This is a genomic window from Oceaniserpentilla sp. 4NH20-0058 (assembly GCF_040371755.1).
Lineage (GTDB): Bacteria > Pseudomonadota > Gammaproteobacteria > Pseudomonadales > Oceanobacteraceae > Bermanella.
In genome coordinates, this window is the sequence record NZ_BAABWE010000008.1 from 115,343 (window position 1) to 173,013 (window position 57,671).

The window sequence follows — 57,671 nt, forward strand, 5'->3', positions numbered from 1 at the left end:
GCACCTCAAGAGATGAAGGCAGCTAAAATAGAACACCCAATCATGAATATGTCAGGTAAGAGCTTTGCTTTGCAGCTATTGGGTGTGCGTAGTGAAGAGAATGCAAAGTCCTTTGTTAAGCGCTTTTCTCGTCAAATTGGCAGTGATAATTTGAATATTTATCAAACTCGCTATAGAGGTGAGCCTTGGTTTGTTGTAGTTTATGGACCTATTAATAATAAGCAGCTTGCCAGTGAGCAGGCCCAAAAATTGTCTAAGACAATTAAAAGCCAACCTTGGGTGAGGCCGATTAGTAAAATACAGGACGATATTCGAGACATACCGCAACAATAAATCAAGTCAAAAATCGTAAAATAGCGATACTGACCAGCCCCGTTTGTCATGGTAAAACCGTTAGATTGGCTAATTTATTTGAGCCAACTCCTCCACGCGTGTAGAATAAGCGTCCTTTTGTCTGTTCAAAACTACTGAATCGGCGTCCAAATGCCATGTAAGGCATTGATTTATAAAGATTTTTTTGATGAGAGCGTCTATGAGAACAGGTCTGTACACACCAGGTGAATTCAAAGACAACTGTGGCTTTGGCCTAATTGCCCATATGGAAGGCAATGCTAGTCACGACCTATTGAGTACGGCCATTGAATCATTGACTTGTATGACCCACCGCGGTGGTATCGCGGCAGATGGCAAAACAGGTGATGGTTGTGGCCTATTAATTCAAAAGCCAGATGGCTTTTTGCGTCAAGTAGCTAAAGCTGACTTGGGCATTGAATTACCTCAGCAGTACGCTGTGGGCATGGTCTTTTTAGACCTTGATGAATCAATTGCTGCAAAACAACGCGAAGCGATGAACAACGCATTTATTGAGCAAGGCTTAGAAGTGAAAGGCTGGCGTGTGGTGCCAACCAACAATGATTGCCTTGGACCTATGGCTGTTGACTGCCTTCCACGCTTTGAACAAGTGTTTGTTAATGCCACCACAGAAGTAAGTCAGCAAGCGTTAGCGGTAAAATTATATTACGCTCGCCGTAAAGCGGAAATTGCATTATCAGCTTACCCTGATTTCTATATCTGCTCGTTATCTGAGACTACCTTGTCGTACAAGGGTTTGATGATGCCAGTAGATTTACCTAGCTTTTATTTGGATCTAGGTGATGAGCGTTTAGAAACTGCTATTTGTGTATTCCATCAGCGCTTCTCTACAAACACTGCGCCACGTTGGCCTTTGGCCCAACCTTTCCGTTTGTTGGCACATAATGGTGAGATCAACACGATTCGTGGTAACCGTAACTGGGCGGCTGCTCGTGGAAGTCAATTTGAATCACCGCTATTAAATAATCTTGAGAGCATTCAGCCAGTTGTAAATACAACTGGTTCAGACTCGTCTTCAATGGATAACATGTTGGAGCTATTACATACCGGTGGTATGGATATGTTCCGTGCTATTCGTATGATGATTCCACCTGCGTGGCAAAATGTTGAAACCATGGATGCCGATTTACGTGCATTTTATGAATACAATTCTATGCATATGGAACCTTGGGATGGCCCAGCAGGCTTAGTTATTACAGATGGTCGTTATGCTGTTTGTGGTCTTGACCGTAACGGTTTACGCCCGTCTCGTTGGGTGAAAACCAAAAACGGTTTCATCACGGTTGCATCTGAAATTGGTACTCATAGCTATAAGCCAGAAGATGTAGTATCTAAAGGCCGTGTGGGTCCGGGTGAAATTCTAGCGATTGATACACAAACAGGCCAAGTATTAGAAGCCAGCGATATTGATACACGCTTGAAGCAGTCTCAGCCGTATCGTACTTGGTTAAAAGAAAATGCTATTCGCATTGAATCTGAATTAGAACTGCAACGCTTTAAAGAAGGCAACTTAGACTCTGATCTATTAAAAGCCCATCAGAAATTACACCTTGTAAGTTTTGAAGAGCGCGAGCAGGTGTTGCGCGCATTGGCTGAACAAGGAGTCGAAGGGACAGGCTCAATGGGTGATGATGCACCTATGGCGGTACTGTCGCAAAAATCTCGACACATTGCCGATTACTTCCGTCAAATGTTTGCGCAGGTAACAAACCCGCCGATTGATCCATTACGTGAAGCCATTGTTATGTCTCTTGAAACCTGTATTGGTAAAGAGAAAAACGTATTTATTGAAGATGCCAGTCACGCCAATCGTATCATTTTAACCAGCCCTGTACTGTCGCCATTGAAATTTACTGGTTTGAAGAATACAGGTAATGCTGAATTTAACTACACTACATTATCTTTAGGTTTTGCCCCAGAAACAGGTTTGAAGGCGGCCATAAATAATCTAGTTGAACAGGCCCAAGCGGCGGCTCGTGAAGGCACAACCATTTTAATCTTATCTGACCGTGAAGTGGTAGAAGGCCAGTTAGTCATACCTTCTGCGATGGCTACCGGTGCGGTACACCATAATCTAATTGGTAGTGGGTTGCGCTGTAATACCAACCTTGTGATTGAAACCGGTGATGCCCGGGATGCGCACCATTTTGCCGTTTTAATTGGCTTTGGTGCCACAGCGGTTTATCCATGGTTAACCTATGAAGTATTGGCAGACATGCATCGTGCCGGTGAATTACTAGGTGACCCATTACAATCAAGCCAGAATTTCCGTAAAGGTATTCGTAAAGGTTTATTGAAAATCCTTTCTAAGATGGGTATCTCCACAATTGCGTCTTACCGTGGATCTCAATTATTTGAAGGTATTGGTTTATCGGATGAAGTGGTTGATCTTTGCTTTTGCGGTTTAACCAGTCGTATTCAAGGCGCTAAGTTTGACGATTTCCAAGATGATTTAATGCGCAATGCCGCGAACGCTTGGAAAGCCCGTAAAAACTTAGATCAAGGGGGGTTATTAAAGTACGTACACGGCGGTGAATATCATGCGTTTAACCCTGATGTAATCACCACGATTCAAGAAGCGGTGCAAACGGGTTCACAAGCGGCCTATGATCAATACGCTGAGCTTGTAAATAATCGCCCAGTGGCCACATTACGTGACTTGTTAAAAATCAATACGGATAACAGTATTTCGCTTGATGAAGTAGAGCCGATTGAAGCTATCTTCCCGCGTTTTGACTCAGCGGCCATGTCATTAGGTGCGTTGTCGCCAGAGGCTCACGAGGCACTAGCGCAAGCCATGAATGAGTTAGGCGGTAACTCTAACTCAGGTGAAGGTGGTGAAGACCCTAAGCGTTATGGCACGGTTAAAAACTCTAAGATCAAACAAATAGCATCAGGCCGTTTTGGTGTGACGCCTCATTATTTATCTAGCGCAGAGGTGCTGCAAATTAAAGTGGCTCAAGGTGCCAAGCCAGGTGAAGGCGGTCAGCTACCAGGTGGTAAAGTAAATAATCTAATTGCAACACTGCGTTATTCGGTACCGGGTGTGACACTGATTTCACCACCACCGCATCACGATATTTACTCCATCGAAGATTTGGCTCAGTTGATTTACGACCTTAAGCAGGTAAACCCAAGGGCGAAAGTATCGGTTAAGTTAGTATCTGAACCGGGCGTGGGAACGATTGCTGCCGGTGTGGCAAAAGCTTATGCGGACTTAATCACTATATCTGGTTATGACGGTGGTACAGCTGCATCACCGTTAACCTCAATCAAATATGCGGGCTCACCATTTGAATTAGGTTTATCTGAAGCGCACCAAACCCTGCGAGGCAATGATCTGCGTGGTAATGTGCGTCTACAAACTGACGGCGGTCTAAAATCAGGTTTAGATATTGTAAAAGCCGCTATGCTAGGTGCTGAAAGCTTTGGCTTTGGTACTACGCCAATGGTTGCAATGGGTTGTAAGTACTTGCGTATTTGTCACTTAAACAACTGCGCGACCGGTGTTGCCACACAAAATGAAGTGTTACGTGATCAGCACTTTATTGGCACCGTTGAAATGGTGAAAAATTTCTTCCGCTTTGTAGCACAGGAAGCTCGTCAATGGATGGCGGCGGTTGGCGTGCGCTCTCTTGAAGAATTGGTTGGTCGTACTGACCTGCTTGAAATGATTGAAGGCAAAACCAACAAACAAAAGAATCTGGATTTAACACCACTGTTTAGTAGTGATCACATTCCAGCGGATAAACCTCATACTGTACAAGTGGATCGTAATAATCCGTACGATGAAGGTCAATTGGCTGAGCAGATGGTGACTGATGCATTAGCCGCTATCGAAGCGAAAAAAGGCGGAGAGTTTAGCTATAAGATTGGTAACTGTGACCGTTCTATTGGTGCACGCCTTTCAGGTGAAATCGCCTTGCGTCACGGTAACCAAGGCATGGCAGGTCAGCCAATCAAGTTGCAATTAACCGGTACTGCAGGCCAATCATTTGGTGTATGGAATGCTGGTGGTCTAGAAATGCACCTAGAGGGAGATGCAAACGATTACGTTGGTAAAGGCATGACAGGCGGTAAGCTGGTCATCTACCCACCAAAAGTATCTGAATTTGCATCTCAAGAGGCCGCTATTGTGGGTAACACCTGTTTGTACGGTGCCACGGGCGGTAAGTTATTAGCGGCAGGTCGTGCGGGTGAGCGCTTTGCAGTACGTAACTCAGGTGCTAAAGCCGTGGTTGAAGGGGCCGGTGATCACTGTTGTGAATATATGACAGGTGGTCAAATTACCGTTCTTGGAAGCACTGGTTATAACTTTGGTGCAGGTATGACAGGCGGCTTCGCTTATGTGCTTGATCAAGACAATACCTTTGTTGATAAGTACAACCATGAGCTGGTTGATATTCACCGCATTAGCAATGAAGAAACAGAAGCTCACCGTAATTATTTACGTGGCATCATCACAAATTATGTTGAAGAAACCGGCAGTAGCTGGGGCCAAGAGATCTTGGATAACTTTGACAATTTCGTAGGCAAGTTCTGGTTAGTGAAGCCAAAGGCTGCAAGCTTAGAACAATTGCTGAATAACACCCGGACTCGCTCCGAGTAATTGACCAATAGCGAGAGAGTCGAATAGAGGTGACTATGGCAAAACGATTAAGTAATGATTTTCAATTTTTAGATGTAGGACGTAAAGACCCTTCTAAAAAAGATATACAAACTCGCAAGCACAACTTTGTAGAGATTTATCAGCCGTTTCAACAAGAGCAAGCTGGTGAGCAGGCTCATCGTTGTTTAGCGTGTGGTAACCCTTACTGCGAATGGAAGTGCCCAGTGCACAACTACATTCCAAACTGGTTACAACTGGCCAGTGAAGGCAATATCATGGAAGCGGTTGAATTAAGCCACCAGACCAACACCCTACCAGAAGTGTGTGGTCGTGTTTGTCCACAGGACCGTTTGTGTGAGGGAGCATGTACCCTAAACGACGGCTTTGGCGCTGTGACCATTGGTAATGTTGAGAAGTACATTACCGATACAGCACTGGCCATGGGCTGGCGTCCAGATATGTCTAAGGTGGTACAAACCGGTAAGAAGGTTGCAATTATCGGCGCAGGTCCTGCAGGCTTAGGGGCAGCCGATGTACTCGCCCGTAACGGTGTTAAGCCAGTGGTATTCGATAAATACCCAGAAATCGGTGGTTTATTAACCTTTGGTATTCCTGAATTTAAACTTGAAAAAAGCGTAATGGCCCGCCGTCGTGAAGTATTCGAAGGCATGGGTGTTGAATTCCGTTTAAATACAGAAGTGGGTAAGGATGTTCAATTCGCTGATTTAGAAGCCGAATACGATGCTGTTTTCCTAGGTATGGGTACATACAACTACATGAAGGGTGGTTTCCCTGGTGAAGAGTTACCAGGGGTGTATGACGCATTGGATTTCTTAATTGCCAATGTTAATCACAACCAAGGCTGGGAAAAGAACGCCGCTGACTTCATTGACGTGAAAGGTAAAAAAGTGGTGGTTCTTGGTGGTGGTGATACCGCTATGGACTGTAACCGCTCTTCAATTCGCCAAGGTGCAAGTGCAGTTACCTGTGCGTATCGTCGTGATGAGGCGAACATGCCGGGTTCTAAGCGTGAAGTTGTCAATGCAAAAGAAGAAGGCGTGAAATTCTTATTTAACCGTCAACCGGTTGCCATTGTGGGTGAAGATAAGGTTGAAGGGGTTAAAGTGGTTACCACTAAAATGGGTGCGCCTGATGAAAATGGCCGTTCTCGTCCTGAGGTCATTGAAGGTTCAGAAGAAGTATTACCAGCTGATGCGGTGTTGGTAGCGTTTGGTTTCCGTCCAAGCCCTGCCCCTTGGTTTGCTGATTTTGGTATTGAGCTAAATAGCTGGGACGGTGTTGTGGCACCTGAAGAGCAAGAGTTTAAGTTTCAAACCAGCAATAAAAAAGTATTTGCTGGTGGTGATATGGTTCGAGGCTCTGACTTGGTGGTAACAGCCATCTGGGAAGGTCGTCAAGCTGCAGAAGGTATCTTAGATTTCCTTGATGTCTAATATTTAACCAGCTCTGTTACAAAAAAAGCACGACTTTCTATGCGATAGTCGTGCTTTTTTGTATTTGTGTCATTGTTACTTGCATGCGTTGTATAGATAATACCAGACACTTAAATGTTTATTTTGAAACCGCGAGAAGCGAGCAAACAAAAACAACAGGGATCACCATGAAAAATACAATAATAATGTGGGCCATGCTGGTTCTACTCTCATTTTTAACCGCTTGTGGGGGCTCTGACTCCAGTAGTAATAACTTTACCAAAAGCGACCCTGGCACAGAAGAAGATACTACGGACGACGATGACAGCGGAGACGATGGTAGCGGTGATGATACACCCGATGAGTTAACTGAAGATGAGGTTGCCGTAGCACTTGGCGTGTTAGTGGGTACAGCGTTTACCCAAGGTACAGCTGAAACAGGGCTTAGTGACAATGAATCACTATCGGCCAGTGGTAGTACCACAATAACTGTTGATATCGTCGATCCAGAGAACGGCAATGCTCAGTTTTTTGGATTAAGGGAAGTATCGTTTGTTTCTACTTGTGTTGAGCAAGGTTTAGCAACAATTGCACCTGAGTCCATAAAAGCCTCTGGTAGTGCAACTGTGACCTACACCGATAAAGGCTGTGGTAAAGAGTTTGGTGTCACTGATACAGTGGCTATTTTTGTAGAGGGCGAAGCGGATACCAATGACCAAGCTACAGCTCGTACCACTATTACTATTCAAGCAGCGGAAATTGGCGCAATTCAATTTGTGTCAGCAACACCAAGCCTAATTGCGTTAAGTGGCTATGGTACAGGTGATGTGCCTTCATTGAGCACGGTTGCCTTCCAAGTGTTAGATCGCTCTGGAAATCCAATGCCTGATCGTACGGTACGCTTTGAACTGGATCATTTGTATGGTGGCGCTTCCCTTTCACTTGAAGAAGCGATCACCAGTGCTGATGGCACTGTAAATGTTATCTTAAATGCAGGGGCAGCAGCTGGTAATGTTAGAGTGAAGGCATTGATCGATATCACTAATACTGCAGGTACGGTGTTAGATACCATCACGACTATGTCTATCCCCATTACTATGGCAACCAGTTTGGGCGATCAAAACAGTTTTAGTTTATCTGCCACTCCGTTTAATCCAAGTGCTTGGTCAGTAGATGGTGCTACGGTGGATTTATCAGTTCGAGTGGGTGACCACAACCAAAACCCTGTGATTGATGGTACACGAGTTTATTTTAGAGCCAGTGGTGGTTTAATAACGCCTAGTTGTGAAACGGCAGATGGTGTTTGTAATGTGCAATGGCAAAGCAGTAACCCTCGTCCTGTGGATGGTTATCTGACCATTGTTGGATTTACTCGCGGGCAAAGTGATTTCCAAGATGCAAATAGCAATGGTTTGTTTGACCTTGGTGAGGTGTTCACCACTTATGGCGAAAGCTACATTGATGCTAATGGTAGTGGAACCTTCGAAACCGCAGGGGATTATCAGCCAAATGTTGATCTTGACGGAGACGGTGCTGCGGAGTTTGGCTGGAATCCTGATCATTACCGTGTATTTGTGGATTCAAATGGCACTCCTGCAGAAGGCGGGGGTGATGTTAACTTCTTAGAGGAGTTTATAGACAGCAATAACAGCGGCGAATTAGACGAAGCCCCATCTTCTTTATATCAAGGTGTTAACTGCAGTGATGCAGCCTTTGCTGGTGGCCACTGTGCTGAACAAATTGACTTAGTGGGAAGTGTGCGTATTCAGATGTCACAGGGCAATAGCGCCTTTATTGAAGGGCCATTCGGCTGGGATTCGACGCTTGGGCGTTACGATACTGATAACGTATTGACGTGTGTCGATGGTAGTTTTGATGCAGGCGGGCAAGATGTAGCGTGGCGTGTAGCAGATTCTAGCTCTCGCCGTAATCATTTACCTTCAGGCTCTACTATTGTGTTGGCACTTGATGAGACCAAAATCAATAGTTCTTCTGGTACGGGAGATGTTGGAAGTATTCACCCAGCAAGCACTTGGCCATTACGTAATGGCACGGCGAATTTAACGGATGAGCAAGTATATGATTACTTGAATTCTCGAGGCCATCTGATTACCGCGAATATTATTCGCGCGGATGAAATTGAAAATACAACAGGTCTTGGAACTGTTGGCATTTCAGTTACAACGGTTGATTCTGGCACCATAATAGGTGGAATATTAGATGTAGACCTTATTGGATATAGTCCATACTTGTTTAAAAATAGCTTCTCGGAAACAAGTGTAAATGTTCGAGGTGGTACTGAAACTTACACGGTGAAAATCAAAAATCGTTGTAATCTAGGTTTACCAGAAAATGCCACAGTGCAGATTAGACTGACAAACGGCACACTGGGTACTGTCACCCCTTCCGGTGGTGCTGGAGCCGTATTATCAAGTGACGCCTCGTCGGCCACGGTTTCTGTGAATGATTCAAGCCAAACCACGATTGTTGATCTGACAATTAGCCCAGATGGCGTACAAGATGTCATAAACGGTGGCTTAGAGATCAATTATTTTGTACCGGCGGGTAGTGATTTTACAACTTATCTTTTAGGTAACTTTACCGTAACCGATTAACATAAATTGTTTTTAATTTTTACGCCCTTCGGGGCGTTTTGTTTTTGTTGGAAAGTATGACTGAATTAAAAAATGATCGTTTTCTTCGCGCTTTATTGAAGCAACCTGTGGATCGCACGCCTATTTGGATGATGCGCCAAGCGGGCCGTTATTTGCCTGAATATCGCGCAAGCCGTGCGACTGCGGGTTCGTTCATGGATCTTTGCATGAACCATGAGTTTGCCTGTGAGGTAACATTACAGCCATTAGATCGCTACCCAGGTTTAGATGCGGCGATCTTGTTCAGTGACATTCTAACCATTCCTGATGCAATGAATTTGGGTCTGTACTTTGAAACAGGTGAAGGCCCAAAATTTAAAAAAGTAGTACGCACAGAAGAAGATGTAGCCGCACTACCAATTGTGAATACAGCCAGTGACTTATCTTATGTGACAAAAGCGGTATCCACTATTCGTCATGAGCTTAACGGGAGAGTACCTTTAATTGGTTTTTCTGGGTCACCGTGGACACTCGCCACTTACATGGTTGAAGGGGGCAGCAGTAAAGATTTCCGTCATGTAAAGGCTATGATGTATAGCCAGCCAGAAGTCATGCATGAACTGCTTAACAAGTTAGCCTTGTCAGTGATTGATTATTTGAACGCCCAAATTCAAGCAGGTGCACAAGCGGTGCAGATTTTCGATACTTGGGGTGGTGTGTTAAGTCACGGGGCTTATCAAGAGTTTTCGCTTAAATATATGCAGCAAATTGTGGACGGGTTGATTCGTGAGCATGAAGGTCGCAAAGTGCCTGTTATCTTGTTCACCAAGGGCGCTGGACAGTGGCTTGAAATGATGGCTGATACTGGTTGCGATGCGTTAGGTCTCGATTGGACAACGGATATTGGTAATGCTCGTCGTCGTGTGGGTGATCAAGTGACGTTGCAGGGGAATATGGACCCAAGTGTGTTGTACGCAAAACCTGAGCGTATTCGTGAGGAAGTGGCCTCTATTTTAGCGGCTTATGGTGAAGGGTCTGGACACATATTCAACTTAGGTCATGGTATTCATCAGTTTGTGGATCCAGAGCATGCTAAGGCATTTATTGAAGCTGTGGTTGAGTTGAGCCCGCCATACCATAAGTAGTGTGTAAACGGTTTCAAATAGCGGCTTTAGGGGTAACCTTAAAGCCGTTTTTTCTTTTTGCCTTCAGCCCTACATATCTTTGAACTTAGGGCTCTTTGCGTCATAATTATTGTCAATGATATGTATTTATTTTTAGGGATAGCTAATGCTCGAATCTTTACGTCGATTTATGAAAATGGACGCAGCCAGTGGCTTATTGCTCATGGTCGCAGCCGCGTTAGCGGTTATTGTCGCTAACTCCCCTTTTAGCTGGCTTTATGAACAGCTTCTCACCACAAAATTAACCGTTGCAGTGGAAGAGTTCGTTATTGCAAAACCGTTGTTGCTATGGATAAACGATGGATTAATGGCCATATTCTTTTTGTTAGTGGGTCTTGAACTTAAACGAGAAGTATTAATTGGTGATCTTGATACTCCGCAAAAAATTGCCTTACCGGCATTGGCGGCGATCGGAGGCATGGTTGGTCCCGCGGTCATTTATACGTACCTGAACTGGGGCGATGAACTGGCTATTCAAGGTTGGGCTATACCTATGGCCACCGACATTGCCTTCGCACTAGGTATTGTCATGTTACTGGGCAGTCAGGTGCCAGCGGCACTTAAAATATTTTTAGTGAGTTTAGCAATATTTGATGACCTTGGGGCCATCATTGTGATTGCACTTTTTTATACCGACAACTTATCTGCATTAGCGCTATATGTGACAGCGGGCTGTATCGCTGTATTGTTTATGATGAATCGTTCTGGTGTGGTCAGTAAGGCCGCGTATCTTTTTATTGGTGGCATCATGTGGGTCGCCTTGTTGAAATCCGGTGTTCACGCCACCTTAGCCGGTGTGGTACTGGCCTTGTTTATTCCAATGAAAGGGATTGATTGGGATGGTCAAACTACCCGCCCGTTGTATGAATTAGAACATGATTTACATTCACCAGTGAGCTTTTTGATTCTACCCATTTTTGCGTTTGCCAACGCTGGCCTTTCTTTAAGTGGTTTAAGCTTTTCAGATCTAACCCATGGTATTCCACTGGGTATTGTATTGGGCTTGTTCCTTGGTAAGCAGTTGGGTGTCATGAGCATGGTGTGGCTGGGCATTAAATTAAAACTGGGGTCTTTCCCGCAAGGGGTAAGTTGGTCTCAAGTTTACGGCATTGCTATTTTAAGTGGTGTGGGTTTTACCATGAGTTTATTTATTGGTGGTTTAGCATTTGATCAAACAGGTCAGGATAACTTTAATCAAGACCGATTAGGTATTATTGTGGGCTCAGTGCTGTCTGCAGTTTGGGCTGTTATTTGGATTAAATACTTTTCAAAAAATAAGCAATCTGTTTAACTTTTTGTCGTTAAAAATGATAGTACATTCGCCGTTTCAAAGCTTTTGAAGCGGCGTTTTAGTTTATAAATATTTGTTTTTAACGTTACTGTTTTGGCCTTGTGTATTCATGGGTACAATAAAATAAAAATTAAGGAGCCAGCATGGCCAAACGTAAAGTAGCCTATGTCTGCAGTGACTGCGGGGCTGATCACAGTAAGTGGCAAGGTCAATGTAGTGCTTGTAATCAATGGAACACCTTACAAGAATTTACCGTGTCGGCTTCTAAGTCTGCCTCTGTACGTGAAGGTTATGCAGGGGGCGGAAGTGGTTTAAATAAAATTGTTAAATTAGATGAAGTATCTCTGGATGCATTGCCGCGATTTAGCTCTGGTATGGCAGAATTTGATCGGGTGCTAGGTGGTGGTTTAGTGCCCGGTTCAGTGAACTTAATTGGTGGTCATCCGGGTGCAGGTAAATCCACTTTGCTGCTGCAGACCATGTGTTATTTAGCGCAGCACATGTCAGTCTTATACATAACCGGTGAAGAGTCATTACAGCAGGTGGCCATGCGTGCCCAGCGATTAAATTTGCCCACTGATAAATTACAAATGCTGACTGAAACCGATGTGGAGCAAATTGTCTCCATTGCCAAAAACCACACGCCCAAAGTCATGGTGATTGATTCCATACAAGTGATGCATACACCGGGGGTGGAATCGGCACCGGGAAGTGTGACACAGGTACGCGAGAGTGCTGCCCTACTGACCCGTTTTGCTAAACAAAGTGATACGGTTTTATTTTTAGTGGGCCATGTTACCAAAGATGGGTCACTAGCTGGGCCTAAGGTGCTTGAGCACATGATTGATTGTTCCATCATGTTAGAAGGGGATAGTGATAACCGTTTTCGCACCCTTAGAGGCATTAAAAACCGTTTTGGAGCGGTAAACGAATTAGGTGTATTTGCCATGATGGAAACGGGCCTTAAAGAAGTGAAAAACCCCAGTTCTATTTTCCTAAGTCGTTCCGAAAAGCCCGTTAGCGGGTCTATTGTTATGGTGGTGTGGGAAGGTACTCGGCCCATCTTAGTAGAGATTCAAGCGTTAGTGGATGAAAGCCATTTTGGGCACCCTAAACGGGTAGCTGTAGGGTTGGATCAAAACCGCTTAAGCATGTTGTTAGCGGTAATGCATCGCCACGGAGGAATTCATTGCGGTGACCAAGATGTATATATCAATGTGGTAGGGGGAGTGCGCGTCAGCGAAACCTCGGCTGATTTAGCGTTATTGCTTTCAGTGTTATCGAGCTTTCGAGATAACCCATTACCCCAAGACATGGTGGTGTTTGGAGAGGTGGGTCTGTCCGGTGAAATTCGCCCTGTACCCAGCGGCCAAGAAAGGTTAAAAGAGGCCGCTAAGCATGGATTTAAAAGGGCCATCGCGCCCAAAGCGAATATCCCCAAAGGCGGAATAGAAGGCATGCAAGTGATGGCGGTAGAGCATATTTCCCAAGCGCTGGAGATTATTTAGCGTATTGGTTAAAAGAGGCCGCGCTCTCAAGTCACCGGCTTTATAAGAGCCATTGCGCCCAAAGCGAATATCCCCAAAGGCGGAATAGAAGGCATGCAAGTGATGGCGGTAGAGCATATTTCCCAAGCGCTGGAGATTATTTAGCGTATTGGTTAAAAGAGGCCGCGCTCTCAAGTCACTGGCTTTATAAGAGTCATTGCACCCAAAGCGAATATCCCCAAAGGCGGAATAGAAGGCATGCAAGTGATAGCGGTAGAGCATATTTCCCAAGCGCTGGAGATTATTTAGCGTATTGGTTAAAAGAGGCCGCGCTCTCAAGTCACCGGCTTTATAAGAGCCATTGCGCCCAAAGCGAATATCCCCAAAGGCGGAATAGAAGGCATGCAAGTGATAGCGGTAGAGCATATTTCCCAAGCGTTGGAAATTATTTAGCGTATTGATTTAAAAGAGGCCGCACTCTCAAGCCACTGGCTTTATAAGAGTCATTGCGCCCAAAGCGAATATCCCCAAAGGCGGAATAGAAGGCATGCAAGTGATAGCCGTAGAGCATATTTCCCAAGCGCTGGAGATTATTTAATCTTCTCCATGCTCCGAAATCAACGCCGTCAGCTCACGCTCTAAAAACTCATCAGAGCCCACATTCAGTTCAATTAAACGCTTAAGCAAGGTAATGCTATCAAGGTCAATGTGGATGCATTTGCAGCCCACAAACTTTGGGGTAATGTGAACAAGGCGAGCTTCCATTTTTATATGGGTACGGTCAGCTAAGTGAATACTGATCACCAAGGGGTTACCCGGATGAATATTCCATACTTCAGGTTGTTTAAACAAAACACCATTTAAACTCACATCAATGAGTTCTACTGGCCATTTGTGGTTACCTTGACTGACAGAGGTATCCGCATCAAAAGCAACACGGGTAAAGTTTCTGTGTTCGGACATAGGGGCTCCTCAACGAGGAGCCTGCTCCCCGTTAGCTTAAGCGTTTATATTTAATGCGTTTTGGCTGGTCGGCCTCAGCACCAAAGCGACGCTTTCTATCTTCCATATAGTCTTGGTAATTACCTTCCATAAAGTACAGTTGGCTTTCACCTTCATATGCAAGAATGTGGGTGGCAATACGGTCTAAAAACCACCTATCATGTGAAATAACAATAGCACAGCCTGGGAAGCTCAGCAGAGCTTCTTCTAGGGCGCGAAGGGTTTCTACGTCTAAGTCGTTGGATGGTTCATCCAATAACAGCATATTAGCCCCTTGTTTTAGTACGCACGCTAATTGTAAGCGACCACGCTCACCACCGGATAGCTCCCCCACTCGTTTTTGTTGGTCGTTACCTTTAAAGTTAAAACGACCACAATAGGCACGAGAACTGGTTTCGTAGTTGCCAATTTGCAGCATATCATGGCCGCCACTGATGCATTCCCATACGGTTTGCTCGTCTTGAAGCTGATCGCGTAATTGTTCGACAAACGCTGTTTTTACGGTGGAGCCGATTTTAATGTCGCCGCTGTCTGGTTGCTCAACCCCTGCTACCATCCTAAATAAGGTGGATTTACCGGCACCGTTGGCACCGATTACACCGACAATGGCCCCTGCTGGAATCTTAGCGCTAAAATTGTCAATTAATAATTGATCACCAAAGCTTTTGCTCACTCCTTCGAAATCCACGACTAAATCCCCAAGACGTTCACCCGGTGGAATAAAGATCTCGTTGGTTTCATTTCGTTTTTGGGTTTCTTGGCTGTTTAGTTCATCAAAGCGGGCTAAACGGGCTTTGCTTTTAGCCTGACGAGCTTTAGGGTTAGAGCGCACCCATTCTAGTTCGTGTTTGATGGTACGGTCTAAAGCAGATTGTGATTTTTTCTCTTGCTCTAAGCGGGCTTCTTTTTGTTCTAACCAACTGGTGTAGTTGCCTTCAAATGGAATACCGTGACCACGGTCCAACTCTAGAATCCACTCTGCACAGTTATCTAGGAAGTAACGGTCATGGGTAATCGCCACAACTGTCCCCGGATAATCTTCCAAGAAACGCTCTAACCAAGCAACAGATTGTGCATCCAAGTGGTTGGTAGGTTCGTCTAAAAGCAGCATATCGGGTTTACTTAATAGTAAGCGACACAGGGCAACACGACGGCGTTCACCACCGGAAAGTTTGGTAACATCTGCTTCCCAAGAGGGTAAGCGTAATGCTTCGGCGGCACGTTCCATGATGTTATCAATGTTATGACCATCATTGGCTTCAATAATGGCTTCTAACCGGCCTTGTTTTTTAGCCAGTTTATCAAAATCAGCCTCAGGGTCAGCATAATCCGCGTATACTTGATCCAGCTCGGCCATTGCATCAAATAATTCACGAAGGCCGTCTTGCACGTTACCGCGTACATCTTTATTTGGGTCTAATTCAGGCTCTTGCGGTAGGTAACCAATTTGAATATCCGGCTGTGGGCGTGCTTCACCGTTAAATTCGGTATCGACCCCAGCCATAATGCGCAGTAAAGTAGATTTACCCGCGCCATTTAAGCCTAAAACGCCGATTTTTGCGCCAGGAAAGAATGATAAAGAGATATCTTTCAGAATTTCGCGTTTAGGGGGGACAACTTTCCCCACTCGGTTCATGGTATATACGTATTGAGCCATAGGGTGTCATTAGCCTTTGTTATTAGGTCTGATGCTAGAAATAGCCGCAAATTAATTCATTCAGCGGCTAAACGCAAACTAGGTATGGAAAACATGTTAGTTGATCGATTGATAAAAATAAAAAAAGATTCCGTCATCTTATTGTTGGTCGCCTTTTTTTTGTTCTTAGTAGCTATTCAGTTTGTATCGTTTTACATCCAATTTGAAACGGGATTGGAAAATCGTCAATTTTTAATGAAAAACACGCTATCGAGCTTAGCGATGCAAACTTCGAACAGTGTTTATGCACAAAAAAACAGTATACCACCCATCATCACCAAGTATGAGGATCAAATAAAACAGCTTACAGTGGCACCAAAAGCGTCAGTGAGCTTGGATCTGATGACAAAAGAATTATCAGAGACACTGCTAGGTTACAGTGGCTACATGTTGCTTAATGAACAACTAGAAGTTATTGATAAACACACAACGCAGCAGTTTACACATCAAGAAACGCCGTTAATGTCATTTTTGAATAACCAAAACAAAGACTTTAAAGGTAATATTGATTTATTCGCTAATGCCAAAAATGGCAACGGCGGTGTCCATTTTATATATGACTTACAGCATTATCTGCACATACCCTTCAAGTTAGTGGTTAGCCGTCAGATCAGTATTTATAACTCAATTATTCGAACAGATAATTTTGGTAGTTTTCGATTAGTTATGGTTGACGTGCGCAATGGCAATATCATTTTATCGGCTGAAGATTTTGTAGGACTTGAGCGTCCAACTGCGCTTAAAGATTATCAGTATAAAATTTTGAGTAATGAATCCGTAACCGGAACCCCATGGGAAGTGGTGGCAGTAGAGCGGCCAGATTTTCTGCGTACAGAAATCATTAATTTAGTACTGCCTAAAGTTTTTTTTGTGGCTTTATATTTCTTGCTGGCGTTTTTAGCACTTAGAGTGATACGTCGAATACAAAGTGAAACCGGCATTAAAGTAGCGCGTTCTCAGCGTAAATCACAAAGAGCGGAACAAGCGCTAGATTGTATTGATGAAGTGGTGGTTACTACGTTACAAAATGGTTGCATTGTCTTTTGTAATCATTCGGCTGAGCCGTGGCTTAATGGTACCACGTTAGATAATGCGATTGGAAAACCCATTGAACAAGTATTTCCATATCAGGGTTTGCCATGGTGTTTAGATGACTCTGATCCGCTGATTAATCCCGTGGATCAACAAGGTGAAATGCTGGTGGATATACAAGGCAGGCTTGTCACATTAGAGGTCACCCGACATTTCTCCAAGGCTGATGATAAAGATTCACTCATTATATGGGTGATGAGAGATGTCAGTCGACAAGCTGCAGACCGCGATTTACTTAATATTAGTCGTTCACGTTACCGTGCGTTATACAACGGCAGTGGTATTGGTATGTGGCATGTGGATATATCGTTAGTAAGGCGTTGGTTGGAACATTTAAAAGGCCAAACTGTTCGAGAATATGTACAGGACAACCCAGATTCCTTTGCCTACTTAAGAGCCTCGTTCCATTTGATCGACATTAATGATGCGGCACTGTCCATATATAGCGGCTCAAATAAACGTGAAATATTAGGTAAAATAAGCGAACTATTTAAGTTATATAATAAAGATTTAATGCTCGATATAGCTCAAAAAATTAATGAAAACAAATCGAGATTTAGTACCGAGATTATTTTTAAATCGTTAGATGGCAAAGATCATCATTATTTATTAAACGGCACCTTGGATACGGTGGGTAAAGATCAAGCGCTATTTTGTTTTATTAATATTAACGATCGCATAATTGCTGAAAATGCGCTGAAAGAAAGCGAGCATTTTTGGTCAAGTGTTATCGAAACCCTGCCGGATATTGTTTATGTTAATGATATTGAGACAAAACAAAGTGTTTACAATAATCGTCATATCGGTGAGCTACTGGGATATTCTCAAGAACAGATTGAGAATATTAAAGATTGGCGTAGTTTATTGCATCACGAAGATTTATTAAGTATTGATCCATTAATTTCAAAATTAAAAGAACATAAGCCCGGCAAAGTATACGAAACCAACGCCAGACTTCGCCATAGTGATGGTAGTTGGCGAGTCGTACGTTTTAGGAATACCATTTTCACATCCAGTGGAGAAAAAAGCTTTGGTTATTACGTTGGCCTAGCAAGGGATATAACCCAAGAGGAACAAGCCAAAACTCAACTCTTACAAAGTGAGCGCCGATATCGACTATTAACAGAAGGGATGTCTGATATTGTATTCACGCTAGATTTAGATTTGCAGTTAACCTATATCAGTACTTCGGTTACGCGAGTTTTGGGCTTTAATTCATTTTCCGTTTTAACACACGGTTTAGAATTTGTACTATTGCAAAAAAGCCATCAGTTTATGAATTCCGTTCTAAGGATCGATTTAAACCAAGCACTAACAGGACGACGTGACCCAAGAGCAGTTAGAACGTTTGATGTAAATGCTAAGAGTAATACCGATGACCCCATGATATTGGAAATTCAGAGTAGTATTTTACGCAATGAATCCAACGAAATTGAAGGCATACTCGCAACTGGCCGTGATGTTACGCAAAAACGTCAAATTGAAAGAGAAGCCCGTACCGCCGCAGAAGTATTTGAAAACACCTCTGAATCTATCATTGTTACCGAAGCAAACGGAAAAATTTCTCGGGTAAATAAAGCCTTTTTAAGCATTAGTGGTTTTCAAGAGATTGAAGCGCTAAATAAAAAGCCCACAAGCTTTTTAGCACCTTCGTCTATTAACAAAGAAGTGGTTTTAAATGTGCAGTCGTCTTTAAAAAAATTCGGTTACTGGCAAGGTGAATTGCACTACATAAATAGTCGCCGAGAAGTACGCCCAAGCTGGACTGGTATCACCGCATTAAAAACAGAAGATGGCAAAGTACAAAGCCATATTATTATTTCATCAGATATAGCTGAGAAAAAAATCACAGAGGCGCGCATCGAACGACTTGCGTATTTCGATGGCTTAACTGGTTTGCCAAACCGCTCACAAATGCATGAAACCCTTGAAAAATTAATGCTTAACAAAAAACAAGTGATCGCATTATTGTTTATTGATCTTGATCGCTTCAAACCCATTAATGACAGCATGGGGCATCCGGTAGGCGATCAAGTGTTAAAGCAAGTGGCAAATCGCTTAAGTAGCGCTATTCGACCTAAAGATTTAGTGGCACGCATTGGTGGTGATGAATTTACTGTCATCATGTCGGGTATGAGAGATGGTGATGATGCATTACTCGAATCCCTTGAAGTATCTGAGCGCATATTAAAACAATTGGTTCTGCCATTTAAAATTGAAGATCGTCAATTGTATTTAAGTTGTAGTATTGGCGTAGCAATATTTCCAGAGCATGCTGAAACAGGCATGGACTTGCTTAAAAATGCCGATACCGCCATGTATCACGCCAAGGCTATGGGAAAAAACAACGTTCAGTTTTATGCAGAAAACATGAATATACACGCCATGGAACGCTTAGAATTAGAAAACAATTTACATCTGGCTCTTAGACGTAATGAGTTCGAGTTATTTTATCAAGCCCAGTGGGACACCATCGAAAATAAAATTTGCGGTATCGAATCGTTAATACGCTGGAGACGGCCTGAATATGGCATCGTAGGCCCAGACACCTTTATGGATGTAATTGAAGAAACAGGGCTCATTGTACCTATTGGCGAATGGGTTTTGCGCACCGCGTGTGAGCAAATTATTGACTGGCAAGATGCAGGGTTTTTAGTACCAAAATTATCGGTCAACTTAAGTGCTCGACAATTTAAAGATGCCCATATGCTTGATCGCATTTGTCGAATTGTAGATGAAACAGGGGTTGACCCAGAACTTATTGAATTAGAATTGACGGAAAGTATTTTAATGGATGACGTTGACCGAACTCTTGCGGTGCTTAATGAAGCTCGTTCAATGGGCTTTCAAGTATCAATCGACGATTTTGGTACTGGTTACTCATCATTAAGCTATTTAAAACAGTTCCCTGTGAATAACCTAAAAATTGATAAGAGCTTTATTCGTAATCTGCCGGATAACCTAGAAGATGCACAAATCACTCGTACTATCGTTGCTATGGCCAATAACCTAGGGCTAGGTGTGATTGCGGAGGGGGTTGAAGTAGAAGCTCAGCAGCATTTTTTACAACAAGTGGGTTGTCATAAAGTACAAGGCTATATGTACAGTTACCCGGTGGCGGCAGATATTTTGGCCCATGATTTCTTAGATACCGAGCAAGAAGCCTTATTAGATTAACTCTGCCTGTGTACTGAATATGAGTAAATCTCTTGCCTGCTTGATGCCGTTTCAAGTGCCTGTTCTGGGCACTTGATGTACAATGCGCGCAAATTCCTCTTAGATTGGTCAAAATGGGCTAGTCTGAGACTCACCAGCTTTATCATTTAACCGAATTACGGGGACGATTATGTTCAAAAAAGATATGAACATTGCGGATTTTGATCCAGCACTATGGGAAGCCATGCAAGCGGAAGATGTGCGTCAAGAGCATCACATTGAGCTAATTGCATCTGAAAACTACACCAGTCCTCGCGTGATGGAAGCCCAAGGCAGCCAATTGACTAACAAATACGCTGAAGGTTATCCAGGTAAGCGTTACTACGGCGGTTGTGAACACGTAGATGTGGTTGAGCAATTGGCCATTGATCGCGCTAAAGAGCTATTTGGCGCACCATATGCCAACGTACAGCCTCATTCTGGCTCACAAGCCAATGCAGCGGTCTACATGGCCCTATGTAAGCCGGGTGATACTATTCTAGGCATGAGTCTAGCCCACGGTGGTCACTTAACTCACGGTGCTGCTGTATCGTTCTCTGGTCGTATCTACAATGCGGTTCAATACGGTCTAAACGCTGAAACAGGTGAAATTGATTACGACGAAGTTGAGCGTCTAGCCCTTGAGCACAAGCCAAAAATGGTGATTGCAGGTTTCTCCGCCTATAGCCGTGTGGTTGATTGGCAGCGTTTCCGCGACATCGCCGACAAAGTAGATGCTTACCTTTTTGTTGATATGGCCCACATTGCAGGCCTAGTGGCCGCTGGCGTATACCCATCACCAGTTGGTATTGCTGACGTGGTGACCACCACTACTCACAAAACCCTACGTGGCCCACGTGGTGGTTTGATCCTAGCCAAAGAAGATGAAGAGCTAAACAAAAAGCTTAACTTTGCGGTATTCCCTGAATCCCAAGGTGGCCCATTAATGCACGTAATCGCGGCAAAAGCGGTGTGCTTTAAAGAAGCCATGTCAGACGAATACAAAGCCTACCAAGCCCAAGTGGTTAAAAATGCTCAAGCCATGGCTGAAGTATTCATCTCTCGCGGCATCAACGTGGTATCTGGCGGCACTGACGACCACTTATTCTTAGTGGATTTAATCGGCAAGGAATACACAGGTAAAGACGCAGACGCAGCCCTAGGCGAAGCCTACATCACAGTAAACAAAAACGCGGTGCCAAATGACCCACGTTCTCCGTTTGTAACCTCAGGACTTCGTATCGGTACTCCAGCGATTACGTCTCGTGGTTTTAAAGAAGAGCAAGCACGTGAATTAACAGGCTGGATCTGTGATGTGCTAGATAGCCTAGAGAATGGCAATAAAGATGATGTGACGGCGACGGTACGCGAAAAAGTTAAGGCGCTTTGCGCGACCTTACCGGTTTACTCGTAACAAGCTATCTGCATGCCCAAAGCACTCGCTTCGCTCGCGGGGCAGGCTCTCGCTATAACGGCGTTAAAAAAGAAATTTGGCTCAGTCATTTAAGACTACTAAACTCCTAAACCAAATTTCTTTTTTGCCTTGTTCTAGCTTCTTCGATAACGCTTGTAGGTTTATCGAAGGTACAAAAAAAAACCGCGATTTAGAAAAAAATCGCGGTTTTTATTGTTAGGATGAATTCGCGAAGGAACACCCATTAGAATTATAGAAATTCCATTCTAAAATTGAAACCGATCATTAAATCATCTTGAACTTCAAAAAGCTGATTAGCACCGTTATTCATGTGAACTCCGAATGTTAATTTAGAAAGATTGATGCTTTTCTTTTCTGGATTATCCTGCTTAGCTTTTGGAAGGCTGTTTATTCCAACTTCGAAAGAGTAACCATAACGTTTGTTCCGTAAATTAGTTTCTTCATCGAAAGTGTTTAATACAATACTATATAGAGGTCGCGTTACATAAAGGCTCCAGCCTTGTGAATTGTCGTTATAAGTTTCACGTCTTTTTAGGCCGAAGTTGCAAGTAGGTTGAATATTCCATAAAAAAGGACTGCAGTTTCCATCAATATAAAAATCAGCGACATATTCTGTTTTATATTTCTTGGCGTTATTTGAGATATTATGTATTTTACTACGTTGTAAGCTTAAACCTATATCAAAGAAAGTATTATCATATGATGAAGTTTCTACATAAATATCCTCATCTTTAACTGTGCTAGCCATGAGTTGGAAACCGAAAGCTGAAGCTGCAATAAAGGTATCTATCGTATCGTCCTGTTCCCCGAAAATGAATTGATCTTGAGAGTTTAATAAGGGTATCGTTGTAATTAAAATTCCAGCTGTAATCCCTACGTTGGGTAATTCATTGTAGCGAACACCGGACATAATACGTGTATATTGTGAGTGATTTAAATTGCTGTTTTTACTTGTTTGTAACTCGCGGATATCCATTGATCCAATATCTATAAAAGCGTATTTTCCGTAATAATCGCCTTTAAAACTTGCAATTTTGGCATCAAGTAACCCTGTGTTTTCTTGCACTTCAAAAGTATTGCTGGTTTCATAATAGCTAATCGACAGCCCTGATTGTTTAAAGTTAGGATTGTTAGGATTTATTACAGTAGACTGGTGTCTAAGTAACCGAAATTTATTGCCTAAATTCCAAATATTGTTGAACTCTTCGGGAGTAATTGTATTTGAGAGTGAATAGGGTGTAATTAATACACTCATTAGTACAATTGTGAATCTTGAAGTCATATTTTTTATCATAAGTATTTATAAATATATTTATAACGCTATAAGTTGTTTTATATCCACCAAATAATCCGTTACGCCAATATCAATTCCTTGTTGCGATAACAAAGTGGATACCTGACCACGGTGGTGGGTTTGGTGATTAAATAAATGGGAAAGCACTTCACCAAAGTTCTTGTCATGGCTTTCGTCTTTCATGTTTTGGTAGGTGAAGGTGCTATCTAAATCGGTTTCAGTTAATTCTTCATTGATCCAATTCGTAATAATCACATCCAACGATAACCGTGCAGTTTTATATTCGTCAAAATCTGGATAAATAATTTGACCTAACCCGCTAATCTCAGGGAAATCGGATAATGTATTTAAGTGTTTGAATTTAGATTCTTGTCTAGGGTAGGCGGCAAAACGTCTCAGCCAAATTAAATCGCCCACCAATATGTGATTTAACGTACCGAGGATGGACTTAAAAAACGCGCCGCGATCTTCCATGAGTTGCTCGTGGGATAACTGAGAAGCAGCCGAAATCACTTGCTGATTCATGCGAGCGTTGTATTTGGCAAGGGTGCGGAAATGTTGCAGGCAGTTCATCTCGTTCCTTGAGAGCATAAAGTGTTCAAACTATAAGCTGTCCATTGGCTCAAATCAATGGCCTTTTTTGTCGCATTTATGTTTGAACGTTATTTCACAAAAAGGCTATAGAGGTGATGTGGATGACTACCCCGTCCATTTCAGCCATGGTAAGCTGTTATTTATCACTATCAGAAGGATAAGAACAATGGATAGCACATTAATTACTTGGGGTGTCATTATTGCTGCGGTGTTGTATGTGGTGATGATGTACAACCGTTTGGTCACGTTGCGTAACCGTCATAAAAACGCGTTTTCTCAAATTGATATTCAGCTACAGCGCCGTTATGACTTGATCCCTAATTTGGTAGAAACCGCTAAAGGTTATGCCAAGCATGAGCGCGAAACCTTAGAGGCGGTGATTACAGCTCGTAACGAAGCCAGTGCAATTTTGAAAGGCTTGCAAGCCACCAGTGGGAATGGACAATTAGATGTGAGCGCCTTAAATGGGGCGGAAGAAATGCTTGGTGGCATGATGAGTAAGTTGTTTGCACTAAGTGAATCCTATCCTGAATTAAAAGCCGATGCTCACTTCCAGCAATTAATGGAAGAGCTAAGCTCTACCGAAAACCGTATCGGGTTTGCCCGCCAAGCGTTTAATGATTCAGTGATGGATTACAATAATTACCGTGAGTCCTTCCCGAGTAATATGATCGCGAATGCTTTCACCTTTAAAGAGGCAAACTTATTAAAATTCAAAGACAAGGCCATTCAAAAGCCTGTTAGCGTAAACTTTAGCTAACTTGTCATATTTGGTGTTGTAATATGGATTTTTTTGAACATCAAGCTCAAGCAAAAGCAGCCAGTCAACGGCTGCTTTTGTTGTTTCTGCTTATCTGTTTTGTATTTGTCATTTTAGTGAATGGCTTATTATTTATTGTCTATGAATCTAATCACGCCGGACACTTTTACATGTCGGGCAAGATCACATTAGAAAATTTTGTTAATTGGCAATTAAGCTGGGCAGGATTTGTGACGAGCTTAGTTTCGGTTTTTATTATTAGCATTGGCTGCATTAGTCGCTGGTTTGAATTACGCAAGGGTGGTAATGGTTTAGCCATTAAAATAGGTGCCCGCTCTCTTGGGTTTGCATCTAAAGATGAAAAAGAGCAAAAGCTTATAAACGTTGTAGAAGAAATGGCCATTGCATCGGGCATCATGACGCCGAGTATTTATGTATTAGATAACGAATCCGCGATTAATGCATTTGTGGCAGGTTACACCATTGAAGACACCGCACTTGTTGTGACTCGTGGCTTAATAAATAGCATGAATCGGGAAGAGTTACAGGCGGTAGTTGGCCATGAGTTTAGTCATATTTTGCATGGTGACAATCAAGTTAACATTCGTTTGTTAGTGCTTATTGCAGGTTTTGTATGGGTATCAGAAATTGGTCGATTTATGATGACAGATCGGCATCGGCGCCATAAAGGGTATCCTACTAATAATCGTTTATTCTCTACAGAAAGACATGAGCCCATACCTAAGTTTGATTCGTTATCAGGCATAAGTCGTAAGCACCGTGAAACCATTGTGCCAGTTGTATTGATTGCCATCCCTATTTTTATTTTAGGTTATGTGGGTTCGTTATTTGGCAGTTTGATTCGAACCGCTATTAGCCGAAAACGTGAATATTTAGCCGATGCTTCTTCTGTACAATTTACCCGTAACCCGCAAGCACTGGCCAGTGCGTTAAATGTTATTTTCGAGAACTCACATCAAGGGCAATTGAGAAATTCAAGGGCTGATGAAATTAGCCATATGTGTATTAGTGGGACAAAAAAATATACATGGTTTGCCACTCACCCGCCGTTAGAAAAGCGCATTAACGCTATTGATGATACATTTTTAAAACGCATCAAGGTGCGAAAACGCAAAGAAGAACGCGAGGTCATTAAAAAACAAAGCGAGCCACAATTTTCACAAGTTATTCAAGGGGTGAGTGGTTTCCAGCAGGTTGCCACTGAAAACTTAAGTGAAGTGGTAGGGGAGTTTAACCCAGAAAATCTGGCTTATGCCATGTCCCTGCATAATGAAATGCCCCCTGAGTTTCGCAATGCCCTGTATGACCCTCATAAAACTCAAATCACATTATTGTTTTTATTGTTAGAGAATGATGCGGCCATAAAAAAAGCGCAATTGGCGTTTATTTTGAAGTATTTCCCTCAATCAAAAGACTTGTTAACGAATTTATTACTGATCAGTCAGGGCACACCTAAACGCTTGGCGTTACCACTGGTAGAACTTATGTTGCCAGTATTAAAAACTTTAGCCGATGACGAGAAGAAAAAGCTGCTGGCTGTGGTGCTAAAGTTAGCAAAATGGGATGGCAAGCTCACGCTATTTGAAATCAGCTTATATACATTGTTGAAGCAAAGTTTTGAAGGGGATTCATTTAAGCGCTCAGCACATTCTATTAAAAAAATGCAGCTAGTGGCCCATGAACTGAATATCGTAGTGTGTAGTTTAATTCATCACTCTGGCGGCGACGAAAGCGAGAAACAAGCCTTACAAGGCAGAATGCTGGATGTGTTAGGGCTTAAGCCTGCTGCGTGGTTAGAAAAAGATCAAATCAAAGCGAAAGACTTATACACAACACTTAAAAAGTTAAAGTCACTTGCGCCTATGCTTAAGCGTTCTTTAATGGATGTATGTGGTGATATCGTTTTGCACGATGGCATTGTTCATCATGGGGAATACGAAACATTAAGGCTTATGAGTTTGGTGATGGCGTGTCCTATGCCTTTATTACCAAAAGCCGTATAAAACGCCTGTGGTCGAAAACGCTGCGTTAAAAAAGCACTTCTAATGCAGATTTACTATTAATACACAGCGCGTATGAGTATTTCTTGTGTTGCGTTTTAAATGCGGTTTTTCATGACACTTGGTCAAAAAAAATTTCCCAATACCTCTTTGGTTATATGGAATCACTTGACTGTATTATCCAGAATGCTACAAATTGAAACATAAACATCGTTTCAGATTTATTGCTAAGGGGGTGTGGCATGGCCACACAGATGACACCAGTACAACTACGCCAACAGATTCGCAGTGGTGAGTTCGTTCAGAACACATCCGGCCTGTGTGCTGGGTTTGTGCAATGCAACGTGGCCATTTTGCCTAAAGCGTGGGCCCATGAGTTTTTGCAGTTTTGCCAGTTGAATCCCAAACCGTGTCCGGTGATTGCCATGGCAGCCAATCCTGGCGATACATTCCTTAGTGAAATTGCCTCAGACTTCGATATACGCAGCGATGTGCCTAAGTATCGTATCTGGCGTAATGGTGCTTTGGTAGAAGAAGTCACCGATATAACCAATATATGGCGCGATGACTTAGTGACGTTTTTATTAGGTTGCTCGTTTAGTTTTGAAGAGGCATTACTGGCCGATGGCTTAGAAGTAAGAAACATAAGCGAGCAAAAAAACGTACCCATGTATAACACGAATATTCCATGTAAACCGGCTGGACGTTTTAATGGAAATATGGTGGTGAGTATGCGTCCGTTCAGCCCCAAAGATGCCATTCGTATGATTCAAATTTGCAGTCGTTTTCCATCGGTACACGGTGCGCCTATTCACTTTGGTGATCCGGCGGCCATTGGCATTGACGATATTAATCAACCAGATTACGGCGATGCGGTTACGATTAAACAAGGTGAAGTGCCGGTATTTACCGCCTGTGGCGTGACACCGCAAGCGGCCATTATGTCTGCTCGTCCGGAATTTTGCATCACTCATTCTCCGGGCCATATGGTGGTTAGTGATATCCCTAATTCTAAATTGGCCATCTTCTAAGGAGTGAACATGCCGTTACTATTAAATTGTGACTTAGGCGAAAGTTTTGGCTCATGGAAAATGGGTCTCGACGAAGACGTGTTCCCACATATTGACCAAGCCAACATTGCTTGTGGCTTTCATGGGGGAGACCCAATGGTGATGATGCGCACCATCGCATTGGCTAAACAGCATAATGTGAGCATTGGTGCACATCCTGCGTACCCTGATTTAGTGGGGTTTGGTCGGCGTTCTATGAATTGCTCGCACGATGAAATTACCAGCTTTGTTTTATATCAAATGAGTGCATTGGATGGCATGGCAAAAAGCCAAGATGTCACCATGGAATATGTCAAACCCCATGGTGCACTGTATAACGACATGATGGCAAAAGCAGATGTGCGCCGAGCTATTATGCAAGCGGTCGCCATGTACCACCGCCCCGTCAAACTTATGCTGCAAGCCACACAAGAGGCACCTCTACATGAAACAGAAGCCAAACAGTTAGGTGTTGAATTAATATTTGAAGCCTTTGCAGACCGTTGTTATGACGATGATGGGAAATTGTTAGCTCGTTCTAAATCCGGTGCGGTACACACAAAAGAAAAAATGCTAGCACAGGTGAAGCAACTTAATGAGCAAGGAATGATTACAACCGTCAGTGGTAATACATTTAGTATAAAAGCGGACTCTTTATGTGTACATGGTGATAATTTAGAAGGTGTACAAGCCATCAGCGAAATCAAACGTTTGATCAAAGGCGAATAACATGCAAATTCATGTGGCCGGTGAAAATGCGTTGATTGTGTATTTTTCTGATTCAGTAAGTGAAGTGACCTCGGCGCGCATTCAGCACACCACAGAGCAACTCAAATCCTATATGGGTGAAACCATTATTGATTTAGTGCCAAGTTATGCATCTTTGCTGGTTATTTTTGACGCCTTAAAAACCGATCATTTATTTATCCGGCAACTTATTCGCCAAGCGTATATCACTGGCGAGAATGCCAGTATTGGCATTGAAGAAAATGTGGTGCGCATCCCTGTATATTATGGCGAAGAAGTTTCCCTTGATTTAAATGCCATTGCACAAAAAAATAATCTTACCACTGAGCAAGTTATTGAAATACACCAAGCACAAACCTATCAGGTATATGCCATTGGCTTTGCACCGGGTTTTGCATACTTAGGTGAAACCGATCAACGAATTGCCACACCTCGCTTAGCCACTCCTAGAAAAAAAGTACCTAAAGGGGCCGTCGCCATTGCCGATAGGCAAACAGCGGTCTACCCCGCCAGCAGCCCAGGCGGGTGGAATCTCATTGGCGCATGCCCAATTGCCATGTTTGATCCTAAAGGCGAGCCGACCATGCCGCTAAAAGCTGGGGACCGTGTTCAATTTTTTGCCATTTCTAAGCAAGATTTTTTAGAACTCAATGGGGACGTTTCAGCGTGGGAGGCATTGAAATGACGTCTACTATAGAGATCATTCAGTCGGGCATTTTAAGTTTGATTCAAGACGCTGGACGTTTTGGACAGCACCACATTGGTCTAACCACAGGAGGGCCTTTGGACCCTGTTGCGTTTAAGTGGGCTAATCGGTTAGTGGGTAATGATGAGTACGCCAGTGCCATTGAAACCACGGTGGGTGGCATTAAGTTTAGAACCTATTGTGATACACAGTTAGCGGTTACGGGCGCAAAAGTTGATGTAAAAGTGAATGGCAAAATTCAACCTCAATGGCAAACGTTAAACCTAAAAAAACAAGACATGGTTGAATTAGGTTATGCCACGCAAGGCTGTCGCATCTATTTAGCGTTTGCTTCGGGCTTAAAAATTGAGCCGCAGTTTTGCAGTACCAGTACCGTATTGAGAGAGGGCATTGGTGGTTTAAATGGTCAAGCTTTACAAGTTGGGGATATATTGCCGTTGCACGCTAGCTCAGTTAGCAATAACCGTTTTGCCTTACCTGAACATGCTCAGCCTATATATGAAACTCACGTAACACTGAGATTGATACCCGGATACCAAGAACATCACTTTTCTCGTCATCAGCAGCGCATGTTTTTTTATCATGAATATACTGTGAGTGATTTATGTGATCGCATGGGTTATCGCTTAACGGGCCCTAACATTCAGTGTGATATTGAAGGTATTTTATCGGAAGGCATTTGTCTTGGTGCGGTTCAAATTCCTAAAGACGGGCAACCTATTGTACTTATGAACGACAGGCAAACCATTGGTGGTTATCCAAAAATTGGTTCTGTATTGTCTTTGGATATTGCCAAGCTTGCACAGTTGAGTAGTGGTGGCAAAGTGAAGTTTGAACCCATCACCATCGATCATGCTCACAATCTATTAACGTTAGAAAAATATAAATACGCACAACAAACTTTAATTTCATTGACGTAAGTCGTTCATTCAAGGGTGGGTTATGCATGAAGAAAATGAGTCACAAACGTTAGCAGTCAGTAAAAAAATAGAAAACAAGCTGGTCGAGCAAAATTTGCGTGGCCTGAAAACCATGCAAGATGCGTTAGAGTCCGGCTACATACTGCGCGCGGCTCAATTGTTAAAAAACGTGCAAGGAGTTGTGCTAATTGGCACGGGCTTTCCTGTTTTGGATACGTTTGAAACAGATGGCCCTGTGGGAGCGATAGCATTGTACCAAGCGTGTGAGATACTGGGTGCGCAGCCTATTTTTGTATGTTGCGCGCCGTTAAGTCATGCCTTAGGGCGTAATTATCGAGTGCATGAAATAACAGTGGGTGATATATCCACTGCCGCACAAAACGCTAAAAAGACATTACAGCAATACAAGCCAGAGTTAATTATCTCCATCGAGTCCCCCGGTCAAGCAATTGATGGAAAGTACTACAACATGCGTGGTGAAAACATTAGTGAACGCGCTGCGTGTTTTGATGAGTTTTTAAAAAACAGTACCTGCCCAAGTATTGCCATTGGCGACGGCGGTAACGAAATTGGTATGGGCAATATTCAAATAGCCTTACAAGCTTTAGATATCCAAGCAAGCGCCACTCAATGTGATGAGCTAGTGGTCGCGGATGTTTCAAACTGGGCTGCATTGGGTTTGATTGCCATGGTTGATTATTTAACCGGTAGACAACTACTTGATCAAGTGGATGCTATGTTGATACTTAAGTATTTATCTGAACACGGCAGCGTAGACGGGGTGACAAGAGAAAACACCCTCACTGAAGATGGTTTGCCTGCTCAAGTGGGTATCGAGCTAAAACACGCATTACAAACTATTATTAAATAATGAGTCTGTGGCATGCAATTCATGCATCGAGGTGTACATGAGTATCGTATTTTTAAATGACCGCTATATGCCAATGGCCGAGGCCAAAATTTCCCCCATGGATCGAGGTTTTTTATTTGGCGATGGCATCTATGAGGTGATTCCATCATACAGTGGCCAGCTTATTGGTTTTGGCCCGCACATAGAGCGCATGAAAAATGGCTTACACGCCATTGGTATTGAATTTGATTGGGGGCAAGACGAATGGCGTGACGTTTGCCACCAACTGATTGAAAAAAATGGTAAGGGTAATCTTGGTCTTTATTTGCATGTGAGCCGTGGCGCGGACACTAAACGTTTTCATGCCTATCCAGAAAATGTAGCTCCCACCGTGTTCGCATACGCGTTTGACATTCCAGCGGCCAATGTGCCGGACAAGACAAAAGTGAAACCGTACAAAGTGGCTACCACGCAAGATCTACGCTGGCAGCGTTGTAATATTAAATCCACAGCACTGCTTGGTAACGTGATGCATTTTCAATTTGGTTATGCGCAAGGTTATAACGAAACCTTATTGTTTAATGATAAAAACCAACTGACCGAAGCGGGCGCGTGTAACGCGTACATCGTAAAAGATGGTGTGGTGATCACCCCACCATTAGATCATCAGATCCTTCCGGGTATTACCCGCTTTATGTTATTGGATATTCTACGTAAACATTCAGACATAAAGGTTGAAGAGCGAATCATTACTATGGACGAGGTATTCAACGCCGATGAAGTTTGGATCACCAGTTCATCCAAAGAAATTGCACCTGTGGTGCAAATCGATGGTAAAGCCGTTGGTGATGGTCATATTGGAGATGTATGGCTGGTTGCACAGGGCTTGTATACCCAGCATAAGGCTGGGTATTAGTTAATATTAAATAATACGATATTTATTTAAGAGGGTTGCCTATTCTCTTTAGATATTTATGAGCAATCATCGCAGCACCACTTGTGTTGAAATGGTTAGAGTTTCTATACACGATTGTATTATTTATAGATAGTTGACAGTGTTGCTCGTCACACATGACATCTTTAAAATCAATATAATTAATATTAGGGAATCTACGCTTCATTTCATTGATAATATGTGATGATTCATAGGGCGTATTTAAAATACGGGCCTCGAAGTCTTTCATAAAGAGTGTAGCACCACCCTTAACTAATTTAAGTTTGTGCAGGTGTTCTTTTGTGGTGGCAGGCAGGCTAATAATGACACTTACTTTTTTATTATGAGTTAATATTTCTTTAATTGTATTTAGCAGATATTCATAATTTAGGTTGTTAGGATTTGCGTAAAAATCCCAGTTAGCTGCAAGTATAATGTGATCAAACTGTAATGCATATTCGAGCCGATCATTTGCATACTTAGGTGGGTAGTCATACATATTAGGAGAATGCATTCGAGTAAGTATCGGGTGGCCACCAGATGTTGAGTCATGTATATACAAGTTGGCATCTTGTGCTAGAACATCAATAAAAGAAGCACTGTGGTTCGCAAAAGAGTCACCAATTAACATACCATCAAGCTTATCTTTTTTAACACCTAGCCAGCAATCATCAATATTGCCAATTAGGTCGGCATCAAAACATTGTTTTCTAACGGTACTTGGGTAATTTCTTTTCTTATCAAATTCAGACAAATCTTCAAAACGATTAGGAAAACCATTAGTACCATCTAACACACCATAAATTGTAGCCAGTACAAGGAATGACGGCAGCATAATTTTTTTCATGGCACTTGATAGGGTAGGTATGTTGGCATGACGTATAGGCTGCTCTATAAAACGCCAAGATAAGTACGCCAATATAAATACTAAAAGGATTGAAATAATTCTAATGGGGCCTTCAAAATCCATACCTAAGTATTGGATAAATACAAATACAGGCCAGTGCCATAGGTATAATGAATATGATATTAAGCCGATGAATACAATGGCTTTATGGCTAAGAATGGTATTAACAACCCCCATGTTACTTTTACCGCTAATAATTAACAGCACTGCGCCTAGGCATGGCCAAAAAGCATTAAATCCAGGAAATACACTTTTATTCGTAATAACAAAAGCAGGTATTAGAATTAGGAATAGGCCCGTTAGTGAAATAATGTGGTTTGTACGATGCTCGAATTTTGGTAGTTTTGAGTAATAAATAGCTAGAGTAGAGCCCATTAGCATTTCAAATGCTCTTGCAGGAATTAAATAATATGCAGAGTGAGCAGAGGTATTGGCTAAATAAACCGATAATGCAATTAATATAGTGCATAGAATTAGAAGTATGCTTGGTAAATGTTTCGTAGTAACTAATTTGTATAGGATTAAAAATAAAGCAGGCCAAATAAAATAATATTGCTCTTCAACCGCCAGTGACCAAGTGTGTAATAAAGGGAAAAAGTCAGTATTAGGTGAAAAATATCCTCCGGTATTCTGCCAAAGAAAAAAATTACTGGTACTTAAAAATGAGTGGATTAGATTTCGACCATAAATTTCAAAATCATCAGGAAATAAAAATAAATACGCGGGAATGGTTGTTAAAATAAGCAAGCCAACAAGCGCAGGGATGAGTCGCTTTATTCTTCTAAGGTAAAAATTCTTAAAACTGAATGTCTCATTTAATACTTCACGATGAATAATATATGTTATTAAAAAGCCAGATATTACAAAAAACACATCGACACCAATGAATCCACCGCTAACAGCACTGAATTTGGCGTGAAAAATAATCACAAGTATTACTGCGATGGCTCTAAGACCGTCTATATCGGCACGATATCGAAATGTATCAGACATAATTGAGTTCTTTATATTTTTATTAATCAGGCTAAATTTTGATAACCTGTTAATCATGGTAGTTTAAATACGATGATTATTTAATGGTAAGGATTTCTTTCTTTTGGATCTTCTTGGGTTTTAAAGCGACGGTGCAACCAATAATATTGCTCAGGGCATGTCGTTACGACGCTCTCTAACCATTGGTTATAAGCCAAGGCATCAGCTTCTTCGTTGTCGGTTTTTTCTAAAGCTGGATAAAATTCTAAAACGTATTCGTGGCAGTTAGGTTTTCTAAAAAAGCTAAACGGCACTACGCGGGCATTACCTAAACGGCTTAGGGAGGTTAAGCCTGTGACGGTAGCGGCTTGTTGGCCAAAAAACGGAACAAACACCGATTGTCTACGACCGTAATCTTGGTCCGGCGCATACCATAATACATTTCCGCCACGCAGACACTTCACAAATCCACGTACGTCTTTTTTTCCGTAAGTGCCTTTGGCATAACGCTCACGGCCGCGCATCATTACCGCGTTCATCAGTTTGTTATCCAGCGGACGATAGGTCAGGTGTACATCTAATACTAGGCTTACAAGGGAGCCTGCTAAATCTAGAATACTAAAGTGCCCACCCGCCATAATCACACCTTGGCCAGAGTCCAACACATTTTTCATGTGTTTGAGACCTCTAACTTCTAAAGTTGGCTCAAATTTTTCATAGTCACCAAACCAAGCGGTGGCGCTATCAAAATAGCCCTGAATACTTTCGTGAAAGATGTTTTTGATGAGTTGTCGCTTTTCGTTTTGCGGCATATTCGGGAAGCAAATATCTAAATTAACTTGTGCCACATGGCGACGACTTTTGGCTAAATGAAAGGCAAGCCAACCAAGGCCCTTGCTAATTTGCCACTGCCACTTGAATGGCAGTAAGTGTGCTAAATATAAAAAACCAATCAATAGCCAATAGCCGAAATACTTGGGGTGCAAGTATTCCAGTTTTAATAGGGAGTAATCTTGATCGACAATGCGTCTACTTTTGGCCATGGTACGTCTTGTTTTGTATATTTAGGGCAGCGAGTTAACTGTGGGCTTTAATGCTATTAATAATATTAGTGGTGCTGCATCCGTCTTCAAAGTTTAACACCTGAACTTCACCGCCATTGGCGATGACTTCTTTGCCCCCTGCGATGTCTTCAATTTTATAATCACCGCCTTTAACTAATATGTTTGGCAGTAATTTTGCGATAAGGCGTTGCGGAGTGTCTTCACTAAAGGGCACTACATAATCCACGCTTTCGAGTCCGGCGAGCACATCCATGCGGTGAACCGTTGGGTTAATGGGGCGGCCTTCTCCTTTTAAGCGGCGAACGGAGTCGTCGGTATTCACTGCAACAATGAGTCGATCTCCCAGTTTTTTGGCGTTTTTCAAATAGCTCACATGACCGGGGTGTAAAATATCAAAGCAGCCGTTGGTCATGACCAAGGTTTCCCCTTGGGCTTTTGCATCTTGGATGACGTCCAGTAGGGCATCTTCATCTAGGATGCCACCATGGGCGATTTCATCGGCTTTGGCTTCACGGCGTAACTCTGCAAGGCTGACAGTGGCGGTGCCCAGTTTTGCCACCACAAGGGCGGCAGCGGTATTGGCTAACGCAGTGGCTTCTGGCAATGAGCTGCCTGCCGCATAGGCCGCAGCCAATACACTAATGACGGTATCGCCAGCACCGGTGACGTCATACACTTCACGGGCGGTGGCCGCTAGATGTACAGGCTGTTCACCTTTTTGAAATAAGGTCATGCCTTTTTCACTGCGCGTCACCAGTAAGGCGTCTAGCCCTACGGTTTCTAATAATTCAAAACCTTTGCTAAGTAGTTCCGCTTCGTCTTTGCATGGGCCAACCACTTGCTCAAACTCGCTCATGTTTGGTGTAATCAAGGTGGCGCCACTGTAGCGATTAAAGTCACTGCCTTTGGGGTCAATAAAGATGGCTTTGCCAGCGGCTTTGGCCACGGCGATAAACGCTTCAATGTTATGCAAAGCGCCTTTGCCGTAATCACTTAAAATGACCACATCACAACTGCTTACGTGTTGTTCAAATGCGTTAAGCATTGAGCGGTTGTCTGCATCGGCAAACGACTCTTCAAAGTCTAAGCGAATAAGTTGCTGGTGGCGGCTTAATACACGCAGTTTAGTGATGGTTGGGTGGCTGGCAATGGCGGTAAATTGAGTGCTAATGTTGTGGTGGTTTAGGGTGTCTGTGAGCACTTGGGCGTTTTCATCTCGACCCACTAACCCCATTAATTGGGCATTGGCGGTTAAACTGGCTATATTTAATGCGACGTTACCTGCACCGCCAGCACGATCTTCAATTTCACTGACTTTTACCACAGGAACCGGTGCTTCTGGTGAAATACGTGAGGTTGGGCCGCTCCAATAACGATCTAACATCACATCCCCAACCACTAAAACACGGGCATTGGCAAAGTTAGGCAGGCGTAAAGTCATGAAATTTAAACCACATTATTTTAAAGCCTGCTATGGTAGCACAAGCTTGTCCGTTAGACGTGTTAGAATAATCCACTTTGATATGAATTTAGCCGCCATATGTCCCGTTTAATTTACACCTTGATATTTACCCTTTTAATGCCTGTGATTCTTGTGCGTTTGTTTGTGCGTGCACGTAAAGCGCCTGCCTATGGTAAAAACTGGTGGCAGCGTTTTGGTGTGTTTAACGGGCCGAAAAAGATTAATGGTAAACAAGGGGGAATTTGGTTTCATACGGTGAGCGTAGGGGAGTTTATTGCTGCGGCACCATTAATTGAGCAAACCATGCATGCTTTTCCAGATGAGCTTATTACAATAACCACCACGACCCCCACTGGCAGTGAACAAGTACGCCAGAGGTTTTCTCAGTATATAGGTAAGCAAGTGTTCCATGTGTATCTGCCTTATGATTTACCATGGTTTTTGTATGGCTTTTTATACAAGGTTCAGCCTAGATTATTGGTGATTTTAGAAACCGAGTTGTGGCCGAATTTGATTCACTGCGCCCATAAAATTGGCTGTTACACTATGCTGGTGAATGCGCGTTTAAGTGAGAAAAGCGCTAAAGGCTACGGCAAGGTCAGTGGCTTAACCTCTTCTATGCTTAACAAATTAGATGTGCTGGCGGTTCAAAACAAAACGGATGGCCAGCGGTTTTTAGGGTTAGGAATGAAAGAAGAGCGTATGTTGGTCACCGGTAGTATTAAATTTGATTTAACTATCTCTTCTGATTTAGTTGCCCAAGGTAAAGCCATTCGCCAAAGCTGGGGTGAGACACGGCCAGTGGTGATCGTAGCCAGTACTCATCATGGGGAAGATGTCATTGCCCTTGATGCTTATTCACAATTAAAGAAAACTCACCCCCAGCTATTGATGATATTAGTACCTCGCCACCCTGAGCGTTTTGATGGGGTAGCGGATTTAATTGAACAACAAAAATTTATGTTAGCACGCCGCTCATTACACAATACCTCAAGCGAAATAGACGTATTTTTATTAGATAGTATGGGGGAGTTAATGCCATTTTTAGCGGCTAGTGATGTGTGTGTAATGGGGGGCAGCTTTGTTGAAAATGGTGGGCACAACCCGTTGGAACCCGCTGCGCTTTCAATTCCAGTGCTGATGGGTAAAAGCCAAGTTAATTTTGCCTTAATATGTCAGCAACTTGAGCAGGCTGGTGGTTTAAAGACGGTGAGTGCTGAGGGGTTAGTTGATCAATTAGATATTTGGTTTAAACAACCGGAAATTGCACAAGCCGCAGGTCATGCTGCGCAACAAGTGGTGGCGCAAAACCGCGGAGCTAAACAAAAAGTGTTTGAACTGATTGAGGAAAAAATAAAAAAGGCTTAATAGCCTTTAATAGAATAATCGATTTCAAAGTCAATGCCTTCGACTCGCGACACTCCCGTATTCACCGTACCGTCGTCTTTTAATTCCAGCCAGCGATACCCTGGGCCTTGAGTGTCTACATCAAAGTCTTTCGAATTTGGAGTAAATTGAACGCAGGTTGATGGCGTGGAAATAAAGCGCACACCGTTTTCCATGATGTCACTGTCTTGGTGTACATGGCCCCACAGTACAACACGTACATTTTCAAATTGATTAATAATATTGAAGAATGCATTGCTGTTACGAATTTGCTGGGTATCAAGCCATTTACAGCCCATTGGACGGGGGTGGTGATGCATGGTGATAAGGGTATGGCTATTCGGGTCGGCCTCTAATGCGCGTTTTAATAGGCGTAATTGATCAATATGGAAATTCCCGAATACGCTGCCGGGTACTTGGCTATCGAGTAATATTAATTGCCATGGACCTTTTTTCACGACGCTGAGCATTTCTTGCTGCTCAGTGACGACTTTGAGCATGTTGTCCCGTTGGTCGTGGTTACCCGGAATCCAAAATTGCTCTTTGCCTTCGTTAGCGAGTAAGTCTTTTAGATATTGGTAGGACTCAATGCTGCCGTCTTGGCTTAAATCGCCGGTGCAGAGGTAAAAATCAAAAGCGGCTTGTTCTTTACGGATGTTATCCATAACCGCATGTAAGCTGGCCTGAGTGTCCATCCCAAGCAGCTTGCCTTCGTCTGTGGCAAATAAGTGGCAATCAGTAATCTGTATAAATCTTTGCATGACTTTTAAGGTCCATACCCTTCCGTAGGTCACGAATACAATAATGGCGCGCACTATACTGGTATTATCTTAGTCACTTCCAGTGCCAGAGTCACATTTTAGGGCCTTGGGCGTGAAATTTAATTCAATATTAGATTCGCCGTGATGTAAACAGTGTTCTAGCCAATCTGCCAAAAATTGATTGATTTGGTGCTTTTCATCTGGATGGCGCATTTGTGGATTGGGGTAATGATAAACCCCACTAAATTTATGGTTATTGTCAAATGTAACCACTTCAGCCATGCGTACATCGTGATAAAGGCGAACCTCCATGTGAGGTGGTTTTAGAAAATCCCCCAGCTCGCTAATCTGTTCTACACCAATAGTTAAGGTGTAAGGAAACTGCTCTGTGATCTCAAAGCGAATGCGAGTTTTACGCCCGATGCCTCCTGTAATGCTGAACTCACGGCCAGTGCCTTTATCCATATCAGGCAGCAAAGAGAGCAAGCGCATGTAATTGCTCTCGCACACTTTTGCAAAATTGGTGAGATCGGGCACATAGTGCTTGGCCATTTAACGGTGAGCTCCACTTATGATTGGGCTTTTAATAATCTTAATTCTAGCCATTGCAGGGCAATAATGGTGGCGGCGTTGGCAATAACCCCAGATTCTACCGCAGTAAAGGCATCTTTTGAGGAAACTTTGCAGATGCGAATGTCTTCACTTTCATGGTCTAACCCGTGTACACCGTCAATGGGGGTGCTGTCTATTTCCGTCATAAACACGTGTAGAACCTCGTTTGTGCCGCCAGAACTTGATAAATAGCGGCACACAGGGATTAACTTGCTTTCGTTTATTACGGTACCACTTTCTTCTAAGGTTTCTCTAACGGCTACCTCTTCTGGGGTTTGGCCTTGATCAATCATGCCTGCTACTACTTCATATTGCCATGGACTTGCTTCATCCAGTGCGCCTGCACGAAATTGTTCGGTTAGTACCACAACATCTAGTTTTGGGTCATAAAGTAGAACAGCAGTAGCATTGCCGCGCTCGAATATTTCACGGGTAAATTGCTCATTCCAATGACCGTTGAACAATTTATGCTGCAATGTGAGCTTACTCATGCGGAAGAAACCTTGGTAACAGGTCTCTTTTTTTAGCACTTTAGCATCAGTAGATTGGTACGTTGGCTTGATCATAGTGATAATTTTTCTTTTTAAGACTCGGTTGTGTGATTATTTGCAACAATGAGTTGTATTAGTAATTTCTAATATATGGTTCCATGATGACGATTATGTGGTTAGAATCCATGTAACCTTGTTCTTCTACAGGAAGCACCCATGAAAAAACTGGCAATTGCCTTATTTGCATTAAGCGCCACAGTAACATCTCAGGCCGCCGACCTTAAAAGTGTTTTTGAGCAAGCCCTAGTAAATGATCCGCAATTAGCGGCAGAGTTAGCGTTGGCCAATGCTAATGGTCAAAGCCAAGGCTTGGCAGGTCAAGCCATTATGCCAACGGTCACGTTAAGTGCGGATATTGGCAGTACTTCTATTGATGCGTATGGAGCCGTGCCTAAAACCGACACCGATACCACCTCTTATACGCTACAAGCGGTTCAGCCTATTATTGCGCCTCAAAGCTGGTATGGCTATGGCGCCGCTAAAGCCGCTAGTGATAGTGCCCAATTAGAATTAGCCAAAGCCCAGCAAAGCTTAGTGGTTAGAATTAGTGAAGCATATTTTAATGTACTACGTGCGAATGCGGGTTTGGCATCAGCTAAAGCTCAAGAAGCTGCCGTTAAGCGCCAGTTAGAGCAAACCCAACAGCGTTTTAAAGTGGGTTTAATTGCCATTACCGATGTACACGAAGCGCAAGCGGTTTACGATGGTGCAACAGTTGAACTGATCGCCGCTGAAAGCCAGTTAGATATTGCCTATGAAGCGTTAGCACTATTAACCGGCGAGCGTTACGATCGCATCAATCCGTTAAAAGAGACGATTCCCTTAGTTGGACCCGTACCGGCTGATCGTACTGCGTGGGAGCAAAAAGCCTTAGGACAAAATCTAGATGTACTAATTGCGGAAAAGTCTCAGTTATCGGCTCAGCGTAATCATAAGTCTAAAATTTCAGGTCACTTACCAACTGTCAATTTAGTGGGCCGCTATTCTTCTTCGGATCAACTTAGCCAAATGAACCCTGACCAAGATGATATTACTTCTACTTACGTGGGTGTTCAGGTTAGCCTTCCTATCTTCTCCGGTGGTGCCACTTGGGCTGGGCAAAAACAAGCTTACTATCAACGTCAAGCGGCTGAAAAAAGCTTAGAAGCGGCTCAGCGAGGGGCGACACTGAATATCCGTACTTTATACCGTCAACTTGAAGCGGATGTAGCGCGTATTAAAGCTCGAAAGCAAGCCATGACCTCAGCTAAAAGCGCCATGGAAGCCACACAAACCGGCTACGAAGTAGGTACGCGTAATATTGTTGAAGTGCTGCAGGCTCAGTTATCTGTATTCAGTGCGCAACGTGATTATGAGTTTTCTCGCTACGATTACGTGGTGGATTTATTGAAATTCCGTCAGGCAGCTGGTGAGTTATCGGTTGCGGATATCGACGAAATAAATGCCTGGCTACAAAAATAAATCCTGCATGATTGATCTGTCAAAACCCGCTTCGGCGGGTTTTTGCGTTAAGGGAAACCACTAGGCCTCGATAATACCTGAGCCTTTAAGGGGCTTAATGACCCAATTCAATGTCGAAAAAAGCCGTCGAGACGAAAATAGGATTAACACCTCCACTAAGATAAACACAAGGTTGCATCTGTGACGGCATAGTAGCAGCCTATAAATAGCAATGTATCTAATAAACATGTGATACATAGCTGTGTGCAAATAGACAGATATTAATGGGAGCATAGCGAATATCATTCTATGTATACGGAACTGACTTGCAGATTTGCCATAGCTGCTTGTATGCTAGCGCCAGATAACCAATAAGAATTCGCATCAATATGATTCCAGACACCCTGCGCTGCCTGTATTTACATGGCTTTCGAAGTGGCCCAAGCTCCACGAAAGCCCAGCAGACGCTCAGCTGGTTTGCACAACATGACGTTGCCCAGAATATACACATCCCTCAATTATCGGCTGATCCCACTGAAGCCATGGATCAAGCACAATTCCTGTATGAACAAATGGTTGATGAAGTAGGTACAGAAAACTGCTTTATAATAGGCTCTAGCTTGGGTGGCTATTATGCAAGCTACTTGGTAGAACGTTTTGGTGGGCGAGCAGTATTAATCAACCCAGCGGTTAGGCCGTATGAGTTGCTACAGGATTATTTAGGGGAGCTAGAGAATTTCTACAATGGTGAAAAATTCACCGTAACACAAGAGTATCTGGGTGCATTAAAGGCAATGGATACACCCTTGTTGCATCAGCCAGAGCATCACTTGTTATTGGTGCAAACCCATGATGAAACATTGGATGCTATGGAGGCGATAAGTAAGTATCGCAATAGTCCATGCATCATTGAATACGGTGGTGACCATAGCTATGTGGATTACCCTAAACGTTTACCCAGTATATTAAATTTCGCCACCCAGCCTTATTTGGTGGCTCAGCGACAAGAGCAATAAACAAGTATGAGTAACTATACTGCGCAATCCATCGAGGTATTAAGTGGTCTTGACCCAGTGCGTAAGCGCCCGGGCATGTACACTGAAACCAATCGACCAAACCATCTGGCCCAAGAAGTCATCGATAACTCAGTGGATGAAGCCCTAGCCGGTCACTGTAGTTATATCAAAATAGAGTTATTTGCTGATCAGTCATTATCAGTAACCGATGACGGACGGGGCATGCCCACGGACATTCATCCAGAACACGGCGTAAGCGGTGTGGAATTGATTCTAACCAAGCTACATGCAGGTGGTAAGTTCAGTAACGACAATTACCAATTCAGTGGTGGTTTACACGGTGTGGGTGTATCTGTTGTTAACGCATTATCTCAAGCCCTTGAAGTGACTATTCGTCGTGGCGGTGAAATATTCCGCATCGCGTTTAAAGACGGTTATAAAGCTCTAGAGCTTGAGAAAATTGGCGAAACCAAAAAGAAAAAAGATACCGGCACCACAGTACGTTTTTTGCCTGACCCTAAATATTTCGATAGTCACAAATTCTCAGTAACTCGTTTAAAGCATGTATTGCGTGCAAAAGCGGTGTTATGCCCAGGGCTTAAAATTGAATTCATCAACCACGGTAATACAGAAGATAATAGCGAATGGTATTACGAAGACGGTTTAGTGGATTACTTAACCGATGCCACCAAGGGTTATGAAGTCATGCCACTTGAGCCGTTTGTTGGATCAATGGCTGGTGAAAAAGAAGCGGTTGATTGGGCAGTGCAATGGTTGCCAGAAGGTGGCGACCAGTTAATGGAAAGTTATGTGAACCTTATTCCCACCGCACAAGGGGGCACACATGTTAATGGACTGCGTACTGGCTTATTAGAAGCATTGCGCGAGTTTTGTGAATTTCGTAGTTTACTGCCGCGCGGTGTGAAACTCACACCTGATGATGTGTGGGACAAACTTAGCTACGTGCTAAGTACGAAAATGGCTGATCCTCAATTCTCAGGACAAACCAAAGAACGTCTTTCCTCCCGAGAAGCCAGTGCGTTTGTTGGTGGTGTTGTTAAAGACAGTTTTAGCTTATGGCTAAATGAGCACTCAGCTATAGGTGAGCAAATTGCTGAAATGGTGATCAGCAATGCTCAGCGCAGAATGCGCAGCGCGAAAAAAGTCGTGCGTAAAAAAGTTACTCAAGGTCCAGCCTTACCCGGCAAGCTGGCGGATTGCTCTACCAGTGATCCAAGTTATTCAGAATTATTTTTAGTGGAAGGGGACTCGGCAGGCGGTTCAGCTAAACAAGCCCGTAACCGTGAAAACCAAGCCATCATGCCCTTGCGCGGTAAAATCCTAAACAGCTGGGAAGTGGAAAGCGGTGAGGTACTTGCCAGTCAAGAAATTCATGATATTTCCGTAGCGCTAGGTATCGACCCTGCATCCGATGATTTAACTAATTTACGTTACGGAAAAGTATGTATTCTTGCGGATGCGGATAGTGATGGGCTGCACATTGCCACACTATTATGCGCATTGTTTGTTCGTCACTTCCGTCCACTGGTGGAGCAAGGTCATGTGTATGTGGCCATGCCGCCACTGTATCGCATCGATGTGGGTAAAGAAGTGTATTACGCCTTAGACGAAGCTGAACGCCAAGGTGTATTGGAGCGCATCAAAGCCGAAAAGAAAAAAGGTAAAGTGGGCGTACAACGTTTTAAAGGTTTGGGTGAAATGAACCCTCTGCAACTACGTGAAACCACTATGGACCCAGATACTCGTCGCTTAGTACAGTTAACCCTTGAACCCGGTGATGGCACCAATGAAGTCATGGATATGTTGCTAGGTAAGAAGCGAGCAGGTGATCGTAAGAATTGGCTTGAAGAAAAAGGCAACATGGTTGAGCTTGAGGTGTAGGGTGCGTGAACGCACCTATTACGCTTGACGCTACGGCGTTAAAAAATGTTTTTGATGAGGGCGTTTAGTAAACTAAATAACTGAGTCAAAAACATTTTTTGCCTTGTATCGCCATCGCTCATAACGGTGCCACCTGAGACGCTGATTTAAAAGCTTTAAAAGCGTCATACTCAAGTTAATTGGGTATTCAGAAAGAATAGAAACGTTCAGAAATGTCATGCCCGACTTGATTGGGCATCCATAAAGAAGTTTATAAACTTAAAATTTTTTGAGTTTTAAAGAATTAAAATTTTGATTGGTTAAGGTTGTTATAAAAACGAATTATACGAAATGTCTTCGAGGCAAAAATTTTTTTAAATACTGGAATCTACAAGTCGTAAATGAGGATTTTAAAAATATTTTTAACAAAGAAGTCATGAATAGAAGCGTTTTTAGATAACCGCCCAATTGGGAGTTAAAATGAATGATATCGTAATCGGCGAAGACGGCATCGAACGTCAAAGCCTAAAAGACTACACAGAAAGCGCGTACTTGAACTATTCCATGTATGTAATTATGGACCGCGCATTGCCACACATTGGTGACGGATTAAAACCAGTGCAGCGCCGTATTACCTACGCCATGAGCGAACTGGGTTTAAAAGCGGGTGCTAAATATAAAAAATCGGCCCGTACCGTGGGTGACGTATTAGGTAAATTCCACCCACACGGTGATAGTGCTTGTTATGAAGCTATGGTGCTTATGGCACAGCCTTTCTCTTATCGTTATCCGCTGGTGGATGGTCAAGGTAACTGGGGTAGCCAAGACGATCCTAAATCGTTCGCAGCTATGCGTTATACCGAAAGTAAGTTAACCAAATACGCAGATGTTTTATTAAGTGAATTGGGGCAAGGCACGGTTGATTGGCAGCCAAACTTTGATGGCTCTTTAGATGAGCCGGTGACGTTACCTGCCCGCTTACCCAATATTTTATTAAACGGCACCACGGGTATTGCTGTAGGCATGGCTACGGATATTCCGCCACATAACTTACGTGAAGTGGCTAATGCGTGTATTCATGTGTTAGATAACCCAAAAGCCACCACGCAAGAACTCATTCAGTTTGTGCCCGGGCCAGACTTCCCTACCAATGCTGAGATCATCACGCCAAAAGCCGACATGCAAAAAATGTATGAAACCGGACGTGGTAGCGTAAAAATGCGTGCGGTATACACCATGGAAGACGGTGATATTGTGATCACCGATCTACCACACCAATGTTCAGGCAATAAGGTATTAGAACAAATTGCCGATCAAATGCAGAAGAAAAAACTGCCTATGGTAACCGATTTGCGTGATGAGTCTGATCACGAGAATCCAACCCGCTTAGTTATTACACCTAAATCGAATCGCGTAGATGTGAATCAACTAATGAATCACCTATTTGCTACTACGGATTTAGAGAAAAGCTATCGTGTGAATATGAACATGATCGGCATTGATGGTTTACCTCAGGTGAAAACCCTAAGTACCATTGTCAGCGAATGGCTAACTTACCGTACCGAAACCGTACGCCGCCGTTTGCAGCATCGTTTAGAGAAAGTATTGGCGCGTTTACATATTTTAGATGGTTTGTTAGTAGCGTTCTTGAATATCGACGAAGTGATTGAAATTATTCGCACCGAAGACAAACCCAAGCAAGTATTTATCGAACGTTTTGGTTTGTCAGACATTCAAGCTGAAGCCATTCTTGAATTAAAACTACGTCACTTAGCCAAACTTGAAGAAATGCGCATACGTGGCGAGCAAGACGAACTACAAAAAGAACGCGAGGGCCTAGAAAAAACCCTAGGTTCAGAGCGCCGCATGAAAACCCTAGTAAAAAAAGAAATCACTCAAGACGCAGAAACCTATGGTGATGAACGCCGCAGCCCTATGGTGACACGTCAAGAAGCACAAGCCTTATCAGAAACTGATTTAATGGGCGCAGACCCTGTAACAGTTGTACTTTCAGAAAAAGGCTGGATTCGTGCTGCCAAGGGACACGATATAGACGGCCCTACGTTAGCGTATAAGTCGGGGGATAAATTCCTAATACAAGCCAATGCTAAAACCAATCAACAAGCGGCCTTCATTGATAGCAAAGGGCGCAGTTATAGTATCAATATTCATGGCTTGCCGGGAGCTCGGGGTTATGGCGAGCCTGTTTCAGGCTCGATTAGCTTACAAAGTGGAGCAACACTTAGCGCTATGTTGGTCGGTCAAAATAAAGATCAATACCTATTAGCTAGCGAATCTGGCTATGGGTTTATCACCACCTTTGAAGAAATGTTATCGAAAAACAAAGCCGGTAAAGCCTTGTTAAATAAACCAGAAGACAAGAAATTACATCAACCGATTAGAGTACAAGATTTATCAAAAGACTGGGTGGTAGCCGTCAGCAATGAAGGCCGTTTATTAACCTTCCCTGTTGCGGATTTACCGGTGATGTCTAAAGGTAAGGGTAATAAAATTATTAACTTAGGCACAGGTGGTACGGAAAACCTAATTGGTTTATCACTGATGAAAGAAGGGGATATGCTGGTAGTGAACTCAGGTAAACGTCATGTGAAAATGAAGTTTAAAGACTTAGAGCATTATCAGGGTGAACGTGGTCGTCGTGGTAATAAATTACCGCGCGGCTTCCAAAATGTTTCTAGTATTGAAGTAATACGTAAAGACGAAGAGTAAATATATTTCAAATGTAAGGTGGGTTAGATTGAGCGCAGCGAGGTCATAACCCACAACTCAGTCTAAAAAATAATAAAAATATAAACGGATTACACCATGAAAAAATTATATGAAGCTGAAAACGGACTCGAAGCCCATATGATCGTGAATCTGCTTGAACAAGCCCACTTAAATGCTCGTGTAGACGGTGAATTTTTGCAAGGGGCAGTGGGCGAAATACAAGCATCTGGGGTTGTTCGGGTCATGGTGGATGAAGGGGATTACGATGCAGCCAAAGAACTCATTAAGAAGTGGGATGCGGAGCCGCCAATAACGAGCTCAAGCTTAGAGCGACACAGGAATAACCCAATATTTTATTATGTTATTGTATTGATGATTGGTGCGTTTATTGGCGCTAGCTTAATTCAATACATGTAGTTAATACTGGAGATTTATGCAAAAAAAATTCACCTATTTACTGCGGGTTCGCTATAGCGAATGCGATGCGCAAAAAGTGGTGTTTAATGGCCGCTATTCTGATTATGTCGATATTGCCGTTAGTGAATTTATACGTGCTATTTGGGGCGATTATAACGATTTGTTGCAAGCGGGTTTTGATAATCAAGTGGTGAGTTATTCAATTAATTGGCAGGGACCTGCACATTTTGATGAGGTACTAGCTTGTGAAGTGAGTGCTAAGCATGTTGGTAATAGCTCGTTCTCATTTGAGGTTAATTTTAAAAATTATCATTCTAATACTGCTGTGGCACAAGCTGAAATAGTGTATGTGATGGTCGATGCCCAGAGTCATAGTAAAATACCTATTCCAGATCATATGAAAATTACATTGAAGCAAGGGGCCAAAGACACATTGGTAAACCATGCCGGTGTAATCAATGATTAATAAGCCAATCGTTGACCCTTTGCTTTGTCCTTTGTGTCAGCAACAAAATAAGTGTGCTAATTTAGATGTAGCTGATACCGAAAACCCTTGCTGGTGTGAAGATTCAAACATCCAATTCCCTAACGAACTGTTAGCACAGGTGCCTATCCCTAAAAGAGGAAAGGCGTGTATATGCCAATCTTGTGCTCAGAATTTTGCACAAACTGGTACTGTTAATATGTTTGATCCAAAAAAGTCATAAACATATTAAATTTTTCTAAAAATCACATTCCTAATTCACTTAAGCTTGGGTGGTCGGCAGGTCGTGGGCCTTGGGGCCATAAAAATTTACGTTCACTTTCTAAAATGGCCACGTCATTGATACTTGCATGACGTTCCGTCATGAGCCCCTTTTCATTAAAGGCCCAGTTTTCATTGCCGTGACTGCGAAACCAGTTTCCGTTTTTATTGTGCCATTCATAAACATAGCGTACGGCAATGCGATTTTTTTCATAAGCCCATAGTTCTTTAATTAAACGGTACTCCAATTCTTTATTCCATTTATCACTCAAGAATTGAATGATTTGGTCTCGACCATTCACAAATTCATCGCGATTACGCCATTGGCTATTAAGGCTATATGCAGTGGCAATTTTTTCAGGATTTTTATTATTCCATGCATCTTCGGCGATGCGCACTTTCAAGATGGCGTCTTCTTTACTGAATTCTGGTAGAGGGTAGCGAGTGTCTTCAAATTTAATATCCAAATTCATTATCTTAATCTTTTTTAATTGGGGTTCATTTGTAGAGCAAAATCTATGCCCTATAACTAAAGTAATAAACTTTGGTGTTTTTGGCCTGTATATGGATAAATGTTCAAGGAGAGCTCATTTTTTGGGGCATGAGTCTTTATCTATGCCTTATTCGATGCATTAACATTTTTTAGGTGTTTATATATATTCATCCTGAGCATGATAGTGAATGCATGAATAGAATTGGAAACAATAGAATGTGTATGGTTTTATAATTTCATGTATTGATATCTTAAGGAGATATACGTGAATTCATTTAAAAAGGATTTTAAACTTTTAGCTCGAACCAGCCCGTTTACCGATATGATTGGCCCTATTTATCAGAAAAAAGGTAAAACAGGTTTGGTGGTGGGTTTATTAGTGGAAGATAAGCATTGTAATGCACGTGGTACCGTTCATGGCGGTATATACGGAACCCTTGCAGATATTGCCATGGGTTATAGCGTTGCTTTTTCTACAAATCCGCCTACACCCGTGGTAACAGTAAGCCAAACCATTGATTATGTGGGTAAAGCTCAAGTAGGTGATTGGTTAGAAGTGCATACAGATATACAAAAAGTAGGGCGAAGATTGTCCTTTGCTAATTGTTATTTTGTAGTGAATGAACAGCGGATTGCTCGATCCAGTGGGGTTTTTAGTGTGACGGATGGCTAATTTTAGATAATGAATATAGTTCGAGATTGGAGCTGTCTTAAAAACCGTTTACTCAATGAGAGTAAACGATTTTTTATCAAGCTGAAGCTAAATTATTGTGCTGTAAATCCACCATCTACAGGTAATGCTAAGCCTGTGGTGAATGTTGCTTTACTAGATAAATATAGAACTGCTTCAGCTACTTCCTCAGCCTGACCTACTCGACCAATTGGGTGCATACTTTTAGTAATTTCAAAACGTTTTGGATCTTTTTCAGCTGAGCGGCGAACCATTTCAGTTTCAATAACTGCTGGACAAACTGCATTTACGCGAATGCCTTTACGGCCGTATTCAACGGCTACTGATTTAGTTAAACCTACGACTGCGTGTTTACTTGCAGAATATGCTGCCATTTTAGGGGCTGCAAATAATCCCGCTACTGATGCGGTATTAACAATTGAACCGCCGTTACCGGATTCCAACATAACAGGAATTTGATGTTTCATACATAACCAAACCCCTTTTACGTTCACGTCGATTACTTTATCAAACACGCTGGTTTCGCAGTGTTCGATTTTGTTGTTTTCAATTTCGATACCCGCATTGTTAAAAGCAATATCTAATCGACCATATTTTTCTACGGTGCCCTTCACAAGAGCAATTACTTGATCTTCTTGTGTTACATCACAGGCTATAAAGCAGGCCTCACCACCGTTGTCAGAAATTTCATTGGCTGTGGCTTGGCCAAGCTCTAAATTCACGTCTGCGACAACAACCTTAGCACCTTGAGCTCCAAAGGCTTTTGCGGTGGCTTTGCCAATACCTGTGCTGGCTCCTGTGATTAGAGCAACTTTGTTTTCAAATTCTAACATTGGGATATCCTATTTTCTCTGTAGGTGTAGGTTAGACTTAAATGCTTTCAAATTGAAATAGATGTTCTGCATAGTTGGATATGAATTCAGTCTATAGCTGACATGGTAATGGTTAAGGTATGCATTGAGGTGGTTATGTATAAATCCGATTTTAAGAATATTTCATTATGAGGGTAATATGGTTTTCGAATCATTTTTATATATTACCTTTTATTCGGTTTGTATCTTTTTCTTAAGATTAGTTAAGTCATGTTATCGGCTATGGTAATTTTAAATTTAATGAAAGGTGTATGTGATTCATTTCTGCGAGGGTTTATTGAGTATTGAGTATTGAGTATTGAGTATTGGTGTTACGCGACGGACTAAACAGCGTTCCAGAGTTATTACTATTTTTGTGGCTTGGTATTATGTTTTTGAATTATTGGTTGCTATAACGGTTAAAAGTACTTCTAGTTTGTTAGAAGAACATTTAGGGTTTTGGTTACTCTCAGTATTCAGCGTTCATGAATGACTGAGTTTCTAACAAGGATAAAAAAAGCGAGCAATGCTCGCCTTTTTTATGCTTGTAAAACGATTACTGAACGCGAAGCTGGTAATCGTTTGCTCCTGAGTTATAAATATTGGAAGCGGTTACTTCAATCACATACGTACCTGGTTGTAATGTGGTTGTGATTTGAGAGTTCACACCATTCCCACTATCATCATCTGCAGCAATATTGCCGCTTAGATCATCAGGGGTATGCAAAATTAGGTAAGTATCAAAGAAGTTTCCTGTCCCATAGTTGGCTCCATCCAAATCTGGCGAACCTAAATCAATAGTGACGGTGCTTTCTTCAGCTACATATAAAGTGTAATAGTCGGCGTAACAATCGCCATCAATTACGCCGCGACCACTGTCTGAGTTTAGTGAGCAGGTCTGTGATTGACTGCGTTCATCATTTGACTCTAAAGAGCCAGAAGTCGTATCACCTACTAATAAATCTGCTAGGCTGGCATCATTTTGTTCTATGCCATCGTATAAAGATTCAAGTGTTTGAATACGATTTTTAACGACTTCAAGTTCTGTAACTAAGGTCGATAAGCTTGTATTTAATCCATCAAGTTCATTGTTCAGTTGAGTGTTATCGATTTGAATCAAGGTAATGCTATTTGTATTAGCCATTACGGTTGCCAATAAACCCGCTACTTGTGTTGTTAATGGGTTAATAGAGGCTGTATTGTCGCTAACTTGTGTTTGAAGGTCAGCAATTAAAGTATTGATTTGAACAATTAAGCCGGAGTTAGTACTAATTAGGCCACGAAGGTCTGTGTCTAATTGTGCAAGAGCCGTTTCTAATTCAGCGCGAAGTTGAACTGTGTCTGCAATGGCGGCAGTTAGTGCGGCTTCTAATGTGACAATATCAGATGAATTACTAGCGACTTGCGCTAAAAGCGCTGCTATTTGTGCCTCGTTTGAGTCCACTTGGTCTGATAAGGCTGCTATGTTTGCTTGTGTGTCAGCTAATTCAGATATCAAAGTGTCAACTTCTGAATTCAAGCTTTCAATACTAGCTGTGTTTGCTTGAATTAAAGCTTGGTTTTCTTCTATTAGTGCTAGTAGTGCTTTAAAAGGCTTACCTCTAGGAGTCTTTTTTTTGTCTGCTAGTGCAGGTGCTGCCATTATGCTTAACGCAAGTGGGACGAATAGAAAATTTCGTAATTTCATAACTAACCTTGATGGGAGTTGAATTAACTGCATAAAACGTGGTTTGAAAAGTGATCTAATTATATGTGAACTGGTTGGTGTTTTAATATAGACAATGTTCAAATTGGAAGGCCGTGTCTGGTATTTTAGTATTAGTTGTGTATTAAAAGTGATCACAATACCAAAAAAGTAGCATATTATTTTTTAATAACAATAGTTCGCATTTAATATTAAGAATTAAAACCCCAAAAGCTCATGGGTAATCAAATTATGAATTCTCTTCTATTTATATGCTGTGTACTCTCTTTAAGCCGTGAAGCTACTCAGTGATCTTCTGACAAGTTTTGTTATAGGTTTCTCTAATAGTACTCAGAGTCCTTTGCGTGGAAATTGGCAGATATTATGCCATGGGTGTTTTTGTTTTATACGAGGGTAACCATATCTTCGATATATGGGCTTAAATACCCTAATGGAAGTACCCTGCTGACAGAGATTACATCGCCGATAGTGTAAACAACTGAATACTTCGTAAGTCATATTTAGTATTGCTAGTGGCTGCTTTTGTCTTGGCTAATGTATTGGGTTAAATCAACTAAGCGATTTGCGTACCCCCATTCGTTATCATACCAACTAACCAGTTTTATAAATTGATCATTCAGTACAATGCACGCACTAGCATCAAAAATACTGCTATGGGCATCGTGTATGAAGTCACTGCTTACAACAGGGTCATGTGTATAAGCCATTATTCCTTTCATTTCTTGTTCGCTTGCGCGCATTATTTCATTACAAATACCTTGAAAAGGCGCCGGTTTTTTTAAGCGTACGGTTAAATCTACTACTGATACATCTGTGGTTGGCACCCTAAATGCCATACCAGTTAATTTTCCGCTTAAATCAGGAATGACTTTACCAACGGCTTTCGCGGCACCGGTCGAACTGGGTATGATGTTGTTACCCATGGATCTGGCGCCACGCCAATCACCTTCTATGGCTCCATCAACGGTTCGCTGAGACGCTGTAGCTGCATGGATGGTAGTCATTAGGCCTTCTGAAATACCCCATTTATCGTTGATGATTTTTGCTAAAGGCGCTAAACAGTTTGTCGTGCAACTTGCGTTTGAAATGACGCTTTCTTGATTTTGATAGTTATGATGGTTTACCCCCATCACATACATAGGGGCATCAGGGGGGGAGCACTGATAATGACTTTTTTAGCTCCCGCTTGTAAGTGTTCGCTTGCAGCGGCTAATTCAGTGAATAACCCAGTGCACTCTAATACGACATCACACTGATATTTCCCCCAAGCACAGTCAGTAGGTTTTTTTTTGGTGGGTAATTTGAATGCTTTTTGATTCTATGGTTAATGTATCTTGTTGATGAGAGATAGGTTTTTTTAATTGTCCGTGGGTAGAATCATATTGAAGCAAATAAGCCATATATTCTGTGCTCATTAAATCATTAATTGCTACAACAGTTATTTTTTCATTTTCAAGGCAGGCTCTTAATGCTAATCGACCGATTCTTCCAAAGCCATTTATTCCTACTTTTATACTCATAATGTAATCCTTTAATAGCTTGTCAAAGTTGTGACGTATTCAAAAAAATATTCATGTTATTTATTAATAATGAATATTTAATTTTTAAAAATAATCATATTGAGATGAGTGTGCATAAAAAAGGCCAACTATTTAATGAAAAAAATATTGTCTGCTTTTGTGTAAATTAAAAAAAATAGTCATCAATTAGGCATGACACGTCTAAAAAAACCATGGAAAACCTCATTTCATTTCTACTGTTTTTCAATTGCGTTGCTATACTCAAGTAACAATAACTATAAAATCCAAATCAGCCTGAGGGGGTCCCATGAACCGATTGGGAATTTCAGCTGTATCCGCTTTACTTCTATTAATTAGTCATTCTGCGCTAGCACAGTGGAATCTAAATTTACCGGAAGGTGTTACAACAATAAGCCAAAATGTTCACGAACTTCACATGACGATATTTTATATCTGTGTGGCGATCGCTGTGGTTGTATTTGGTGTCATGCTTTATAGCATTATCTATCATCGAAAAAGTCGTGGCGCAAAAGCGGCAAACTTTCATGAAAGCACAGCGGTCGAAATTCTATGGACCATTATCCCATTATTGATTTTGGTTGTGATGGCAATACCGGCCACTCAAACACTCATAGAAATGTACGACACAAAAGAAGCAGAAATTGATATTCAAGTAACCGGATATCAGTGGAAGTGGCGATACACCTATTTGAACGAAGATGTTGATTTCTTTTCCATTTTGTCAACACCACAAGAGCAAATTGACAATACTCAAACCAAGAGCGAAAACTACTTACTTGAAGTAGATAAGCCATTAGTCGTGCCTATTAATACAAAAATCCGATTTTTATTAACAGCTAAAGACGTTATTCATTCTTGGTGGGTGCCAGAGCTTGCCGTTAAAAAAGACACCATACCGGGTTTTATTAATGAGTCGTGGACAATAATTGATAAGCCCGGTATTTACCGCGGGCAATGTACAGAGTTATGCGGTAAGGGTCATGGATTTATGCCTATTGTGGTTAAAGCAGTTTCTAAAGATGAATACCAAGCTTGGATAACCAAGGAGTCAAAACTACAAGCTGCTGCACGAGAAGTAAAAGACATGAGTTTTGATGAGCTTATGGTGCAAGGTGAAAAAATATATAAATCCAATTGTGCCGCTTGTCATCAGGTGAATGGCTCAGGTATGCCACCTGTATTCCCTGCATTAAAAGGTAGCGCCATAGCATTGGGGGATATTAAAGCGCACATCGATATTGTGCTTAATGGTAAAAAAGGCACCTCGATGTCCGCATTCGCAGAGCAGCTGAGTGTTAGTGATGTTGCGGCAGTTGTTACTTATGAGCGAAATGCTTGGGGGAATAATAAAGGTGACATGGCGACACCTAAGCAAGTCAAACAACAAAAAGAATCGGGCAAATAGGGGAGTGAGAACATGTCGCACGCAATAGATTCACACGAACATCACGGCCCAGATAAAGGCATCTTACGTTGGTTGTATACCACCAATCATAAAGATATTGGAACCATGTATTTAATACTGGCGCTTAGCTCTTTGCTGATTGGCGGTATTATGGCATTTGTGATTCGCGCTGAATTATTTCAGCCGGGTCTACAGTTAGTTGACCCTAACTTTTTTAACCAAATGACCACGATGCACGGTTTAATTATGGTATTTGGTGCCATTATGCCAGCGTTTGTGGGGCTGGCTAATTGGTTAGTGCCCATGATGGTGGGCGCCCCTGATATGGCATTGCCGCGCATAAATAACTGGTCGTTTTGGTTACTGCCATTTGCATTTGGCATGTTAATTAGCACGCTGTTTATGGAAGGTGGTGCGCCTAATTTTGGCTGGACTTTTTATGCTCCGCTTTCAACCGATTATGCACCACCTAGTGTAACGTTTTTTATCTTCAGTGTTCATCTTATGGGGATAAGCTCAATCATGGGTGCAGTAAACGTTATTGTGACGATTTTTAATATGCGCGCACCCGGCATGACGTTTATGAAAATGCCATTATTTGTTTGGACATGGTTAATCACGGCTTTTTTATTAATTGCAGTGATGCCTGTTTTGGCAGGTGTCGTTACCATGATGTTGATGGACATTCACTTTGGCACATCATTTTTTAATGCAGCAGGCGGTGGTGACCCTGTTATGTTTCAGCATGTTTTCTGGTTTTTTGGGCATCCAGAAGTGTACATTATGATTTTACCTGCCTTTGGTATTGTCTCTCATATTATTTCTACATTTTCACGTAAACCTTTGTTTGGTTACACCTCTATGGTGTGGGCAACTGCATCCATTGCCTTACTAAGTTTTATTGTATGGGCGCATCATATGTTTACTGTGGGTATGCCATTAGTAGGGGAGTTATTCTTTATGTACAGCACCATGTTAATTGCAGTACCAACAGGTGTAAAAGTGTTTAACTGGGTAACCACGATGTTTCGAGGTTCTATGACATTCGAAACACCCATGTTATTTGCAATTGCCTTTGTTGTTTTGTTCACCATCGGTGGATTAAGTGGATTAATGCTCGCCATAGCACCGGCTGATTTTCAATATCACGATACCTACTTTGTTGTGGCCCATTTCCATTATGTATTAGTACCAGGTGCATTGTTTAGTATTTTGGCTGGGGTGTATTACTGGTTACCAAAATGGTGTGGACGCATGTATAGCGAAACCTTAGGTAAGTGGCATTTCTGGTTAAGTTTTGTGGGTGTAAATATTACGTTTTTCCCTATGCACTTTATTGGTTTAGCAGGTATGCCGCGTCGAATTCCGGATTACGCTCTTCAGTTTGCTGACTTTAATGCCATTGTTTCAGTGGGCGCATTTATTTTTGGTATGAGTCAGCTGATCTTTATTTACAACGTCTGGCGTACAACTATTGGTGGTAAAGGCGAAAAAGCCACTGATAAGGTTTGGGAGCAACCTGAGGGATTAGAGTGGGAGATACCAAGTCCGGCCCCGTATCACACGTTTCAAGAACCCCCTGTAGTGAAATAAATAAACTGAGGTGAGTATGAAAAAAATGTCACCGTGGAAATTATCATTAATACCTCTAGCTATGTTTGGCTTCGGCTTTGCGCTAGTGCCTTTATATGATGTGTTCTGCGCAGTGACAGGTTTGAATGGTAAAAATTTTCAGGTTTTAAGTGTGGATGAAGCAAGTCGGCAAGATTTAAATCATGCGCAGAGGGCAAACTTACAGTTTTTAGCCGATGCGGATTCAAGAGATCTTTGGCAGTTTAAACCTGAAAATAAAACCTTAGAACTACAGGCGGGGAAACTCATTACCACTTATTATGAGTTAACTAATCCATATGATTATCCTGTAACCATTCAGGCTGTGCCCAGTGTGGCACCTGGTGTATGGGCAGAGTATTTAGTCAAAATTGAATGTTTTTGTTTTACCCAACAAGTTGTTCCAGCTAAGACTAAGGTGAAGTTACCATTGCAGGTTACCTTAAGTGCCAAAGCTCCAGAGGAAGTGAATCACTTATCGCTTTCCTATCGCCTTTATCAAAGTGAAACCCTAGGAGGTACATTTTGAACACACCTAAATATTATGTTCCCGCTCGAAGTCACTGGCCGATTTTTGGTGCGGTGGCGGTTTTTTTAACCATTTATTCCATGGCTTCAATAATACATGAAAGCAGTCAGGGCCATGTGGGTACAGGCTCTGTGATATTAGCGTTTATAGCAGCATTTTTGATGCTATATATGTTGTTTGGTTGGTTTGGAGAGGTAATTAGCGAAGGCTTACGCGGTTTAAATAGCGATCAACTTAAACGCTCATTTCGCATCAGCATGGCTTGGTTTATTTTTTCAGAGGTCATGTTTTTTGCGGCATTCTTTGGCGCGCTATTTTATGCGCGAATGTTCGCAGTGCCGTGGTTAGGTGGTGAAGGGGCAAAAGGCGAAGCTAATATGTTATGGCAAGGGTTTAGTGCTCATTGGCCACTATTGAAAACACCAGACATGTCCACATTTCCTGGGGCAATGGGGGTTATTGATGCTTGGAAATTACCTTTTGTTAACACGGTATTGCTGATTATTTCTAGCTTGACTCTAACCTTGGCCCATCACTGTCTAAGAGAGCAAGACAAGAAAGGCACGCTAATGTGGATGGGCATCACCTTGGCTTTAGGTGTGGCATTTATATGCGTTCAGATTTACGAATATGGTCATGCAATGAATGACTTAAATTTGACACTTAACAGCGGTATCTACGGTTCTACTTTCTTTTTATTGACCGGTTTTCATGGTGTGCATGTGACTTTGGGCGGTATTTTAATTTTTGTCATGTATTGGCGAGTAAAAAATGACCACTTTAAGCCGGATGACCATTTTGGCTTTGAAGCAGCCGCTTGGTACTGGCATTTTGTCGATGTGGTCTGGTTAATGCTATTTACTTTTGTGTACGTCTTTTAATTGTCGCTTTTTACTTTTTAAGTGTATTGACTAAGAAAAAAGTATAAACCAATTAAGACAATGGTACAGGCAGCAAATATTACTCGATATTTTAAGCCTTTAAATGTTTTTTCTGAACTTTTAGGGGCGCTGACTAAATGATACAAACCATAAAAAAGTGCAACGATACTACAGAATAAAAAAAATAAAATGAGAGCCTTTAACATGTCGAATCCTTTGATTTTAAATGTGAATCGAAATTGGCACTTTGAAATAAAGCCACTTTACAGTCTGGTTATGCTAATTGGAGTATCCATTTGTTTGCTGGCTGCTGGATGGCAGTATAGCAAGTCTTATCAATTTAAAGCTGTGGTTTATGAAAAAATTATTATCACTGGCCGATTTTTGAATGAATACAGTTTGTTTCTCGACAACCAAACCAGATCGGGTCGTGCGGGTTATGCGGTTATTACGCCATTTTCTAGTAATGATAAAACTTATTTAGTGAATCGTGGCTTTGTACCATATGAAACCCGTAATGTATTGCCAAAAATTGAAGATGCTCACGGAGGGATTGAGATATCAGGCATAATAAAACCCTATAAAACACCTGTTCAATTCAGTACTCAAATTGAAGATTCAATACCTAATCGTATCCAATCTATTAACTTTGAGGACTTTTCAAAAACGCTTAATTATCCATTATCAGATGAAATTTTCATTCAGCAATCCGGTAAAGGAATGTTAGCCAAGCAAGACATTAAAGCTCCGTATTT

45 protein-coding genes and 1 pseudogene (2 of these 46 running past the window's edge) are annotated in these 57,671 nt (G+C 42.2%); 31 read left to right on the top strand and 15 right to left on the bottom strand.

Annotated elements, in window-relative coordinates; all coding sequences use genetic code 11:
- The 7 genes from ABWV45_RS11600 to radA all read left to right on the top strand — a co-directional run.
- Nucleotides 1–333: the 3' portion of an SPOR domain-containing protein gene (locus ABWV45_RS11600; RefSeq protein ID WP_353351805.1), read on the top strand. Its footprint begins 1,047 nt before the window's first position; the window shows 333 of its 1,380 coding nt (coding positions 1,048–1,380); its start codon lies off the left edge, out of view; the stop codon is at nucleotides 331–333.
- A gap of 199 nt (nucleotides 334–532) precedes the next feature.
- Nucleotides 533–4,981, top strand: a complete 4,449-nt coding sequence (gene gltB, locus ABWV45_RS11605) for a glutamate synthase large subunit (RefSeq protein ID WP_353351807.1) — start codon at nucleotides 533–535, stop codon at nucleotides 4,979–4,981.
- A gap of 35 nt (nucleotides 4,982–5,016) precedes the next feature.
- A complete protein-coding gene (locus ABWV45_RS11610) occupies nucleotides 5,017–6,435 on the top strand; it encodes a glutamate synthase small subunit GltD family protein (protein ID WP_353351809.1) in 1,419 nt (472 codons plus the stop codon).
- A 167-nt stretch (nucleotides 6,436–6,602) separates the two neighbouring features.
- Nucleotides 6,603–9,029 carry a hypothetical protein gene (locus tag ABWV45_RS11615; RefSeq protein WP_353351811.1) on the top strand — a complete coding sequence of 809 codons (2,427 nt, stop codon included), beginning with the start codon at nucleotides 6,603–6,605 and terminating at the stop codon, nucleotides 9,027–9,029.
- Between the two features lie 56 nt (nucleotides 9,030–9,085).
- Nucleotides 9,086–10,153, top strand: a complete 1,068-nt coding sequence (hemE, locus tag ABWV45_RS11620) for a uroporphyrinogen decarboxylase (protein WP_353351813.1) — start codon at nucleotides 9,086–9,088, stop codon at nucleotides 10,151–10,153.
- A 145-nt stretch (nucleotides 10,154–10,298) separates the two neighbouring features.
- A complete protein-coding gene (nhaA, locus tag ABWV45_RS11625) occupies nucleotides 10,299–11,483 on the top strand; it encodes a Na+/H+ antiporter NhaA (protein WP_353351815.1) in 1,185 nt (394 codons plus the stop codon).
- Between the two features lie 143 nt (nucleotides 11,484–11,626).
- Nucleotides 11,627–12,991, top strand: coding sequence for a DNA repair protein RadA (gene radA, locus ABWV45_RS11630; protein ID WP_353351817.1), 1,365 nt, complete (start codon nucleotides 11,627–11,629; stop codon nucleotides 12,989–12,991).
- A 573-nt stretch (nucleotides 12,992–13,564) separates the two neighbouring features.
- On the opposite strand, the gene ABWV45_RS11635 is transcribed toward radA, so the two are convergent.
- Both ABWV45_RS11635 and ettA read right to left on the bottom strand, forming a co-directional pair.
- Nucleotides 13,565–13,933, bottom strand: a complete 369-nt coding sequence (locus ABWV45_RS11635) for a PilZ domain-containing protein (protein WP_353351819.1) — start codon at nucleotides 13,931–13,933, stop codon at nucleotides 13,565–13,567.
- A gap of 31 nt (nucleotides 13,934–13,964) precedes the next feature.
- Complete coding sequence (ettA, locus tag ABWV45_RS11640; RefSeq protein ID WP_353351820.1) at nucleotides 13,965–15,629, bottom strand: energy-dependent translational throttle protein EttA; 1,665 nt, start codon at nucleotides 15,627–15,629, stop codon at nucleotides 13,965–13,967.
- A 93-nt stretch (nucleotides 15,630–15,722) separates the two neighbouring features.
- Here ettA and ABWV45_RS11645 point away from each other — a divergent pair, with 93 nt between their 5' ends.
- On the top strand, nucleotides 15,723–19,937 hold the full coding sequence (locus tag ABWV45_RS11645; RefSeq protein WP_353351822.1) for an EAL domain-containing protein: 4,215 nt from the start codon (nucleotides 15,723–15,725) through the stop codon (nucleotides 19,935–19,937).
- 169 nt (nucleotides 19,938–20,106) lie between these two features.
- Entirely contained in the window at nucleotides 20,107–21,369 is a 1,263-nt protein-coding gene (gene glyA / locus ABWV45_RS11650) for a serine hydroxymethyltransferase (RefSeq protein WP_353351824.1), read from the top strand.
- A gap of 250 nt (nucleotides 21,370–21,619) precedes the next feature.
- Here glyA and ABWV45_RS11655 read toward each other — a convergent pair whose 3' ends face one another.
- Together ABWV45_RS11655 and ABWV45_RS11660 are read right to left on the bottom strand one after the other, a co-directional pair.
- Nucleotides 21,620–22,645: a hypothetical protein gene (locus ABWV45_RS11655; RefSeq protein ID WP_353351826.1), complete on the bottom strand. Its 1,026-nt coding sequence runs from the start codon at nucleotides 22,643–22,645 to the stop codon at nucleotides 21,620–21,622.
- 57 nt (nucleotides 22,646–22,702) lie between these two features.
- Nucleotides 22,703–23,257 (bottom strand): DinB family protein, encoded by a 555-nt coding sequence (locus ABWV45_RS11660; RefSeq protein ID WP_353351827.1) that lies wholly within the window; start codon nucleotides 23,255–23,257, stop codon nucleotides 22,703–22,705.
- 187 nt (nucleotides 23,258–23,444) lie between these two features.
- Between ABWV45_RS11660 and ABWV45_RS11665 the strand changes: the two genes are divergently transcribed.
- The 8 genes from ABWV45_RS11665 (at nucleotide 23,445) to ABWV45_RS11700 (ending at nucleotide 31,247) form a co-directional block, all read left to right on the top strand.
- On the top strand, nucleotides 23,445–24,038 hold the full coding sequence (locus ABWV45_RS11665) for a LemA family protein (protein ID WP_353351829.1): 594 nt from the start codon (nucleotides 23,445–23,447) through the stop codon (nucleotides 24,036–24,038).
- A 23-nt stretch (nucleotides 24,039–24,061) separates the two neighbouring features.
- The gene (locus tag ABWV45_RS11670) at nucleotides 24,062–26,062 is read left to right on the top strand and encodes a M48 family metalloprotease (protein ID WP_353351831.1); all 2,001 of its coding nucleotides are present in this window, start codon (nucleotides 24,062–24,064) and stop codon (nucleotides 26,060–26,062) included.
- 239 nt (nucleotides 26,063–26,301) lie between these two features.
- Nucleotides 26,302–27,090, top strand: coding sequence for a putative hydro-lyase (locus ABWV45_RS11675; protein WP_353351833.1), 789 nt, complete (start codon nucleotides 26,302–26,304; stop codon nucleotides 27,088–27,090).
- Nucleotides 27,091–27,099: 9 nt separating this feature from the next.
- Nucleotides 27,100–27,837: a 5-oxoprolinase subunit PxpA gene (locus tag ABWV45_RS11680; RefSeq protein WP_353351835.1), complete on the top strand. Its 738-nt coding sequence runs from the start codon at nucleotides 27,100–27,102 to the stop codon at nucleotides 27,835–27,837.
- Nucleotide 27,838: 1 nt separating this feature from the next.
- Nucleotides 27,839–28,540 (top strand): 5-oxoprolinase subunit PxpB, encoded by a 702-nt coding sequence (gene pxpB, locus ABWV45_RS11685; protein ID WP_353351837.1) that lies wholly within the window; start codon nucleotides 27,839–27,841, stop codon nucleotides 28,538–28,540.
- Nucleotides 28,537–29,481: a 5-oxoprolinase subunit C family protein gene (locus ABWV45_RS11690; RefSeq protein WP_353351839.1), complete on the top strand. Its 945-nt coding sequence runs from the start codon at nucleotides 28,537–28,539 to the stop codon at nucleotides 29,479–29,481. The genes pxpB and ABWV45_RS11690 overlap by 4 nt, the downstream gene beginning before the upstream one ends.
- A gap of 22 nt (nucleotides 29,482–29,503) precedes the next feature.
- The gene (locus ABWV45_RS11695; protein ID WP_353351841.1) at nucleotides 29,504–30,352 is read left to right on the top strand and encodes a glutamate cyclase domain-containing protein; all 849 of its coding nucleotides are present in this window, start codon (nucleotides 29,504–29,506) and stop codon (nucleotides 30,350–30,352) included.
- Nucleotides 30,353–30,389: 37 nt separating this feature from the next.
- A complete protein-coding gene (locus ABWV45_RS11700) occupies nucleotides 30,390–31,247 on the top strand; it encodes a D-amino acid aminotransferase (protein ID WP_353351843.1) in 858 nt (285 codons plus the stop codon).
- 22 nt (nucleotides 31,248–31,269) lie between these two features.
- Here ABWV45_RS11700 and ABWV45_RS11705 read toward each other — a convergent pair whose 3' ends face one another.
- From ABWV45_RS11705 to hldE, 3 genes are all read right to left on the bottom strand, one after another.
- On the bottom strand, nucleotides 31,270–33,165 hold the full coding sequence (locus ABWV45_RS11705) for an acyltransferase family protein (RefSeq protein ID WP_353351845.1): 1,896 nt from the start codon (nucleotides 33,163–33,165) through the stop codon (nucleotides 31,270–31,272).
- Between the two features lie 80 nt (nucleotides 33,166–33,245).
- Nucleotides 33,246–34,187 (bottom strand): LpxL/LpxP family Kdo(2)-lipid IV(A) lauroyl/palmitoleoyl acyltransferase, encoded by a 942-nt coding sequence (lpxL, locus tag ABWV45_RS11710; RefSeq protein ID WP_353351847.1) that lies wholly within the window; start codon nucleotides 34,185–34,187, stop codon nucleotides 33,246–33,248.
- A 34-nt stretch (nucleotides 34,188–34,221) separates the two neighbouring features.
- On the bottom strand, nucleotides 34,222–35,649 hold the full coding sequence (gene hldE / locus ABWV45_RS11715; protein WP_353351849.1) for a bifunctional D-glycero-beta-D-manno-heptose-7-phosphate kinase/D-glycero-beta-D-manno-heptose 1-phosphate adenylyltransferase HldE: 1,428 nt from the start codon (nucleotides 35,647–35,649) through the stop codon (nucleotides 34,222–34,224).
- A 99-nt stretch (nucleotides 35,650–35,748) separates the two neighbouring features.
- On the opposite strand from hldE, the gene waaA reads away from it, so the two are divergent.
- Nucleotides 35,749–37,038, top strand: coding sequence for a lipid IV(A) 3-deoxy-D-manno-octulosonic acid transferase (gene waaA, locus ABWV45_RS11720; RefSeq protein ID WP_353351850.1), 1,290 nt, complete (start codon nucleotides 35,749–35,751; stop codon nucleotides 37,036–37,038).
- Here the strand turns inward: waaA and cpdA are convergent.
- The 3 genes from cpdA to ABWV45_RS11735 form a co-directional block, all read right to left on the bottom strand.
- Nucleotides 37,035–37,817 carry a 3',5'-cyclic-AMP phosphodiesterase gene (cpdA, locus tag ABWV45_RS11725; protein WP_353351852.1) on the bottom strand — a complete coding sequence of 261 codons (783 nt, stop codon included), beginning with the start codon at nucleotides 37,815–37,817 and terminating at the stop codon, nucleotides 37,035–37,037. The genes waaA and cpdA overlap by 4 nt on opposite strands.
- Nucleotides 37,818–37,886: 69 nt before the next feature.
- Nucleotides 37,887–38,369 (bottom strand): DUF1249 domain-containing protein, encoded by a 483-nt coding sequence (locus ABWV45_RS11730; RefSeq protein ID WP_353351854.1) that lies wholly within the window; start codon nucleotides 38,367–38,369, stop codon nucleotides 37,887–37,889.
- A gap of 17 nt (nucleotides 38,370–38,386) precedes the next feature.
- Complete coding sequence (locus ABWV45_RS11735; protein ID WP_353351856.1) at nucleotides 38,387–38,995, bottom strand: NUDIX domain-containing protein; 609 nt, start codon at nucleotides 38,993–38,995, stop codon at nucleotides 38,387–38,389.
- Nucleotides 38,996–39,136: 141 nt separating this feature from the next.
- On the opposite strand from ABWV45_RS11735, the gene ABWV45_RS11740 reads away from it, so the two are divergent.
- The 7 genes from ABWV45_RS11740 to ABWV45_RS11770 all read left to right on the top strand — a co-directional run bounded on the left by ABWV45_RS11740 (nucleotide 39,137) and on the right by ABWV45_RS11770 (nucleotide 47,171).
- Nucleotides 39,137–40,441, top strand: coding sequence for a TolC family outer membrane protein (locus tag ABWV45_RS11740; protein ID WP_353351858.1), 1,305 nt, complete (start codon nucleotides 39,137–39,139; stop codon nucleotides 40,439–40,441).
- A 368-nt stretch (nucleotides 40,442–40,809) separates the two neighbouring features.
- Nucleotides 40,810–41,436, top strand: a complete 627-nt coding sequence (locus tag ABWV45_RS11745; RefSeq protein ID WP_353351860.1) for a YqiA/YcfP family alpha/beta fold hydrolase — start codon at nucleotides 40,810–40,812, stop codon at nucleotides 41,434–41,436.
- A 6-nt stretch (nucleotides 41,437–41,442) separates the two neighbouring features.
- On the top strand, nucleotides 41,443–43,338 hold the full coding sequence (parE, locus tag ABWV45_RS11750; RefSeq protein ID WP_353351862.1) for a DNA topoisomerase IV subunit B: 1,896 nt from the start codon (nucleotides 41,443–41,445) through the stop codon (nucleotides 43,336–43,338).
- A 459-nt stretch (nucleotides 43,339–43,797) separates the two neighbouring features.
- Nucleotides 43,798–46,047 (top strand): DNA topoisomerase IV subunit A, encoded by a 2,250-nt coding sequence (gene parC / locus ABWV45_RS11755; protein ID WP_353351864.1) that lies wholly within the window; start codon nucleotides 43,798–43,800, stop codon nucleotides 46,045–46,047.
- Nucleotides 46,048–46,143: 96 nt separating this feature from the next.
- Nucleotides 46,144–46,464, top strand: a complete 321-nt coding sequence (locus ABWV45_RS11760; RefSeq protein ID WP_353351866.1) for a putative signal transducing protein — start codon at nucleotides 46,144–46,146, stop codon at nucleotides 46,462–46,464.
- A gap of 16 nt (nucleotides 46,465–46,480) precedes the next feature.
- Nucleotides 46,481–46,930 (top strand): acyl-CoA thioesterase, encoded by a 450-nt coding sequence (locus tag ABWV45_RS11765; RefSeq protein WP_353351868.1) that lies wholly within the window; start codon nucleotides 46,481–46,483, stop codon nucleotides 46,928–46,930.
- Nucleotides 46,923–47,171, top strand: coding sequence for a cysteine-rich CWC family protein (locus ABWV45_RS11770; protein ID WP_353351870.1), 249 nt, complete (start codon nucleotides 46,923–46,925; stop codon nucleotides 47,169–47,171). Before ABWV45_RS11765 ends, ABWV45_RS11770 begins: the two co-directional genes overlap by 8 nt.
- Nucleotides 47,172–47,193: 22 nt before the next feature.
- On the opposite strand, the gene ABWV45_RS11775 is transcribed toward ABWV45_RS11770, so the two are convergent.
- The gene (locus tag ABWV45_RS11775) at nucleotides 47,194–47,682 is read right to left on the bottom strand and encodes a nuclear transport factor 2 family protein (protein WP_353351872.1); all 489 of its coding nucleotides are present in this window, start codon (nucleotides 47,680–47,682) and stop codon (nucleotides 47,194–47,196) included.
- A 285-nt stretch (nucleotides 47,683–47,967) separates the two neighbouring features.
- On the opposite strand from ABWV45_RS11775, the gene ABWV45_RS11780 reads away from it, so the two are divergent.
- Complete coding sequence (locus ABWV45_RS11780; protein WP_353351874.1) at nucleotides 47,968–48,375, top strand: PaaI family thioesterase; 408 nt, start codon at nucleotides 47,968–47,970, stop codon at nucleotides 48,373–48,375.
- 92 nt (nucleotides 48,376–48,467) lie between these two features.
- On the opposite strand, the gene ABWV45_RS11785 is transcribed toward ABWV45_RS11780, so the two are convergent.
- The 3 genes and pseudogenes from ABWV45_RS11785 to gap all read right to left on the bottom strand — a co-directional run bounded on the left by ABWV45_RS11785 (nucleotide 48,468) and on the right by gap (nucleotide 52,469).
- A complete protein-coding gene (locus tag ABWV45_RS11785) occupies nucleotides 48,468–49,226 on the bottom strand; it encodes an SDR family oxidoreductase (protein WP_353351876.1) in 759 nt (252 codons plus the stop codon).
- 574 nt (nucleotides 49,227–49,800) lie between these two features.
- Entirely contained in the window at nucleotides 49,801–50,931 is a 1,131-nt protein-coding gene (locus ABWV45_RS11790; RefSeq protein WP_353351878.1) for a pre-peptidase C-terminal domain-containing protein, read from the bottom strand.
- Between the two features lie 527 nt (nucleotides 50,932–51,458).
- Nucleotides 51,459–52,469: pseudogene (gap, locus tag ABWV45_RS11795) on the bottom strand (type I glyceraldehyde-3-phosphate dehydrogenase).
- Between the two features lie 307 nt (nucleotides 52,470–52,776).
- Here gap and coxB point away from each other — a divergent pair.
- The 4 genes from coxB to ABWV45_RS11815 are packed head-to-tail and all read left to right on the top strand — an operon-like array spanning nucleotide 52,777 to nucleotide 56,916.
- On the top strand, nucleotides 52,777–53,895 hold the full coding sequence (gene coxB / locus ABWV45_RS11800) for a cytochrome c oxidase subunit II (RefSeq protein WP_353351880.1): 1,119 nt from the start codon (nucleotides 52,777–52,779) through the stop codon (nucleotides 53,893–53,895).
- Between the two features lie 12 nt (nucleotides 53,896–53,907).
- Entirely contained in the window at nucleotides 53,908–55,488 is a 1,581-nt protein-coding gene (gene ctaD, locus ABWV45_RS11805; protein WP_353351882.1) for a cytochrome c oxidase subunit I, read from the top strand.
- A gap of 16 nt (nucleotides 55,489–55,504) precedes the next feature.
- The gene (locus tag ABWV45_RS11810; protein ID WP_353351884.1) at nucleotides 55,505–56,035 is read left to right on the top strand and encodes a cytochrome c oxidase assembly protein; all 531 of its coding nucleotides are present in this window, start codon (nucleotides 55,505–55,507) and stop codon (nucleotides 56,033–56,035) included.
- Nucleotides 56,032–56,916: a cytochrome c oxidase subunit 3 gene (locus ABWV45_RS11815; protein WP_353351886.1), complete on the top strand. Its 885-nt coding sequence runs from the start codon at nucleotides 56,032–56,034 to the stop codon at nucleotides 56,914–56,916. Before ABWV45_RS11810 ends, ABWV45_RS11815 begins: the two co-directional genes overlap by 4 nt.
- 17 nt (nucleotides 56,917–56,933) lie before the next feature.
- On the opposite strand, the gene ABWV45_RS11820 is transcribed toward ABWV45_RS11815, so the two are convergent.
- Nucleotides 56,934–57,122: a DUF2909 family protein gene (locus ABWV45_RS11820; protein ID WP_353351888.1), complete on the bottom strand. Its 189-nt coding sequence runs from the start codon at nucleotides 57,120–57,122 to the stop codon at nucleotides 56,934–56,936.
- On the opposite strand from ABWV45_RS11820, the gene ABWV45_RS11825 reads away from it, so the two are divergent.
- Nucleotides 57,121–57,671, top strand: partial view of an SURF1 family protein gene (locus ABWV45_RS11825; protein ID WP_353351890.1) — the 5' portion only. Its footprint extends 100 nt past the window's final position; the window shows 551 of its 651 coding nt (coding positions 1–551); it begins with the start codon at nucleotides 57,121–57,123; its stop codon lies beyond the right edge, outside the window. The two genes, ABWV45_RS11820 and ABWV45_RS11825, sit on opposite strands and share 2 nt — an antisense overlap.

Coding starts and splice junctions, on each gene's coding strand:
- ABWV45_RS11655 (WP_353351826.1), bottom strand. CDS start 22,645: ATGAGTGTATTAATTACACCCTATTCACTCTCAAATACAATTACTCCC.
- ABWV45_RS11770 (WP_353351870.1), top strand. CDS start 46,923: ATGATTAATAAGCCAATCGTTGACCCTTTGCTTTGTCCTTTGTGTCAG.
- hemE (WP_353351813.1), top strand. CDS start 9,086: ATGACTGAATTAAAAAATGATCGTTTTCTTCGCGCTTTATTGAAGCAA.
- ABWV45_RS11785 (WP_353351876.1), bottom strand. CDS start 49,226: ATGTTAGAATTTGAAAACAAAGTTGCTCTAATCACAGGAGCCAGCACA.
- ABWV45_RS11665 (WP_353351829.1), top strand. CDS start 23,445: ATGGATAGCACATTAATTACTTGGGGTGTCATTATTGCTGCGGTGTTG.
- hldE (WP_353351849.1), bottom strand. CDS start 35,649: ATGACTTTACGCCTGCCTAACTTTGCCAATGCCCGTGTTTTAGTGGTT.
- parE (WP_353351862.1), top strand. CDS start 41,443: ATGAGTAACTATACTGCGCAATCCATCGAGGTATTAAGTGGTCTTGAC.
- ABWV45_RS11820 (WP_353351888.1), bottom strand. CDS start 57,122: ATGTTAAAGGCTCTCATTTTATTTTTTTTATTCTGTAGTATCGTTGCA.
- pxpB (WP_353351837.1), top strand. CDS start 27,839: ATGCAAATTCATGTGGCCGGTGAAAATGCGTTGATTGTGTATTTTTCT.
- waaA (WP_353351850.1), top strand. CDS start 35,749: ATGTCCCGTTTAATTTACACCTTGATATTTACCCTTTTAATGCCTGTG.
- ABWV45_RS11645 (WP_353351822.1), top strand. CDS start 15,723: ATGTTAGTTGATCGATTGATAAAAATAAAAAAAGATTCCGTCATCTTA.
- ABWV45_RS11670 (WP_353351831.1), top strand. CDS start 24,062: ATGGATTTTTTTGAACATCAAGCTCAAGCAAAAGCAGCCAGTCAACGG.
- ABWV45_RS11745 (WP_353351860.1), top strand. CDS start 40,810: ATGATTCCAGACACCCTGCGCTGCCTGTATTTACATGGCTTTCGAAGT.
- ABWV45_RS11635 (WP_353351819.1), bottom strand. CDS start 13,933: ATGTCCGAACACAGAAACTTTACCCGTGTTGCTTTTGATGCGGATACC.
- ABWV45_RS11695 (WP_353351841.1), top strand. CDS start 29,504: ATGCATGAAGAAAATGAGTCACAAACGTTAGCAGTCAGTAAAAAAATA.
- gltB (WP_353351807.1), top strand. CDS start 533: ATGAGAACAGGTCTGTACACACCAGGTGAATTCAAAGACAACTGTGGC.
- coxB (WP_353351880.1), top strand. CDS start 52,777: ATGAACCGATTGGGAATTTCAGCTGTATCCGCTTTACTTCTATTAATT.
- nhaA (WP_353351815.1), top strand. CDS start 10,299: ATGCTCGAATCTTTACGTCGATTTATGAAAATGGACGCAGCCAGTGGC.
- ABWV45_RS11690 (WP_353351839.1), top strand. CDS start 28,537: ATGACGTCTACTATAGAGATCATTCAGTCGGGCATTTTAAGTTTGATT.
- ABWV45_RS11700 (WP_353351843.1), top strand. CDS start 30,390: ATGAGTATCGTATTTTTAAATGACCGCTATATGCCAATGGCCGAGGCC.
- ABWV45_RS11810 (WP_353351884.1), top strand. CDS start 55,505: ATGAAAAAAATGTCACCGTGGAAATTATCATTAATACCTCTAGCTATG.
- ctaD (WP_353351882.1), top strand. CDS start 53,908: ATGTCGCACGCAATAGATTCACACGAACATCACGGCCCAGATAAAGGC.
- ABWV45_RS11680 (WP_353351835.1), top strand. CDS start 27,100: ATGCCGTTACTATTAAATTGTGACTTAGGCGAAAGTTTTGGCTCATGG.
- parC (WP_353351864.1), top strand. CDS start 43,798: ATGAATGATATCGTAATCGGCGAAGACGGCATCGAACGTCAAAGCCTA.
- ABWV45_RS11705 (WP_353351845.1), bottom strand. CDS start 33,165: ATGTCTGATACATTTCGATATCGTGCCGATATAGACGGTCTTAGAGCC.
- ABWV45_RS11790 (WP_353351878.1), bottom strand. CDS start 50,931: ATGAAATTACGAAATTTTCTATTCGTCCCACTTGCGTTAAGCATAATG.
- cpdA (WP_353351852.1), bottom strand. CDS start 37,817: ATGCAAAGATTTATACAGATTACTGATTGCCACTTATTTGCCACAGAC.
- ABWV45_RS11610 (WP_353351809.1), top strand. CDS start 5,017: ATGGCAAAACGATTAAGTAATGATTTTCAATTTTTAGATGTAGGACGT.
- ABWV45_RS11775 (WP_353351872.1), bottom strand. CDS start 47,682: ATGAATTTGGATATTAAATTTGAAGACACTCGCTACCCTCTACCAGAA.
- ABWV45_RS11730 (WP_353351854.1), bottom strand. CDS start 38,369: ATGGCCAAGCACTATGTGCCCGATCTCACCAATTTTGCAAAAGTGTGC.
- ABWV45_RS11740 (WP_353351858.1), top strand. CDS start 39,137: ATGAAAAAACTGGCAATTGCCTTATTTGCATTAAGCGCCACAGTAACA.
- ABWV45_RS11765 (WP_353351868.1), top strand. CDS start 46,481: ATGCAAAAAAAATTCACCTATTTACTGCGGGTTCGCTATAGCGAATGC.
- ABWV45_RS11760 (WP_353351866.1), top strand. CDS start 46,144: ATGAAAAAATTATATGAAGCTGAAAACGGACTCGAAGCCCATATGATC.
- glyA (WP_353351824.1), top strand. CDS start 20,107: ATGTTCAAAAAAGATATGAACATTGCGGATTTTGATCCAGCACTATGG.
- ABWV45_RS11660 (WP_353351827.1), bottom strand. CDS start 23,257: ATGAACTGCCTGCAACATTTCCGCACCCTTGCCAAATACAACGCTCGC.
- radA (WP_353351817.1), top strand. CDS start 11,627: ATGGCCAAACGTAAAGTAGCCTATGTCTGCAGTGACTGCGGGGCTGAT.
- lpxL (WP_353351847.1), bottom strand. CDS start 34,187: ATGGCCAAAAGTAGACGCATTGTCGATCAAGATTACTCCCTATTAAAA.
- ABWV45_RS11615 (WP_353351811.1), top strand. CDS start 6,603: ATGAAAAATACAATAATAATGTGGGCCATGCTGGTTCTACTCTCATTT.
- ABWV45_RS11675 (WP_353351833.1), top strand. CDS start 26,302: ATGGCCACACAGATGACACCAGTACAACTACGCCAACAGATTCGCAGT.
- ettA (WP_353351820.1), bottom strand. CDS start 15,629: ATGGCTCAATACGTATATACCATGAACCGAGTGGGGAAAGTTGTCCCC.
- ABWV45_RS11735 (WP_353351856.1), bottom strand. CDS start 38,995: ATGATCAAGCCAACGTACCAATCTACTGATGCTAAAGTGCTAAAAAAA.